Raw genomic sequence first — 55,906 nt, 5'->3', positions numbered from 1 at the left:
GCAACTTCATGAACGGCGAGCTGTGGGGCCGGGTCACGGACGTGCCCTGGGCCATCATTTTCCCGGAGGCAGGCCCCGAGCCGCGTCACCCCTCCCAGCTCTACCAGTTCGCCCTGGAAGGTGTGGTGCTCTTCATCATCCTGAACCTGTTCTGGCGCAAGAACCCGCCACGGGGCGCCATCTCCGGCATGTTCCTGCTGTTCTACGGCCTGTTCCGCTTCCTGGTGGAGTTCGTACGCCAGCCTGACAGTCAGCTGGGTCTCTACTTCCAGGAGATCAGCATGGGCCAGATCCTCTCCACCCCGATGATCATCATCGGAGCCCTGATGATCTGGGTTGCCTACAAGCGTCCGCAGTTGTTCGGCAACGCGGCGAAGGAGGCAAAGCAATGAGGGCCTATCTTGACCTGATGCAGAAGATCCTAGATGAAGGCACAGTCAAATCCGATCGCACCGGCACGGGGACCGTCTCCCTGTTCGGCCATCAGATGCGCTTCAATCTGGCGGAAGGCTTCCCGCTGGTCACCACCAAGAAGTGTCACCTGCGCTCCATCATTCACGAGTTGCTGTGGTTCCTCAATGGCGACACCAACACCGCCTACCTGAAAGAGCACGGCGTCAGCATCTGGGACGAGTGGGCCGACGAGCATGGCGATCTGGGCCCTGTCTACGGTGCCCAGTGGCGCTCCTGGCCGGCGGCCGATGGCACCGTCATCGACCAGATCCAGAAGGCGGTGGATGACATCAAGCACAACCCGGACTCCCGCCGCATCATAGTCTCCGCCTGGAACGTGGGAGAGCTGGACAAGATGGCGCTTGCCCCTTGTCATGCCTTCTTCCAGTTCTATGTGGCGGACGGCAAGCTCTCTTGCCAGCTCTATCAACGCAGCTGCGACGTCTTCCTCGGTCTGCCGTTCAACATCGCGAGCTACGCCCTGCTGACCCACATGATGGCCCAGCAGTGCGATCTGGCCGTGGGCGACTTCGTCTGGACCGGTGGCGATGTGCACCTCTACTCCAACCACATGGAGCAGACGGCGCTGCAGCTCTCCCGCGAGCCGCGTTCCTTGCCGCAGCTGGTGATCAAGCGCAAGCCGGACTCCATCTTCGACTACCGGTTCGAGGACTTCGAGATCCAGGGCTATGATCCCCACCCGGGTATCAAGGCCCCTGTCGCCATCTGATCCGGCATCCGCCGTTATGGCGAGCGATGCTCGGCGGGATCTCCCGCTATGCTATTCCATCTGTTCGAAAGGCGCCTGCGGGCGCCTTTTTCATGCCTGACAAGAATGAATATGCAAAGAAATGAATGCCACACAGGCGAGGGAAGACGGGGGAAAACGTGCTTATAGCAGACATGATTTATTTTTCCTTCGGTTTTCCCGTTGTTATTGGCAGTTAGAAACGATTTTTCATTGGTTCACTCGCCCCCTAGACTGAAAAAGTACAATTTTATGGATAGTTAGACCATGAGCGATGTGTTCAAGCGATTTCTCAAACTGGAGTCAGCCTCCGGAATAATTCTGATCCTGGCCGCCTTGCTGGCCATCGGTCTGGCCAACTCTGCCCTAGCGGAGCACTATCAGAGTTTCCTCAATACTCAGGTACAGGTGCGCATTGCCGCCCTGGACATCAACAAGCCGTTGCTGCTCTGGATCAACGACGGCTTCATGGCACTCTTCTTCCTGTTGGTCGGGCTCGAGGTCAAGCGCGAAATGTTGGAAGGGGCGCTCTCATCCCGGGTACAGGCCACCTTCCCGGCCATCGCCGCCGTGGGCGGCATGCTGGCCCCTGCGCTCATCTATACCTTCTTTAACTACGAGGACGAAGTCACCCGGGCCGGTTGGGCCATTCCGGCTGCGACCGATATCGCCTTCGCCCTCGGGGTGATGGCGCTGCTCGGCAAGCGGGTGCCGACCAGCCTGAAGGTTTTCCTGCTGGCCCTGGCTATCATGGATGACCTGGGGGTCATCATCATCATCGCCCTCTTCTATACCCAACAGCTGTCGCTGACCGCACTGGCGGTCGGTATAGTGGCGACCCTTACTCTGCTCTGGATGAACCGCCGTGGTGAGGACAGGATCGGCCTTTACATGCTGGTGGGTCTGGTGCTCTGGGTGGCCGTGCTCAAGTCAGGTGTTCATGCGACCCTGGCCGGCGTCATCGTTGGCTTCATGATCCCTATCTCCGGGAAGCGTTATGCCTCGCCGCTCAAGCACCTGGAGCATGCGCTGCACCCCTGGAGCGCGTATCTGATCCTGCCGTTGTTTGCCTTTGCCAACGCTGGTGTCTCCCTCGACGGGATCCAGCTGTCGGATCTGCTCAGCCCGGTGCCCATGGGCATCATACTGGGGCTCTTCATCGGCAAGCCCCTCGGCATCTTTACCGTCAGCTGGCTGTCGGTGAAACTCGGCATCGCCCAGCTGCCGAGTGGCGTCAACTTCAAGCAGATCTTTGCCGTCAGCATCCTGTGTGGCATCGGCTTTACCATGTCGATGTTCATCGCGTCGCTGGCATTCGAGCATGGCGGACTGGACTACGGCAGCTACTCACGCCTCGGTATCCTGGTGGGATCCACCCTGGCGGCCGTGATCGGTTTTATCGCCCTGCGGATATCGCTGCCCAATCGGGAGGCGAATCAAAGCACGGAGGGGTTATGAGAAGACTCGGATGGTTAGTCATGCTGGCGAGTCCGGCACTCTGGGCGAATAGTCTGGCGGAGTGCCAGCAGGATGCAACGTCGGCCAGTTGTTCGGCTTACCTCAATGGCGTGGTAGACAGCGCCCTCATGCTGGGAGACAAGCAGGCCAAGGCCCAATTCGGCGAGACCTTTGCTGAACGGGCCCTGAGCAGCCGGGCTGGCGAGAGAGTCAAGCAGTCGAACAAGCGCTACTGTGGGGAGCGGATGCCGGATCCGGCCCGCCTCAAGCTGACCCTGCAAGAGCAGTTCGGCGCAAACAACAAAGTTGACTCGATCAGCGACATGTATGACATTCTGGCGGTTGAACTTAGCTGCTATCGGAGCCCGCGCGGCGCGGGAACCCCACCGGATGTCACACCTTAACTACAACCATCTCTATTATTTTTGGATGACTCAGAAGAAGGGCTCCGTCACCCAGGCGGCGGAAGCCCTCTTTCTCACTCCCCAGACCGTCACAGGTCAGATCAAGCTGCTGGAGCAGCGCCTGGGCGGCAAGTTGTTGATCCGCAAGGGGCGTTCCCTCGAGGCCACCGAGCTGGGTCAACTGGTGTTTCGCTATGCCGACAAGATGTTCAGCCTCTCCTACGAGATGCTGGATATCGTCAACTACCGCAAGGAGAGCCAGATCCTGTTCGACGTCGGCATTGCCGATGCACTCTCCAAGCGTCTCGCCAGTCGGGTGCTGCTCTCTGTCATCCCCAATGACGGCTCCATCCACCTGCGCTGCTTCGAATCGACTCACGAGCTGCTGCTGGAGCAACTGAGCGAACACAAGCTCGACATGATCCTCTCCGACTGCCCGGTGGATTCCAGCCAGCACGCCGGTCTGCTTTCCAAGCGGTTGGGGGGGTGTGGCGTCAGCTTCTTCTGCAAGGCGCCGCTGCCCGAAAAGCCTTTTCCCGCCTGTCTGGAGGAGCGCAAGCTGCTCATTCTGGGCCGGCGTACCGCCATGGGTCGACAGTTGACGCAGTGGTTCGAGCAGCAGGGCATTTCTCCCAGCATCCTGGGTGAGTTCGACGATGCGGCCCTGATGAAGGCGTTTGGCTTCTTCAATCAGGGTATTTTCATGGCGCCGACCATCTATCGGGAGGAGATCCTGGAGGGGGAGGAGGTGATGCTGATCGGAGAAACCCAGGATCTGATGGAGGAGTACTACGTCATCTTTGCAGAGCGGATGATCCAGCATCCGGCGGTGAAGCGGGTATGTGAGAGTGATTTCTCCTTCCTGTTTGCCGGTCAGGAGGACTTCACCACCATTCAGCCAGCAACCCTGTCATTTTAAATCGATGAGGCAGGGGGTATGATTCCTGTCTTGCAGGGGAGGGAATGCGATGCAGTTGGAAGAGATGGAGGCGAATGCCGGACGTGCGGTCACCCTGCTCAAGGCGCTGGCCAATGAGCGGCGCTTGTTCATTCTGTGCCAGTTACTGGAGCGGGAGTTGTCGGTGGGGGAACTCAACGAGGTACTTGGACTGAGTCAATCGGCGCTGTCACAACATCTGGCGGTGTTGCGGCGCGATGAGTTGGTGACGACACGAAAAGAGGCCCAGACGGTCTACTATTCGCTGCGCAGCCACGAGGTACGCGAGATGATTGGATTGTTGCACAGGTTGTATTGCAGCGAACCCAAATAAAAAACCGGCACTAAGGCCGGTTTTTTTAGCTTTGTTCAGCCGAAGCTGATTAAGCCATAGCTTTGATCTGGGCAGACAGGCGGCTCTTGTGACGAGCAGCTTTGTTCTTGTGGATCAGGCCTTTGGTCGCCATACGATCCATGATCGGCTGAGCAACAGCGAAAGCGGCAGTGGCAGCAGCCTTGTCGCCAGAGGCGATGGCAGCGATCACTTTCTTCAGGTAAGTACGGGTCATGGAACGACGGCTGGCGTTGTGCTGACGACGTTTCTCTGACTGAAGAGCACGCTTCTTAGCAGATTTGATGTTAGCCAAGGTAAAACTCCTAAAACTGTCTTAGCGAGTGTATTGAAAAGGCCCGGAAATATGCCTTCCCAACCACATATTGTCAAATGATTTGTGCAAATAAACACCGCCCCCCGGTGGTGTGTCAGATGGGAGACGGTTAAACTGTCGGCCGATTCTAACAGCATTCTTTTCTTTCTGACAGTTCCAGAGGCCTCGTCTTGAGTAAGAAATTGATCAAATCCGGCATGATAGTGTCCGGAATGACGCTGGCGTCCCGCGTGATGGGCTTGGTGCGCGATGTAGTCATCGCCAATCTGCTCGGTGCCGGGGTGGCCGCAGACGTCTTCTTCTTTGCCAACCGCATTCCCAACTTCTTGCGCCGGCTGTTCGCCGAAGGGGCTTTCAACCAGGCCTTCGTGCCCGTGATGACGGAGTACAAGAAAAACGGTGACGAGCAGGCCGTTCGCGAGCTGCTGGCCGCGGTGGCGGGTACCCTTGGCGGCATAGTCACCATAGTCACCCTGCTCGGTGTGCTGGGTTCAGGCGTGCTGACGGCGCTGTTCGGCTGGGGCTGGTTCTGGGACTGGCTGCACGGTGGCCCGGCGGCCGAGAAGTTCGAGCTGGCCAGCCTGATGCTCAAGATTACCTTCCCCTATCTCTGGTTCATCACCTTCACCGCCATGGCCGGGGCTATTCTCAACACCTTTGGCCGCTTCGCCGTCTCCTCCTTCACACCGGTGTTTCTCAACCTCACCATGATAGCGGCAGCCTGGTGGATAGCCCCGTTGCTGGAGCGGCCCGAGATCGCGCTGGCGATCGGCGTCTTCCTCGGCGGTCTGGTGCAGTTTCTGTTCCAGTACCCCTTCCTGCGTCAGATCAACATGCTGGTATGGCCCAAGTGGGGTTGGCACCATCCCGGTGTGGTGAAGATCCGCACCCTGATGATACCGGCGCTGTTCGGCGTCTCGGTCAGCCAGATCAATCTGCTGATCAACACCATGCTGGCCTCCTTCCTGGCGACAGGCGCCATCAGCTATCTCTATTACTCGGATCGCCTGCTGGAGTTCCCCCTCGGCCTGTTCGCGGTCGCCATCAGTACAGTGATCCTGCCGGCACTGGCCAGGAAGCATGTGGATGCAGATCCGGCCGACTTCTCCCGCACCATGGACTGGGGGGTGCGCATGGTGATGCTGCTCGGTCTGCCCGCCATGGTGGGGATTGCCGTATTGCGCGAGCCCATACTGCGGGTGCTCTTCATGCGCGGCGAGTTCGGCATGCACGAGGTGGCCATGTCCAGCGCCAGCTTGCTGGCCTCCACCACAGGGCTGCTTTCCCTGATGCTGATCAAGGTGCTGGCCCCCGGCTACTATGCCCGCCAGGACACCAGGACGCCGGTGCGGATCGGCATCATGGCCATGGTGGCCAACATGGTGTGCAACCTCATCTTCATCTACCCGCTTGGCTATGTGGGGCTGGCGCTCGCCACCGCCTGCTCCGGCACCCTGAATGCGGCCCTGCTGTTCAAGGGGCTTTATCAGCAGGCGGTCTATCGCCCTTCCCGCAACACGGGCGTGTTCTGCCTCAAGCTGCTGGTGGCGACCGTGCTGATGGGGGGCGTGCTTGGGTATCTGTCACCGGATCTCGCCCAGTGGGGAGCCTGGAGCATGGGCAAAGCCAGTCTGGAGCTGACCTTGCTGCTCTGCCTGGGGGGCGCCTTGTACGGAATAGTCCTGTTGGTGCTGGGGGTCAGGCCAAGACACCTGAAATCGGGTCAGCAATGAGGCTGATGACGCCCGGGTTCCGGGTCAGATACCTGAAATCGGCTCAACAGCAGGGCTGACCCTGCCTGTTGCCTGATATATAATCCGCCGATTTCCATGGCAGCAACGCACAAGGCACTGATGGAACTCATTCGCGGCATTCACAATATCAAGCCCCGTCATCGGGGCTGTGTATTGACCATAGGCAACTTCGATGGGGTTCATCAGGGCCACCATGCGGTGCTGGCCCGACTGCAGGAGAAAGCCGCCCAGCTTGGCCTGCCCGCCTGCGTCATGCTGTTCGAACCGCAGCCCCTTGAGCTGTTTGCGGGGGATGCCGCCCCTGCCCGCCTAAGCCGTTGGCGAGAGAAGTACGAAGCGCTCAAGGGGATGCAGATAGATCGCATGCTCTGCGTGCGGTTCACGCACCGCTTCGCCGAACAGGCCGCCAGCACCTTCATCGAGCAGTTGCTGGTGGAGAAACTCGGCGTGCACTACCTGGTGGTGGGGGATGATTTTCGCTTCGGCAAGGGGAGGGAAGGGGACTTCCACCTGCTGGAGGAGGCGGGCCATCGCTTCGGCTTCGAGGTGATCAGCACCCAGAGCTTCCAGGTCGAGCGCCAGCGGGTCAGCAGCACCCTGGTGCGCGAGGCCTTGAAGGCGGGGCGAATGGCGGAGGTGGAGCTGATGCTCGGCCGCCCCTATGCCATCAGTGGTCGGGTGGCCCACGGCGACAAGCTGGGGCGCACCATAGGTTTTCCTACCGCCAATCTCGCGCTCAAACGGCAGGTGATCCCGGTCGGTGGCGTGTTTGCGGTGGAAGTGTTATGTTCCGGCAAGACCTTCCCCGGTGTCGCCAATGTGGGTGTACGGCCGACCTTGAGCGGTACACAAGCCAGATTGGAAGTACATCTATTTGATTTTTCTGGTGATCTATACGGTCAGCAGGTCAAGGTGCTGCTTCGCCACAAGCTGCGCGAAGAGCAGAAGTTTGCCTCTTTCACCGCCTTGAAAGAGCAGATCGAACGAGATGCCCTGGCGGCCCGAGCCTGGTTCGGGCTGCCACCATTCAATTTACCCAGCACTCTTTTAGAAAAGAAGGGAACCCAGGACTGATGAGCGACTATAAACACACCCTGAATCTGCCGGAAACCGAGTTTCCGATGCGTGGCGATCTGGCCAAGCGCGAACCCAACATGCTCAAGCGTTGGTACGATCAGGATCTTTACGGCGCCATTCGCCGCGCCAAAGCGGGCAAGCCTTCTTTCATTCTGCATGATGGCCCTCCCTACGCGAACGGCAGCATTCACATCGGTCACTCGGTCAACAAGATCCTCAAAGACATCATCATCAAGTCCAAGGGCCTCTCCGGCTTCGACTCCCCCTATGTGCCGGGCTGGGATTGCCATGGTCTGCCCATCGAGCTGAAGGTGGAAGGCATGGTTGGCAAGCCGGGTGAGAAGGTCTCCGCCGCCGAGTTCCGCGCCGAGTGCCGCAAATATGCCAAGACCCAGATCGAAGCGCAGAAGACCGACTTCATCCGACTGGGCGTGCTGGGTGACTGGGAACACCCCTACCTGACCATGGACTTTGGCACCGAAGCCAACATCATCCGCTCCATGGCCAAGATCGTCGCCAATGGTCACCTGCACAAGGGTTCCAAGCCGGTGCACTGGTGTACCGACTGCGGCTCCGCCCTGGCTGAAGCCGAAGTGGAGTATTACGACAAGAATTCTCCCTCCATCGACGTGCGCTTCAAGGCCGTCGACGAGGCGACAGTGGCTGCCAAGTTCGACTGCCCCGAAGGTCACACCGGCAAGGGTCCGCTCTCTGCCGTGATCTGGACCACTACCCCCTGGACCCTGCCGGCCAACCGCGCCATCGCCATGCACGCCGATCTCGACTACGCCCTGGTACAGGTGGAGGGTGACAACCCCGAGCGTCTGATCCTGGCGGCCGAGCTGGTCAAGGACGTGATGGACAGAGCCGGCATCGAGAAGTTCCACAACCTGGGCTATGCCAAGGGTGCGGCGCTCGAGCTGCTGCGCTTCAACCACCCCTTCTACAGCTTCGACGTGCCTGTGGTGCTGGGTGACCACGTCACCCTGGATGCCGGTACCGGTGCCGTGCACACAGCCCCTGGCCACGGTCAGGAAGACTTCGTGGTCGGTCAGAAGTACGGTCTGGAAGTGGCCAACCCGGTTGGCAGCAACGGTGTCTACCTGCCGGATACCGAGCTGTTTGCCGGCCAGCACGTCTTCAAGGCCAATGCGGCCGTGGTCGAGGTGCTGACCGAGCGTGGTGCCCTGCTGCACCACAAGGTGTTCAACCACTCCTACCCGCATTGCTGGCGCCACAAGACCCCGATCATCTTCCGTGCCACCCCCCAGTGGTTCATCAGCATGGAGCAGAAGGGGCTGCGCAAGCGTGCGCTGGAAGAGATCGAGCGCATCGAGAAAGATGGCATTGCCCAGCACGGCCAGAGCGGCTGGGTGCCGGCCTGGGGCAAGAACCGCATCCAGGCCATGGTCGAGAACCGTCCTGACTGGTGTATCTCCCGTCAGCGTACCTGGGGCGTGCCCATCTCCCTGTTTGTTCACAAGGAGACTCAGGAGCTGCACCCGGAATCAGTGCGCCTGATGGAAGAGGTGGCCAAGCGGGTCGAGCAGTCCGGCATCCAGGCCTGGTGGGATCTGGACAAGGCCGAGCTGCTGGGCGGCGACGCCGACCTGTACGACAAGGTGCCTGACACCCTGGACGTCTGGTTCGACTCAGGTTCGACCCACTCCTCAGTGGTAGACGCCCGTCCCGAGTTCAACGGCAACCCGGCCGACATGTATCTGGAAGGCTCTGACCAGCACCGCGGCTGGTTCATGTCCTCCCTGATGATCGGCGTGGCCATGAAAGACAAGGCCCCCTACAACCAGGTGCTGACTCACGGCTTCACCGTGGATGGTCAGGGCCGCAAGATGTCCAAGTCCATCGGCAACGTGGTCAGCCCCCAAGATGTGATGAACAAGCTGGGTGCCGACATCCTGCGTCTGTGGGTTGCGAGCACCGACTACACCGGCGAGATGACCGTCTCCGACGAGATCCTCAAGCGCTCTGCCGACGCCTACCGTCGCATCCGCAACACCGCCCGCTTCCTGCTGGCCAACCTGAACGGCTTCAATCCGGCGACCGATATGGTGGCGCCTGCCGACATGGTGGTGGTGGATCGTTGGGCCGTGGGCCGAGCCAAGGCGGTGCAGGCCGAGATAGTGACCGCGTTCGATGAGTACAACTTCCACGGCGTGACCCAGAAACTGATGCAGTTCTGCTCCATCGAGATGGGCTCCTTCTATCTGGATGTCATCAAGGACCGTCAGTACACCGCCAAGGCGGACAGCCTGGCCCGTCGCTCTTGCCAGACCGCCCTCTATCACATCGCCGAGGCCATGGTGCGCTGGATGGCACCCATCATGAGCTTCACCGCCGACGAGATCTGGGCACTGCTGCCGGGTGAGCGCGGTGAGTTCGTGTTCACCGAGGAGTGGTACGACGGCCTGTTTGGGCTGGAAGCGGGCGAAGTGCTGAACGACGACTTCTGGGCCGAGATCCTCACCGTGCGCGGTGAGGTGAACAAGGCACTGGAAGCCGCCCGTGGCGAGAAGCGCATCGGTGGTTCACTGCAGGCCGAGCTGACCCTGTTCGCCAAGCCCGAGCTGGCAAAGCGCCTGAATGCTCTGGCCGATGAGCTGCGCTTCGTGCTGCTCACCTCCAAGGCCAAGGTGGTTGTGGCTGACACAGCACCGGAAGGTGCCGTTGCGACCGAGCGCGATGATTTGTGGCTGAACGTGGCCCAGTCTGCTGCCGCCAAGTGCGACCGCTGCTGGCACCATGTGGAAGACGTGGGCACCATCGCGGGTCACGAAGAGATCTGTGGCCGCTGTGTCACCAACGTCGAGGGTGACGGCGAAACGCGTCAATTTGCCTGATGAACATGACCAATAACGCTCTTCATAACAAAACGGGCCTGCGTTGGCTGTGGCTGGCGGTGCTGGCTTTCGTACTGGACCAGGCGAGCAAGCTCGCCGTGGTCAAGTTGCTGCCGTTTGGCTATCCGGGGGTGGAGATCACCCCCTTCTTCAACCTGGTGCACGTCTACAACAAGGGCGCAGCGTTCAGCTTCCTGGCCGATCAGGGGGGCTGGCAGCGCTGGTTCTTCGCGGTCTTGGCATTTGCCATCTGTGGGCTGCTGACACACTGGCTGCGAAAGCAGTCGGTCACCCAGCGCTGGAGCGGCATCGCCTATTCGCTCATCATCGGCGGAGCCCTTGGCAACGTCTTTGATCGCCTGGTGCTGGGCCACGTGGTCGATTTTCTCGACTTCTACTGGCAGCGCTCCCATTGGCCGGCATTCAACCTGGCGGACAGCTTCATCTTCATCGGTGCCGCCATGATAGTGCTGGAAGGTTTTCGCTCCGAAAAACAGAAGGAGGCGGCATGAGTCAGGCCATAGGCGCTGACAGCAGCGTACTGTTCCACTTCTCCATCAAGCTGGAAGACGGCTCTGTGGCCGACAGCACGGCGCTGCACGGCAAACCGGCCCGCCTGCGGATGGGGGATGGCAGCCTGACCGACACCTTCGAGAAGTGCCTGCTTGGGCTTAGTCAGGGGGAGAGCAAGAGCTTCACGCTGGCGCCGGAGCAGGCCTTCGGCCTCTCCAATCCCGACAACATCTACCACCTGGATCGCGCCAAGTTCGGTGCCGATGTGGAGCCCAAGGTCGGTACTATCATGATCTTCGACCAGCCCAATGGCAGCGAGCTGCCGGGCATCATAAGAGCGGTGGAAGGGATGTCGGTGACGGTCGATTTCAATCACCCGTTGGCGGGTCACACCGTCACTTTCGAGGTGGAGATCCTGGGCGTGGATGACGAGGAAAAGGTGAGCTGATGGATATTTTGCTGGCTAACCCGCGTGGTTTCTGTGCTGGTGTCGACCGTGCTATCAGCATCGTCGAGAGCGCATTGGAAAAATTCGGTGCCCCCATCTATGTCCGTCACGAGGTGGTACACAACCGCTACGTGGTGAACAAGCTGAAAGATGCGGGAGCCGTGTTTGTCGAGGAGCTCGACGAGGTGCCGGACGACAGCATCGTCATCTTCTCCGCCCACGGCGTGGCCAAGACGGTGCGCGAGATGGCCAAGTCCCGTGCCCTCAAGGTGTTCGATGCCACTTGTCCGCTGGTGACCAAGGTGCACATGGAGGTTCATCGCGCCAGCCGCAAGGGCTCAGAGGCCGTGCTCATCGGGCACGCCGGTCACCCCGAGGTGATCGGGACCATGGGGCAGTACGAGAATCCCGAGGGCGGCATGTATCTGGTGGAGACACCGGAGGACGTGGCCAAGCTCAAGGTGAAGAACCCGGATGATCTCTGCTTCGTCACCCAGACCACCCTGAGCGTGGACGAGACCTCGGACGTCATCGATGCGCTGCGCAAGCACTTCCCCAAGATCCAGGGGCCGCGCAAGGATGACATCTGCTACGCCACCCAGAACCGTCAGGATGCAGTCAGGGAGATGGCGGGGCTGGTGGATGCCATGCTGGTAGTGGGCTCACGGAACTCTTCCAACTCCAACCGCCTGCGCGAGCTGGCCGAGAAGGTGGGGGCGCGAGCCTACCTCATTGACGATGCCTCCATGATCGAGCCGGGTTGGCTGGATGGTGTTGAACGTATCGGGGTGACGGCAGGGGCCTCTGCTCCCGATGTGCTGGTGCAGAATGTCATCGCCCGTCTGCGTGAGTTGGGGGGCAAGATAGTGACAGAACACCCTGGTCGCGAGGAAAACGTAGTATTCGAGGTGCCGCCAGAGTTGCGTATCCTCTGATGGAAATGCCGGCCCAGCGCCGGCATTTTTGTGACAGGCATCCCGTTTCCCATATATAAAAGCAGCGACAGTTCTCGTTGGAGATCTGCTCTGCCATTAACACTGTCGACAGTGCTGGTTGAATGTTCGACATTTTCGCATGCCGACCCCAACCATGGATGGAACTTGCGGAGGGTTTGACACGGTGCACAACAGGATGTTTGCGCCCCTTGGCTTCACGTTCATCGAGCTAATGGCCATCGTAGTACTCTTGTCTATCCTGCTGACGCTGGGAGTTCCTTCATTTAACTCATTGTTCTGAAACATGAACCTGACAGCTCAGGCGAATCAGTTCGTGGCTTCGGTGCAACTGACCCGCAGCGAGTTACTTCCAGCAGTCAGATGGCGTCTTGGTATCGGCCTTGTTGAGAGTCAGAGTGGTACAGCCTGAATCATTGCTTTGGCTGCCTTTGGCTGTGGCTATCAGGGTATAAACCGTAGCGGTAGCGCCAGAGATGGTAAAGGTGTAGTAATCGCTTGTTGGGTTACCCACTTGAGATGGTGTTCCGCTATAACTCGTATTGGATATGCGAAATTCTTCCTGCTTGAGTTGCATGCTCAGCAACCCCTTGATTGCCTCGGCACGACGGGACTTATGCAGCCCATAGGTAAAGCTCGGATAGGCCACAGCTGCCAGGATGGCGACGACAGCCACCACAACCAGCAGCTCCAGCAAGGTAATACCTGATTGTTTGGTTCTCATGGGCGGCACGCTCTGGAAACGGTTTGATACTATAGAATAGTACTGACAGTGAGCTCTACTGGCATGGGCAAAAAGAAAGGAGTCTTGAGCTAAATGATGCGCACAGTAGGACGTGTTTCCGGTTTTACCCTGATTGAACTGTTGCTGGCACTGACGGTGGCTGCATTGCTGCTTGCCGTAGCCCTGCCCAGCTATCAGTCATTGCGGCAGGAGCAGATGGTCAGGGCTGCCACGCAGGCTATCTATACCGATGTCATGTTGCTCAAATCCGAGGCGGTCAAACGCAATCAGACGCTCAATCTGCTGCTTTTCAATAGCGGCAGCAGTAACTGGTGCTACCGCGTACATATCGATGGTAGCTGCAATAGCTGTGCCGATGCTTGTTCCAGCATCGAGGGGCGAAAAGGGGTGAATGCCAGCGAATTCCCCGGTATCACCCTAGTGGCGAGTTACAGTGAGTCGGCTACCAATATCAGGCCGCTCAATATTTCTCCCCGCAGAGGTACGTTGACGGCTGGCAACATTGCCATCTCGTCCGGTAGCTACGCCATGCGAGTCGTTACCAACAATGTTGGGCGGGTTCGTACCTGTGCTGTCAGCAATGTGAGTGGGGTGCCGACATGTTGAGGCGACATGCAGGCTTCAGTCTGGTGGAGTTGATGGTCGCCATGGTGGCGGGCTTGTTACTGGTGGCTGCCGTGACGACGCTCTTCGCAACGATTCTCAGGGCAAATAGCACGGCTATGAAGGTGAGTCGACTCAATCAGGAGGTTCAGGCAATCACCGACATGATGGCCCGCGATATTGAGCGTGCAGGTTATGATGCCAGTGCTGCTACCTCGACTCGATTGGTATCTGGTGCACTCCCATCGCCCTTCTATTTCGACGCAAGCACCGACCTGATGGATCAGACCGCAACAGGTTCCAACATCTATCGCTGCATCAGGATCAGTTATGATGACAATGAAAACGGTGTGCTAAACAACAGCCCATCCAGCAGCCTGGAAACTCGGCTTTATAGTTACAGTAGCGGAGATAAGGGAGTCAAACTCACTACGGGAACCAGTCCCACTTGTAATAGCGGTAGCCTCATTTCGACCGATAACACCATAGAGATCACCCAGCTTACCTATCGCCTGCTCTCCAGTAGCCAAGTGAGCGGTGCCAGGGCAATTCAACTCAACATTTCGGGCCGCTACAAGGACAATACTGAGCTGACCTTGAACTTGCAGCGTGATATCAAGTTGCGCAATGACGGATACTGATATGAGAATCCAGTCCGGTTTTACGACGTTCACCGTCACACTGATCCTGCTGTTGATCCTGCTGGCAGTCACCCTGCTGGTGGGCAAGCTGCTGGTGGCCGATCGTCGCATCACATTGAATGAAACCCTCTATCGTCAAGTGATGGCCTTGGCAGAACAGGGGTTGTCCTATGGCTTTGGTCGACTATCTGCTGAAGGTTCATCTTGCCCCTCTTTGCTGCCCGCTTGGTCAGGGAACTCGTTTTCTCCATCAGGTGCTGGGGGGACTTATACCCTGACGGTCGAATGCATAACTCCCTTTCCCGTGGTGGCTGGGAGTACCACGCCCATCGCACCTATCCGGATTCGCTCTGTGGCCAGCCTGAGCAACAGCCAGGCGCAGGCGGCTGTCGAGGCTCGATATGTGCAAAGCAACGTGCTGGCTGGGACACCTGCCGCGCCTCTGACTGTCGCAGGGGGAATGGCGGTCGGGGGTAACTTTACCGTTGTTGCCAATCCCAATGGAGGGGGACCTGGAGTGCCGCTTTCCATCTGGACCAATGATTATGTAGATCTGAATACGGGGTCCGGCCAGACCTGCCATCAGGGTGATTACGCCGGTGGCTGCAGTGCCAATATCAGCCAACCGGGCAATAAGCAGTCGGATATCAAGGATAGCGATCCCGATTTTCCAACCGACCTGGTGTGGTATCTGTTCAATGAGAATGACGATGCCGCTGGCTGGGCCAACATAGAGTCAAGAGCCAACCAGATAGTCAATAATTGCAATGGTCTGGGGCCGACGACGACAGGGCTTGTCATTGTCAATGGCGATTGCAATCCCGGTTCCAATATTGGTACTCAATCTGCCCCTGTTGTGTTGATCATCAAGGATGGCAGCCTGACCATCAATGGCAACCGTCAACTGTATGGGCTGGTATTTGCGTACTCTTCACATCCAGCTACGGCAACCACGGATATCAAGCTCACTGGCGGGGCCATCGTGAACGGTGCCTTGGCTGCCAACTTTGAGCTGGGCAAGGCCAATGGTACCTATGATGCCAAATATGATGAGGCCGCACTGAGCAATATCAGGACAGGCGCCGCCTTCCAGACTCTTAAACAGGTGCCGGGTAGCTGGCGCGACTGGTAGAGGACAAGTAAATGAAACGGCAAAAAGGATTTGGCCTGTTTGAGATACTGGTAACCCTGGTTGTGCTGGGGGTGGGGGTGGTCGGTCTGGTGATGCTTTCGAAGTCGACCCTGACGGCCTCCCAGGATGGGCGGCGTTATGAAATTGCCATGCGACTCGCAGAATCCAAGATCGAGGAATTCCGTAACTTCAACAGTCTGGTGACGGCGACGGCCCCGCTCACTGCCTATACGGCCATTGCGAGTGGTAATACGACCAAGAGCCAGTCTGGCGACAGCTACACGTTGGCCTGGACTGTGGCCAACCAATATTGGAACGGAGCCACTTCTGCATGGCAGAACACGGCTCCTACAGGGTATTTGCTGAACTACCCTGGGCGAAAGCAGATCAATACCACAGTGAGCTGGACCAACAGCGAAGGGGTGACTACCTCGGTCGCGCTTACGGGTTATGTCTCTCCCACTGAATCATTGACCGTGGATCAGTTGAATGGGGGGTTGGATACAGCTCGGACAGGGCCGAAGATCAATTACACCCCGGGGGTTGCGCCGGACGTGATCTCAATCGATCTCGGCAACGGCAGCAGACAGGAAACCAGCAAACCTTCTCCAACAGTGGTGGCCAAAAACAACACTGTCGGCAAGGAGGTGCAGTTTGAAACAGTGACCTACCAGCCTGCAAACCAGGGAAATACCCAACAAATCCAGCAAGATATCAGCTCAGTAAGTTGCGCCTGCACTTATGGTTCCACTTTGAGTGCCTATCTGCCGGGCCAGGCCTACAGTACTGCCACCAGCCAGCTCTATTGGAAGACAGGAGCACAACAGACCAAGCAGACCGGAACAGTCAGCGGCAATAACCAGCCAGCGCTCTGCACAAGCTGCTGCAAAGATCATTTTGATGGTTCGGGAGGAAGTTTTCTCAGCTACTACGCACCGCTCAATACCAGTCGGCAGCGCTATAACAGCACCCTGTCCGTAGCGGCCAGCGGCACCTATGTGGATGCTTGCCGGTTTGTGCGACTGGATGGGTACTATCGCCCCCTCCCTGATTGGAACCTGGTCCAGGTTATTGTCACTACCTCGGATTTCTTGGCCAAGGCGGCGAATCAGGTCAGTTACCAGAATTACATCCAGTATGTGGTCAAGGCTTATATCGACTGGCAGAAACAGACCCTGAACTGGACCTCGACCCCGACGGTGAGCGCGCCTGCGATAAGTGATTTTCCCACATGGCTTCAGACTCCTGCCAACGTTGCGCCTGGTGGGGACGCCGTTACGGGGATCACGATCAATACCGGCACGCGCCAGCTGATTGCCCGTGGAATATATGTCGATGTTCTGAATCCTACCTATCTGACCGGGATAGACACCAGTATCACTGGCTATCTGGCCAAGGTGCCATTTCAGGATATCAACCTGACCATGTTGGCGGAGTGGTCCATGACACCGCTCAGTGGCCAGCTCGGGGGGGCCGTGACCGACTATGCCACAGTCAGCAATGAACCGGTCGATACCATAGTGGATCTCAATAACTATTACTTCGGCAGTTACAGCCGTGGTTACCTGGCTGCCAAGAAATCCACCAAGGACAGTAGCCAGGTGCTGCAGAGTGTGAAGGTAAAAGCCACCGTCTATCAGGGTAATTCGGGGATTACCGCTACGCTGATTTCACCAAGGGATCAGAGCCTGGCTCTCAGTACAGAGTTGGCCGTCAAGATTGACTCCGGAACTGTCACGCAGCCTCTGCTGACGGTCACAGGCAAGGTACAGTGCTTGGAGAAAACCAAGAACAATGATCCGACCCCAATCGCCTGCAAGAAAAATGTTTTCAATAACCTGTCGATGAATACCTCGACCTCCGGGGCCACTTGCCAGATAGACAAGCCGAGCAGCGACAACCAGACGGCAATCTATACTTGCACGGCTGAGCAGAACAGCACTCTGGTGGTGAACTTCTCCTACTCGGGCAACACGACCTTCTTGGTTAAGCCGAGTTCTTTGAGTATCCCCATGACTCCGCCAGCCAGCGGTCAGGTCATCAGCGGTCCCTGCACCTTGCTGGTAGACAATGGCGTCACCAATGCCGCAAACCTGACCTGCTCTCCCTAAGGTTTGCTGAGGGAGCCAAGGCGCTGGCACAGCCAGCGCCTTTTCTTTATCATTCCCCATCATTTTCGAATTCAAGATGCATCGCCATGGCAAAAGCCCTCTCTCTGATGCTTGCCCAGTTAAATCTGACGGTAGGCGCCATCGAAGATAACTGTGACAAGGTGCTGGCTGCCGCCGCAGAGGCCGACCAGCAAGGCGCCGATCTGCTGGTCTGCTCCGAGCTGGCGCTGACCGGCTATCCGCCTGAAGATCTGCTGCTGCGCAGCGATCTGATGGTCCGGGTGGAGGCGGCTCTGGCTCGTGTCGCAGCCTGGCAGGGTCGTTGCGCCATCCTGGTGGGTCACCCCTGGCGTGAGGGAGAAGCGCTCTACAATGCCGCTTCTCTCTATGAGCGGGGCAAGCTGATCGCCCGTTACTTCAAGCAGGATCTTCCCAACTACGGGGTGTTCGACGAGAAGCGCTACTTCACTGCGGCGAGCGATACCTGCGTGGTGCCGTTCCGTGGCCACCAGCTGGGCTTGCTCATCTGCGAAGACCTGTGGCAACCGGGTCCGGCGCTGGCCGCCAAGGCGGCGGGGGCCGAGCTGCTGCTCACCATCAATGCCTCCCCTTACGATCAGGAGAAACCCTGGATCCGTCGCGAGCTGATGGCCGAGCGCTGCGATCAGACCGGCTTGCCGCTGGTTTACCTCAATCAGGTCTGTGGTCAGGACGAACTGATATTCGACGGTTGCTCCAAGGTGTTCAACAGCCAGAGCGAGCTGACCCACAAGCTGGCCCCCTTTACCGAAGAGCTGGCGCTGGTGCGTTTTGTCGACGGTCAGCCGCTGAAAGAGCGGGAACCCGCCGCGCCGCTGGCGCCCCTGGCCGAGACCTATCAGGCGCTGGTGCTGGCGGTGCATGACTACGTCACAAAGAACGGTTTCCAGGGGGCCGTGCTGGGCCTCTCGGGTGGCATAGACTCCGCCCTGACGCTCGCCATCGCGGCCGATGCCATCGGCGCCGACAAGGTGCAGGCGGTGATGATGCCGTTCCGCTACACCGCCCAGATGAGCGTGGAGGATGCCAAGGAGCAGGCCGAGCGGATGGGGGTCGAGTTCAACATCATCTCCATCGAGCCCATGTTCGAGGGCTTTATGGCTCAGCTGGCGCCGCTGTTTGAAGGGACGGCCCGCGACACTACCGAAGAGAACCTGCAGGCCCGCTGCCGTGGTGTGCTCTTGATGGCGCTCTCCAACAAGCGTCGCCGTATCGTATTGACCACCGGCAACAAGAGTGAGATGGCGGTCGGCTATGCCACCCTGTATGGTGACATGGCGGGCGGCTTTGACGTGCTCAAGGACGTGCCCAAAACGCTGGTTTTCAAGCTGTGCGAATACCGCAACTCCGTCGACTATGTGATCCCGCAGCGGGTCATTGATCGTCCCCCTTCGGCAGAGCTGGCACCGGATCAGGTGGATCAGGACAGCCTGCCCCCCTACGACATTCTGGACGCCATCCTCAAGCGCTATGTGGAAGAAGATGCCTCGGTCGCCGACATGGTGGCGGAGGGCTTCGAAGAAGCCGTGGTGCGCAAGGTGATCCGTCTGGTGGATCTCAACGAGTACAAGCGCCGTCAGGCTGCCGTCGGGCCCCGTATCACGACCCGCAACTTTGGTAAGGATCGCCGCTACCCCATTACGTCCGGGTTCGGTAAACAGAACTGGTAAGGAGTCACCATGAAGAAGATTGAAGCCATCATCAAACCGTTCAAGTTGGACGATGTGCGCGAAGCCCTGGCCGAGATCGGCATCAACGGCATGACCGTATCCGAAGTCAAAGGCTTCGGGCGCCAGAAGGGCCATACCGAGCTCTATCGCGGTGCCGAGTACATGGTCGACTTCCTGCCCAAGGTAAAAGTAGAGCTGGTGGTGCAGGACGAGGATCTCGACGCCTGTCTGGAAGCGATCCAGAACACTGCCCGTACCGGCAAAATCGGTGATGGCAAGATCTTCGTCTGCGAGGTGGAGCGTGTGATCCGCATCCGCACCGGTGAAGAGAACGAAGACGCGATTTGATGTGATGGATGTGCCTCGTAACGACCAAGAGAACGAAAATGTAACCCATCCGATGCCAAGGATGCGTCTCATGGTGGCAGCCGGCCTGCTGATGGTGCTGACTGCTTGCAGTAGTCAGCCACCGGCCCAGCCGGAAAACCTGTGCCAGATCTTTCGGGAAAAACCCGAGTGGCACAAGGCGGCACTCAAGATGAACGAAAAGTGGGGGACCCCGGTACATGTGGTGATGGCCATGATGTATCAGGAGTCCTCCTTCGTGCACGATGCCCAGCCGCCGATGCAATATTTTCTCTTCATCCCGACCGGGCGTGCCAGCTCTGCTTATGGCTATGCCCAGGTCAAGGATGAGACTTGGGATGATTACCAGCGGGAGAGCGGCAACGGCTGGAGCGATCGTGACGACTTCGCCGACGCCATCGATTTCATGGGCTGGTACACTCACAAGGCGCAGCGGCTCAATGGCACTTCCAAGTGGGATGCCTACGGTCAATATCTCAATTATCACGAAGGCTGGGGTGGTTACCGGCGCGGCAGCTACCGCAGCAAGGGGTGGCTGATGAAGGTCTCTCGCAAGGTGGAGGCCCGTGCCCAACGCTACGGCGCCCAGTATCGACAATGCAAGGATCGGCTCCCCAGCGGGGGCTGGTTCTCGTAACCAATCAGGAGTCAGAAATGCCGTTATTGGACAGTTTTACCGTCGACCATACTCGCATGGCAGCCCCGGCAGTCCGGGTGGCCAAGACCATGCAGACCCCGAACAAGGACACCATTACCGTGTTCGATCTGCGCTTCTGTGTGCCGAACCAGGAGATCCTCTCCGAGCGCGGCATCCATACCCTTGAGCATCTGTTTGCCGGTTTCATGCGGGATCACTTGAACGGTAACGGGGTCGAGATCATCGACATCTCCCCCATGGGCTGCCGTACCGGCTTCTACATGAGCCTGATCGGCGCGCCGGACGAGGCCCGCGTGGGCGCGGCCTGGCAGGCCGCCATGAGCGACGTGCTGACCGTGCAGGAGCAGGGCAAAATCCCCGAGCTGAACGAATACCAGTGCGGTACCTACAGCATGCACTCCCTGGAAGAGGCCCATGCCATCGCCCGCCACGTGCTGGAGCGCGGCATCGGCGTCAACCACAACGACGAGCTGGCGCTGCCGGAAGAGAAGCTGAAAAGCCTCTGAGCAGAATGCGGAAAAATGAAAAGGCCGGTCTGTGACCGGCCTTTTCATATCTGGGGGATCAGGATGGGAGTGGCATCACCCGGTTGCGACCCAGCTCCTTGGCCTTGTAGAGCAGCTTGTCGGTGCGCTCTATCAGGGCGTCCGCCGTCTCCTGCCCATTATATTCCCCCACACCGAAGGAGGCGGTGATGTGATCGATGCGCCGGCCTGATTTGCGATCCAGCAGCGACATCCGCTCGATGACCCTGCGCAGGCTCTCCGCCATCTGGCGGGTCAGTGCCAACACCCGGCCCGGTACCAGCAGGGCAAACTCTTCCCCTCCGAGCCGATAGGCCGTGATGCCCTCCTTGCTCACTTCCCGCAGCCGCTTGCCGACGATGCGCAGCACCTGATCTCCCAGCAGATGGCCATATTCGTCGTTGAAGTTCTTGAAACGATCGATATCGGTCATGATCAGCGAGAAGGGCTGCTTGCTGCGGATCAGGCTGTCCATCTCCAGATCGAAGGCGCGACGGTTGAGCAGCGAGGTGAGAGCGTCCTCGGTGGCCATCTTGCGCGTCTCGTTCAGTGCTGCCTTGAGCTCCTTGATCTCCTTCTCGGCGCTGCTGAGCTGGTTGCGAAAGTGCAGGGTGGACATGCGCACGTCCCGCGACTCGCGTACCAGTTCCCGCAAGATGGCCATGGTGTCGTCCAGGCTCAGTCCTTCGTCATCGATGAGGTTCAACTTGTCGAAGCTTTTGTCGAGCATGGCCTGGAACTGGCCGGTATCGACCAGCGCATCCTGCATGGAGTGGCCGAGCTCATTGGCCATGGCGACCAGATTGAGCTTCATCGCCTCCATCTGTTGCTCGTCCTGGCTGGCCAGATGCTGGTGATAGAGACGCTCACAGGTGGTGAGGGAGAAGGTACCCTGCAGTTTTATCGCGTGATCGACGGCGTTATTCAGCTCGGGCATGGCGCCAGAGACATAGTTGTACCAAAGATGGTAATTGTTCGGGGTGGTGGGGATTTGATACTTGATCATCAGGGGGACCGCCTGTTTCAAATAGGCGGCCGATTGGGCGAACGAGTCCTTGCTCATGAGTTCCGAGTCTCACATACCTGCAAACTGTCGCCAGTATGACAGAGAGATTGGCCAAAAGGCAGTCGATGGATGCCATTAGCTCCCCCCTTCGATATAATGTCTGGGTTACTACCTACCCTAAGGCCTGCTTATGTCTCAAAAAGATCCTTTCCTCCAACGCGAGGCCGAAAAATACGAAAACCCCATCGCCAGTCGCGAGCTGATCCTCGAACTCATCAAGGGTCACGAAAAGCCGATGTCCCGCGAAGAGCTGGCCAAGGCACTCAAGCTGACTGACGAAGAGCCGTTGGAAGCCTTGCGCCGTCGTCTGCGCGCCATGGAGCGCGATGGGCAGTTGGTATTCACTCGCAACCAATGTTACGCCCTGCCGGATCGTCTGAATCTGGTCAAAGGGTATGTACTCGGCCATAAAGATGGTTTCGGTTTTCTGCGCCCGGAAGGTGGTGGACCGGATCTGTATCTGAACAACCGCGAGATGCAGCGCCTGATGCACGGTGACTATGCCCTGGTGCAGCCGACCGAGATCGACCGCAAGGGTCGTCAGGAAGCGCGTCTGGTGCGCCTGCTCAAGCCCCGTGAGGCAGACATCGTCGGCCGTTACTTCGTCGAGAACGGCGTGGGTTTCGTGGTGCCGGATGACAGCCGCATCGGTCAGGACATCATCATCCCGGAAGGCGAAAACAAGGGGGCTCGCCAGAGCCAGGTCGTGGTGGTGCGCATCAACCAGCGCGCCAACTCCCGCATCAACGCGGTCGGTACCGTACTGGACGTGCTGGGCGAGAACATGGCCCCGGGCATGGAGATTGAAATTGCCCTGCGTACCCACGGTATCCCGCATACCTGGCCGGAGGAGGTGACCAAGGAGGTTGCCGGTCTCGGCGAACAGGTACCGGAAAAGGCCAAAGAGGGTCGTATCGACCTGCGCGCTCTGCCGCTGGTCACCATTGACGGGGAAGATGCCCGCGACTTCGATGACGCCGTCTTCTGTGAAGCCAAGCGTGGCGGCGGCTGGCGCCTGTGGGTTGCCATTGCGGACGTCTCCGCCTATGTGAAGCCTGGCACTGCGCTGGATGCTGAAGCCTATCAGCGCGGCAACTCGGTCTATTTCCCCGAGTTCGTGGTGCCCATGCTGCCGGAGGTTCTCTCCAACGGTTTGTGCTCCCTGAATCCGCAGGTTGACCGCCTCTGCATGGTGTGTGAGATGACCATCTCCGCCGCTGGCCGCATGTCCGGCTACAAGTTCTACGAAGCGGTGATGAACTCCCATGCCCGCATGACCTACAGCAAGGTTGCGGCCATTCTGGATGGTGATCCCAAGCTGCGTCAGCAATATGACCCGCTGGTGGGCCACATCGAAGAGCTCAACAACCTCTACAAGGCGCTCAAGCACGCCCGTCACCAGCGTGGTGCGGTGGAGTTCGAGAGCGAAGAGACCCGTTTCATCTTCAACGCCCAGCGCAAGATCGACCAGATCGTGCCGCTGGTGCGCAACGATGCCCATAAGATCATCGAAGAGTGCATGATCCAGGCGAACGTGGCCGCGGCCCGTTACATCGAGAAGAACGAAGCCTCTGCTCTGTTCCGGGTGCACGACCGTCCGGGCGAAGAGCGTCTGACCGGTTTTCGTGACTTCCTGGCTGAACTGGGTCTGGAGCTCAAGGGCGGTCTCGAGCCCGAGCCGAAAGACTTTGCCGATCTGGCCGCCAAGTTTGAAGGGCGCCCGGATGCCGAGCTGCTCTCCACCATGCTGCTGCGCTCCATGCGTCAGGCCGTCTATCAGGCTGACAACATAGGTCACTTCGGTCTGGCCCTGAAGTCCTACGCCCACTTCACTTCGCCGATCCGTCGTTACCCCGACCTCATTCTGCATCGTGCCATCAAGTACCAGACTGCAAAAGAGCAGCAGGGCAACCTGCGCCACAAGTGGACTCCTAGCGGTGGTTACCACTACCAGCTGGAAGAAGTGGACCCGATGGGCGAGCACTGCTCCATGACAGAGCGCCGTGCCGACGATGCGACCCGCGACGTGGCCGACTGGCTCAAGTGCGAGTACATGCTGGATCACGTGGGTGACGAGTTCGATGGCGTGATCGCCAGCGTCACCGGCTTTGGCTTCTTCGTGCGCTTGGCGGATATCCACATCGACGGTCTGGTACACGTCAGTACCCTCACCAACGACTACTACCAGTTTGATCCCCTGCACATGCAGCTGATCGGCGAGAACTTCCGTCGTCGCTACCGTCTGGGTGACAAAGTGCGGGTCAAGGTGATGGGCGTGAACCTGGACGATCGCAAGATCGACTTCGTGATGGTGGAAGAGCCGCTCCAGGCCACCGGCAAGAACGCCAAGGAGATGGCGCGCAAGCAGGCCGAGATCAAGAAAGAGAAGGCCAAGAGCGCCCAGCGCCACGAGAAACGCAAAGAGGGCAAGGATCACGGCAAATCCGACAAAGGTGGCCGCGCCAAGCCCAGCAACAGACGACCGAGCAAAAACGCTCGCGACAAGGCCAAGAGCACTAAATGAGTACAGAACTGATCTACGGCATTCACGCTGTATCCGCGCTGCTTGAGCGCACCCCGGAGCGTTTCATCGAAGTGTGGGCCCTCAAGGGCCGCGATGACGACCGGCTGCAACCCTTGCTGACCGAGCTGGAATCTCTCGGCATCAAGGTGCAGAGCGTGAACCGCAAGACGCTCGATGACAAAGCGGAGGGCAACAATCACCAGGGCATCATGGCCAAGGTTATAGAGGCGCCCAAGCTGGCCGAGCACGACCTGGCCAGTCTGCTGGACGGCCTGGCGGTGCAAGAGGCCGCCCCCTTCCTGCTGGTGCTGGACGGGGTGACCGATCCGCACAACCTCGGTGCCTGCCTGCGCAGCGCCGATGCGGCCGGGGTCCATGCGGTGATAGTGCCGCGGGACAAGGCCACCGGCCTGACCTCCATAGTGCGCAAGGTCGCCTGTGGCGCCGCCGAAGTGGTGCCGCTCATTCAGGTCACCAATCTGGCGCGCACCCTGCGCGAGCTGCAGGAGCGCGGTGTCTGGATAGTCGGTACCGCCGGTGAGGCGGACCACGACCTCTATCAGGCCAAGCTGACCGGCCCCATGGCGCTGGTGATGGGCGCCGAGGGCAAGGGGATGCGTCGCCTGACCCGCGAACATTGCGACGAACTGGTGAGCATACCGATGGCGGGGGCGGTATCCAGCCTCAACGTCTCGGTGGCGAGCGGCGTCTGCCTGTTCGAAGCCGTGCGTCAGCGCCGCAGCTGACGCCGTGATGATGGACAGACCTCCCTTTTTCCGGGACAGGGTCACAGATGAGCAGGAGGCCAGGCGCCTCCTCTCTTTTGCCCGGCCGCTGACGCTCGCCCCTAAATCTTGCCTCTGGCACGCCGGCGACAGTCCGGATCTGCTGATCAGGGTGGAGCAGGGGTTGCTGCGGGCCAGGGTGGTGCTGGCGGATGGGCGGGAGTACATCAAGGAGTTCTATTGGGAGGGGGACGAGTTTCTCGACTTCCATCACTTGCTCAGTGGCGAACCCGCCCGCTACAGCGTGGAAGCGCTGGAACCCTGCCGCTTGCAGCTGTTCCAGCTGGCCGACCTGCGTCCGCTCTCCTGCTGGTCCGCCTGGTATCAGCACCTGCTGGAAGTGCAGCTGCGCATCAAGGAAGAAAAAGAGCTGCTGCTCTTGACCGAGAGCCCCCAGGCCCGCTATCAGCACTTCCTGGACTGCTTTCCCGCACTGGATGCCAGGGTGCCGGATCACCAGATCGCCGCCTATCTCGGCATCAGCCCCATCAGCCTGAGCCGCATTCGGAAGAGAATGCGAAATACACCCTGATCGTCGTATGGCGTATTGCAGGCATACGACGCTGTTGCCACTCGAGAATCTCCGTATGATGTGCACGGTTCGCCATGAGTCCTGGAGTGCACATATGAGAAGGTTTGTTACCCATTCTGCTTTTTATCTGTTGTGGTTGCTGACCACGGTAGGGGCGTGTGTTGGTTCGGCCACCGCACAGGCTGCCTCGTTTGATTGCGGGGTGGCCAGTACGGTCATCGAACACACGATTTGCCAACAAGATGCGCTAGGCGCACTCGACAGTCAGCTGGCCGATCGCTATGAACAGGCTCGTGATAGTGCTGATTCATCTCAAGCGGATGCGCTGCTTGCCGAACAGCGTCAGTGGCTTAAACAACGTAACGCCTGCAGTAAGATGACATCGCAACTGCCAGAGTGCTTGCGAGACAGCATGGCGCACCGTATCAAAGCGCTCGGCGAGCAGGTCGTACAACAAGACAAGGCGTTCACTGAAACAGTGCAACTGATCCAGGTCGATCCCGCCGCTGCTGCGGTCAAGCTGAATGATTACCGTAGTGCCGAGGCTTCGGCGTGGCTGCTCTATCTTCATCAGTTCGAGCCGGCGAGCGGGGTCAGCGACAAGCAGGCGCGTGCTCGCTATGCCCAGGTATTGGCCAGATTCAATGACGAATACACCGCGTCTATGGCCGCCGATTTGGGGTACGAGAAGCCCGCAACCCGTGCCAGCGCGACCTTGACCTTGCTGCGTCTAGTGCTGGAAGAGCGAGCCAATCCCGACTCACTGCGGCACTGTTTTATCTTTACACGCATCGGTTGGCCTGCATATGACGCCTTTGGCGGGCTCTGGGGATCAAGCCGAGATAACATGGCGCCTAACTGCTCTCTTCCCGATGATCTGTTCCGGCGTCCGGCCTGGCAGCGGCTTCGCCAGCTCTTCAATACACAGATGGAACGCATTTCATCCTCTTTTGGCACTATGGTTTTCGGTACCTTCGCCGATTGGCGGATAGACGAGCTGCACATCAATCTTGCCCCCGAAGATTTTATTGCTATCGATAAGGCAGGGAGGTCGACCTCGGCAGCTGAGCTACGGATACGCAACGGGGATGCGAAGGTATGGCCGGTTGCCGAGCGTGAGGTCATGCTCAAGGCGGTAGCGGAGACGCACCAGCTCACACTGACTTGGCTACAGGAAGAGAAGGGGATGTCGGTCCAAAACGCCGAGATCGCCGTGAACAACATCGTGGCAATCTGGCTTAATCAGCGCCTAGATTTCATCGAAGAGTGGGACTTGAGCGAGGATGCCTCACATTAACAATGGTTAATGAAGGAGGCTGGTGCATCGATTATGCTGCACCTTTCCCCTTACATGGAGTCGCGGATGAACTGGATCCTGAAACCCTGGTCTGCACTGACCACGAACGAGTTGTATGAGTTGCTGGCACTGCGGGCCGAGGTGTTCGTGGTGGAGCAGAGCTGCCCCTTCCAGGATCTGGACGGAGTGGATCGCCGGGACGGCGTGCTGCACCTGCTCGGTTATGAAGGCGATCATCTGGCCGCCTATGCCCGCATCATGGCCCCCGGCATCGGCGACGACAGTGGCGCCGCCATAGGCCGGGTGGTCACCTCCCCCCAGTCGAGAGGGGGTGGTCTGGGCCACAGGTTGCTCGATGAGGCGGTGACCGCCTGCACGGCCCGCTGGCCGGCGCACAGCATCTGGCTCGGCGCCCAGGCTCACCTGCAGGGGTTCTATGGCCAGCACGGCTTCGCACCGGAAGGGGAGGGCTATCTGGAGGACGATATTCCTCACGTTGGCATGCGCAAGCTGCCGGGCTGACTCTTTGTGCTGTGAAAGGGATAGGGGGCAGACATGAGCGGGCTCCCACCTTGTTGCGACACAAACGGGTATGATCCCACTCCCTTGTTGATTGGAACCCCGTCGTGACCCTCTCCATCTTCGCGGCCATCTTGCTGGCCGCCTTGCTGCACGCCCTGTGGAATGCGCTGGCCAAGCGCCAGGCCGAGGGGCGTGTCAGCGTGTTGCTGGTCTCCCTCTGTTCCGGCCTCTTCTCCCTGCCTTTCCTGCCGCTGGTGGGGTGGCCGGCCCAGGTCGAATATCCTTGGTTGGCACTCTCCATCCTGTTGCACTGCGGATATTGCCTCTTTCTCGGCCGGGCCTACCGTTTGGGGGAGTTTGGCCAGATCTATCCGCTGGCCCGTGGCAGCGCGCCCCTGGTGACCTTGCTGCTCGGCGCCTTGCTGCTGGGGGAGGTGCCCGGTTTCGTGGCTGTGGCAGGGGCCATGGTGCTGGTGGGCGGGGTCTTGCTGATGGCCTGGCGCGGCGGCATCCGGTTGGCGCCTGCCGCCCTGTGCGCCGTGCTGATCACGGCGCTGTTTACCGCCGCCTATACCCTGTCTGACGGGGTAGGGGCCCGCTCGGCGGGGGAGCCGATACGCTATACCCTCTGGCTCTTTACCCTGACGGCCCTAGTGATGCCGCTGCTGATGAGATGGCAGAGCCGCACCGCCTTGCGCAGCCTGACCCGGGCCGAGTGGTATTCGGGCGCCCTGGGCGGCGCCCTCTCGCTGCTTGCCTACGGCATCGTCATCTGGGCCATGACCCTGGCTCCCATCGGGCTGGTGGCGGCGCTGCGCGAGAGCAGCGTGCTGTTTGCCGTGCTGCTCTCCTGGCTCTGGCTGGGGGAGCGGCTGGGGCGAGTCAGGCTGATGGCGGCCCTGGTGATCCTCTGCGGCATATTGTTGATCCGGCTTGGCTGATGGGGATAAACCGGATCTGTCGCCGACTCAGGGGGTTACTTCGGAGAGCAGGCTGAACCCCTCCTCTGCGGGGGCGAGCTGTACTTTGACCTGACCCAGCTCCGCCAGAGTGCCGGCATGGGTGCCGCCGCAGGGGATGGTCAGCTCTTTTCCCTCAAGCGTGCAGTGCCAGTAGCGGGAGTCGATGATGGCCTCGCCTGCTCGCGAGCGACTGATCTCGCCACCCGCAGTCAGCCAGCTAGCGAGTTGCCGGTTGACCTTTTCTTCTATCAGCGCCAGATCCGCCAGCAGTGCCTCACTGTTGACTCCCTTCTTGCGCAGGCTTTTGCCGATGCGGTATTGCTCCCGGGAGCTCAGAGGTTCGACCCGCGAGGTCTGGATGGCGAGGCGGTCGAAATCGGGCTGATCCAGCGCATCGCGCTCGCTCACCTCCTTGCGCCAGTAAGGGACGAGTGCCCGGTTGAGGGCCAGCGCCACCAGATGGCAGCCGCTGTGACCCAGACTTAAGGAGTGGCGGGCCTCGGCATCCACCCTCAGTTCCACCTGCGTGCCGATGGCAAGCTGATGGGAGCCGGCGAGGGGATGCACCACCACGAAGGCCCAGCCCTCGGCGCCCCGCTTGACCGGAATATCCTGATCCACGAACAGCCTGCCTTCCGGGCTGATGGCCCCCATCCGGCAGGGGCCCACGGCCGCCTCGCCCCCATCCCAGCGCACAGTGCCCACATCCCCCGGTTGATCGAGCCAGAGGTGGCTCTGGGGATGGAAGGGGGTGAGGTTGGTGACCAGCAGGCTGGGTTGCCCCTGCTCGCAATAGACGACGCAGGCCTGTTCCTGATGATGGCCCAGCACGAAGCTGACTCGGGTATGTTCCATGGCAAGGCTTCCGCAACGAGAAATAGAGAAGAGAAAGCGGCAGCATACGCCAAAGCGGGGGCCGGCTCATTAACCTCTGTTAACGAGCCGGCTCGAAGATGGCGGAGTGAACACTAGATCATGGTGACCAGCAGATAGGCGTTGAGGCCGATCACCAGCGCGACGATGACGCGACCGATTGCCTGGGTCAGCGGATGGTTGCGATGCTCCCCCATCAGGGCGCGATCGCCGGTGAGCATCAGCAGCGGAATGAGTGCGAGGGCTATGCCAAAGCTCAGAATGACCTGGCTCAGAACCAGGATCTCAGTGGTGTTGAGTCCCATGGCGATCACCACGAAGGCGGGGGCCATGGTGATGGCCCGGCGCAGCCAGAGCGGTATGGTGAAGCGCACGAAGCCCTGCATCACCACCTGGCCTGCCAGAGTCCCGACTACGGTGGAGGAGATGCCGGACGCGACCAGAGAGAGCCCGAACAGGGTGGCGGCAGCCTGACCCAGCAAGGGAGTGAGTGTCTGGTAGGCCGTTTCAAGCTCCGCCACCTGCTGGTGGCCCGCGTCGTGGAAGGCCGCAGCGGCCATGGCCATCATGGCCAGGTTGACGAAGCCGGCTATGGTCATGGCGATGGCCACATCGACCCGGGTGCTGTGCAGCCGCTGGGGCACGCTGCCCTGATCCTGGGTGTGCTGGGTCAGCGCCGAGTGGAGATAGATGACGTGGGGCATCACTGTCGCCCCCAGCACGCCGGCGGCGAGATAGACGGCATCGCCGTTGGGCAGACCGGGGAAGAGGGCGCCTTCCAGCAGGCTGGGCAGATGGGGGCGGGAGAAGACCAGCTCGACTATGTAGGCGGCGGCCACGAACAGCAGCAGACCGCCCACTACGAACTCCAGCGGCTTCTGGCCGCGGGATTGCAGCATGAGAATGCCCCAGGTGACCAAGGCAGTGATGCAGGCCCCTTCCAGCAGCGTCACCCCGAACAGCAACTTGAAGCCCACCGCAGCGCCGATGAACTCGGCGAGATCCGTGGCCATGGCGATGATCTCCGCCTGCACCCAGTAGGCCCAGACTGCCGGTTTGGGTAATTTGTCCCGGATGTGCTCCGCCAGATTCTTGCCGGTGACGATGCCGAGCTTGGCGGAGAGGGTCTGCACCACCATGGCCATCAGGTTGGCCCAGACCACCACCCACAGCAGTTGATAACAAAAGGTGGAGCCGGCCTGGATGTTGGTGGCGAAGTTGCCCGGATCTATGTAGCCGATGGCGGCGATGAAGGCGGGGCCAAGCAGGGTCAGCTTGAATTTGCGGGCCGGGATGGCCGTGGTCAATGCGGGTTGCATGGTGTCACCCTCCATAAGAGCATGGAGATAGAATAGATCTAAATGATAATTGTTATCAATTGAAGTTTTACATCAGGCTCATCGACAAAAACATCTGTCGACGCCAGTTGCAGTGGGAGAGGCTATTTCGTACAATACGCCGCCCTAGAAAGCAGCGTCTAAACACCACTATGTTCCTTGCCTCCGAGGTCTGGCTGCACCTGGGCGGAGGCTGAATTAATCCGTAAGGAGCTAAAATGCGTCATTACGAAATCGTCTTCATGGTTCATCCGGACCAGAGCGAGCAAGTACCTGGCATGATCGAGCGTTACACCGGCGCTATCACCACCGCTGGTGGCACCATTCATCGCCTGGAAGATTGGGGCCGTCGTCAGCTGGCTTACCCGATCGACAAGCTGCACAAGGCTCACTATGTTCTGATGAACGTAGAAGCTGAGCAGGCCGTTATCGACGAACTGGAAACCAACTTCCGCTTCAACGATGCCGTTATCCGCAACATGATCATGCGCACCAAGCACGCCGTGACTGAAGTTTCTCCGATGGCCAAGGCCAAGGAAGAGCGCTTCACCCGTCGTGACGACGAGCGCCGCGAAGATGCTGTTGAAGCGTCTTCCGAAGAGTAATTCTTAGATCACCGCATTAGAGGATAAAGGCCATGGCACGTTATTTCCGTCGTCGTAAGTTCTGCCGCTTCACCGCCGAGAACGTTACCGAGATCGACTACAAAGATATCGTTACTCTGAAAAACTACGTCACTGAATCTGGCAAGATCGTACCGAGCCGTATCACCGGTACCCGCGCCAAGTATCAGCGTCAGCTGGCACGCGCCATCAAGCGTGCTCGTTACCTGGCTCTGCTGCCGTACACCGATCTGCACAACAAGTAAGAATCGGTCCGGCACTTAAGCCTAACTCAACTTTTATAGAGGAAAGGTAATGCAAGTTATCCTGCTCGACAAAATCGCCAAACTGGGCGGTCTGGGTGATCAAGTCGCTGTTAAAGCCGGCTACGCCCGTAACTATCTGATCCCGCAAGGCAAAGCCGTTATGGCTACCAAGGCCAACATCGAGACCTTCGATGCTCGCCGTGCTGAACTGGAAGCCAAACTGGCTGCCGGTAAAGCTGCCGCTGAAGAGCGCGCTGCCAAGCTGGGTGAACTGGCTGCCGTTGTCATCGCCTCCAAGTCTGGCGACGAAGGCAAGCTGTTCGGTTCCATCGGTACCCGTGACGTGGCTGAAGCCATCACTGCTGCCGGCGTCGCCGTTGCCAAGAGCGAAGTCCGTATGGGCAACGTTCTGCGTAACACCGGCGAGTACGAAGTTGTTGTTCAGCTGCATGCTGACGTCAAGGCAACCGTACAGATCCAGGTTGTTGCTCTGTAATAGCGATTCGCTTTGCAGAAAAAACCCGCGCACATGCGCGGGTTTTTTTCTTTTTGAATCAAGAGGGGATCAAGGGGTAGAGTGAGGTTCTGTTTCTTTGGAGGAGAACCTGTATGGCAGCCTGGGTCGAAGGTCGGGTACTCGAGCGCATCGAGTGGACGCCCACCCTGTTTTCCTTGCGCATAGCGGCGGATCTCGCCCCCTACAAGGCGGGGCAATTTACCAAGCTTGCCCTGCAACGGGGCGATCAGCGGATCCAGCGCGCCTATTCCTTCGTTAATCCCCCCTCCGCCCCCTACCACGAATTCTATCTGGTCGAGATCCCGGACGGCGAACTGACTCCCTCCCTCGGTGCCTTGCAACCGGGGGATTCCTTGCTGGTTCAGTCTCAGGCCACGGGCTTCCTGACCCTGGACGAGCTCCCGCCGGGACGGGATCTCTGGCTGCTCTCCACCGGCACGGCCATTGGCCCCTTCCTCGCCATGCTGGCTGAGGGGGAGGTCTTCGAGCGTTTCGAGAATCTGGTGCTGGTGCACGGGGTGCGCAAGGGGGAGGAGCTCACCTATCAGGGCCTGATTACCAGCCTGGTCGAGCAGTATGGACACCGTTTTCACTATGTGCCTTTCGTCAGCCGCGAACCCTGGCCCGACGCGTTGCCCGGTCGGATCCCGGCGGCCATTGCCAGCGGCGAGCTGCAGGCCAGGGTCGGGCTCGCATTCTCGGCTGAGCACAGCCAGGTGATGATCTGCGGCAATCCCGCCATGGTGAAGGAGACGCAGCAAACCCTGCTGGAGCTTGGTCTTGCCAAGAACCTGCGCCGGGCACCCGGCAACATCAGCATGGAAAATTACTGGTAGACGCCAGCAGGGGCGGTCAGCGACCTATCTTGTCACCATCGTGCTTGCAAGAGCCCTCGGTGCGGGGAATATCGCCAAGTGGCTGCCTTCCCGCTCCCTGTTCTTCCTGATGGGAGCCAGCATCTTGGGCGGGGCTGCGCCGGGCAAGAGGGGCTTCAAATGCTGCGCCGCTGTTCAGTAACCGGGCGAGCAGGTGGGAAATGGGGTTGCGCATGATGGCCTCGATGACGGCTGGAGGAGAGGCAGTCTATCGCCGCCAGCCTTAACCGGGGCGGAACAACACCTTGGCACTATGGTGATTGATCTGGTGAGGAATGGGTGGTGAACGTTCGTAAAATGACATGATTCAACTTTTTGCCAAGACCATGGAGGGGGGCTATCGAGTCTTGATGGGGGGAAGTCAACAGTCACGGAGTTTCATGAGTTCTGAACTTTGGCAATAAGTTGGCCATTGTCAGCGCGAACGCATTCAGGGGCCGGAGCCCCTGAACCATCACTTGTTTTTGCCTTTCCCGTTGCCTTTTTCTTTGTACTTCGCGTTGTCGTTGCTGTCCCAGTCGTTCTTGTCGTGGCCCTTGCCCGGGTTGTTGCCGCTGTGGATGCTACGGTTGTAGTGGTCGCGATACTTGCCATCCATGTTGTCACAGTTGAGTTTGATACTGCTGCTGCGGGTGCTGATATTCAGGCAGTTGTTCTGCCACCAGTCGTACTCCTTGTCGTCCCAATCCAGGCTGATTTGGCCCCGATCGGTGGAGATCTTGATGTCGTCGTTGTTCTTGGAAGGAGGCGCAGCAAAGGCGACGCCGTGGGCAATGAACAGAGAGAGCAGCAGAGCGGTGCGGTTGATCATGGTATTGCGCTTGGGATGTGTCATATCAGAGAGGCTCCTGTCGTGACTAGTCACTGTTCCGGGCTGGTCGGGATCTGGTTGGTGCTGGGGGGTTGGTTGCGGGGCGTCTCATCATCCAGGTTGAGCTTGACGCCCTTGCAATCGGCAGAGGCATCCTCACCGACCCCCAGATCGAGACAACTTGTCTGCGACCAGTCAAATTGCGTGTCATTCCAGTCCAGATTGAAGGTGAGCTCGTCAACGGAGAAAGCGTTATTCCCCTGCTCCTGAGCCTGGACCGATGAGATGGAGGTGCCGGCAACCAGAAGCAGGGAGAGCAGCAGCGTAGTCGTTCTGTTCATGATGTCCTCGGATAATGGCAATAGGGAGTCAGTGTAGCGCGCCGGGCTGAACCCAGGCACAACGAAATACTCCCTTCAAGTCTGAGGTCGATTGTAGCGGTTTTCTGCTGCCGATTCGTCCGTTTTGGTCGCACTATGGACAGCTGGTTATCCATATGAAGGAATTCAGGTATTTGCCCTTCTCTCCGACCGCCCGGTGACTATAATCGGCAGCCAACTTTTCCTGCACGGCATACCCTCTTCATCATGACCACACAGGCTCCCGCCGCATTGCGCTATCCCAAGGGCTGGTTTGCACTGACCACGGTGTACAGTTTTACCGGGCTGGCCATTCTGGCCTCCATCGTCTTCTCCCTGCTGCTGTTTCTCTCCATCGACGACAACCCCCTGATGAAGTGGTTGTTTGGCGGTCTGGCCATCATCTTCGAACTGGGCAAGTTCTATGTCTGGTATGAATATGGCGAGTGCAAGGCACGGCGGGATCTCGGCGGTGCCTTCTGGTCGCTGCTGTTTTACAGCGTGCTGGCTGCCATCTCCATCGGTGGCAGCATTGGCGGCATCAACAGCGCCACCAACACCATCCTGAGCCAGCAGGCGCGCCACGAGCGGGAGATCGCCCGCTTCGACGAGCAGATTGCCAGCATAGAGCGGCAGATCCAGCTCAACGAGGAGGCGGCGCGCAAGTACATTGAGATGGCGCGGATCTCCAGCGGCGTGAGCGGGCTGCAGCAGGCCAACACCAAGCTCAGGCTGAAGCAGGATGAGCTGCGCCAGGAGCGCGACGCCAAGCCTGTCAATGAGCAGTCCTCCATGCTGGGGTTGATGAGCAGCCTGGCGGACGGGGTGGGCATGAGCATCAGCCAGGTACAGTTCCTGCTGGTCTGCTTCCTCTCGGTGTTGCTGGATGCGTTCGGTGCCTTTTTCGTCAGCCTGATCGGCGAGGAGAACCGCTTCCGCCGTCAATGGCAGTGGCAACGGGCGCGGGAAGAAGCCGAGGTTCGCCAGGTCGAGTCAGCTGTCGCCGCGCCCATGGTGGTGAGCAGACCCGAGCCCGCACCGGCCGTGGTGGCCCAGGTGCGCAGCGCGCTGGAGAGCGGCGAGCTCAAGTGCAGCAAGCGCAAGGTGGCCGAGGCCCTCTCCCTGTCGCTGGAAGAGGTGGACAGGGTATTCCAGCATCTGATGGCCGAGGGTGTGCTGGGGCAGGGCAGCAACCGCCACTACCACCTCAGTGCGCAGGCGGGTTGAGATCCGGGCCACCTCAGGGTGGCCTTTTTGTTGCCGCAGGCGGCGTCAGTGGGTGAGCACCATCATCAGGCTGAAGAAGGCGGCGAGGCCGCCGCCTATGCCTATGATCCAGTAAAACCCCTTGGCACCCTGCTTGAGCGGAATGCGGAAGTAGAGCAGAAACGCCCACCACCCCAGGGCCAGCAACAGAGGAATAAGAAACATTCGAGCCATGGTGCCCTCGCTGTTATTCTGTTGACCCTTGATCAATCAACAGGATGGATTGTGCAATGACGCAGCTACAGATTACCGCATTCGGCGACCCCTCGGTACTTCGGCTCAACCCCTCCCTGGACAAGGTGCCCGCCGAGGGGGAGGTCCGGGTACGCATCTGTTTTGCGGGGGTCAACCCCATCGATGCCAAGACCCGGGCCGGCCTCGGCTGGGCGGCGGCCCAGAACAAGGACAAGCTGCCCTGGACCCCGGGCTATGACGTCTCCGGCGTGGTGGAGAAGGTCGGCCCCCATGTCGCCACTCTGGTGGAAGGGGATGCGGTGTGCGGCATGGTGGGCTTTCCCCTGACGGCCGGTGGCTATGCGGAATCTGTGGTGGTACGCGAGGACGAGCTGGTCAGGCTCGACGGGGTCAGTCTCAAGCAGGGGGCTGCGCTGCCGCTGGCGGGCCTCACCGCCTGGCAGGGGCTGTTCGAACACGGTGCCCTCAAGGGGGGGCAGCGCGTGCTGATCCTGGCCGGTGCCGGCGGTGTGGGCCATCTGGCGGTGCAGTTTGCCAGCGCTTATGGCGCCGAGGTCGTTGTGACGGCGAGTCGCGACAACCACAGCTTCCTGCACGGGCTGGGGGCCAGCCAGATGGTGGATTACCATGATGCAGACTGGGTTGCCCAGGTGGGTCAGGTCGATCTGGTGCTGGATCTGATGGGGGGCGAGAGCGGCAAGGCGGCGCTGGCCTGCGTCAAACCGGGTGGCCGCCTGGTGACTGTACCCACCATCACGGCCCAGCAGATCAAGGAGGCGGGGGCCGAGGCGGGCATAGAGGTGCTCGGCATGCTGGTCCACCCCGATCAAAAACAGCTGACCCAGGTGCTGATGCTGCTGCGTCAGGGAGATGTGCATATCACCCTCTCCGGTGAGTTCCCCCTGGCGGAAGGGGCACTGGCCCATGGCGCCATCGAGGGCGGTCATGTGCGGGGCAAGCTGCTGCTGCGCATGCCTGCCGCCGACAGCCAGCCCGGATGAACGACATTGTCGAGATGGGGCTGGGTTGGCTGTTTCTGAGCGCCTTCACCTCCGCCACCCTGCTGCCCGGCAGCTCGGAAGTGCTGCTGGGGGCCATGGCTACCCGGGGAGAGTGGAGCATGGCCAGCCTGCTGCTGTGGGCGACGCTGGGCAACACCCTGGGCTCCATGACCACCTGGTGGCTCGGCCGGCTCGCCACACACAAGAAAAAACCGGAAGATTTTCAAGGCCGTGGGGAACAAAAGGCGCTCGCCTGGCTCAAACAGCATGGTCACTGGTGCCTGCTGCTCGCCTGGACGCCAGTGATCGGCGATGGCCTCTGCCTGCTGGCCGGTTGGCTTCGCCTCTCCTTCTGGCGCTCTCTCATCCTGATCGGGCTCGGCAAATTGCTTCGTTATGCCCTGGTGTTTCTGCTGGCCAGCCAGATCTTCTAGCCCATTTTTGTCACTCACGAGGTAACCGTGAACAAACTCATTCCATTAAGCATTCTCCTGGGACTTTCCCTGCCCGTGCTGGCAGCGCCCATCCTGGTGTCCGAGCAGGTCAGGCAGGAAGGCAAGCTTGGCATTCCCTATCAGATGTACAGGCTGGACAATGGCCTGACCGTGATCCTGGCGCCGGACAAATCCGATCCCCTGGTACACCTGGATGTCACCTATCACGTGGGGTCGTCGCGGGAGACGGTCGGCAAGTCGGGTTTTGCCCACTTCTTCGAGCACATGATGTTCCAGGGCTCCAAACACGTGGGCGATCAGGAGCACATGCGGATCATCAATGAGGCCGGTGGCGAGATGAACGGCACCACCAACAAGGACAGGACCAACTATTTCGAGACGGTACCGGCCAACCAGCTGGAGAAGGTGCTCTGGCTGGAAGCGGATCGCATGGGTTTCCTGCTCGATGCGGTGAGCCAGAAGAAGTTCGAGATCCAGCGCGCCACCGTCAAGAACGAGCGGGCCCAGCGCATCGACAACCAGCCCTACGGCCTGCTCAGCGAGAAGGTGGGGGAGGCGCTCTATCCACGCACCCACCCCTACTCCTGGCAGCCCATCGGCTATGTGGAGGATCTGGACAGGGTCGATGTGAACGACCTCAAGCAGTTCTTCCTGCGCTGGTATGGCCCGAACAACGCCACGCTGACCCTGGGGGGCGACTTCGACACCAAGCAGGCGCTGGCCTGGATTGAGCAGTACTTCGGCCCCATCCCCCGTGGCCCCGAGGTGGCCGAGCCGACGCCGAAACCTGCGATCCTGCCCGAGACCCGTTATGTGACGCTGGAAGACAAGGTGCACCTGCCGCTGCTCTATATCAGCTACCCGACCGTGTCCCTTGGCGATCCGCAGGAGCCGGCGCTGGACATCTTTGCCGACGTGCTCGGTGGCTCCGCCAGCTCCATGCTCTATCAGTCCCTGGTCAAGACCGGCAAGGCCATCGAGGTGGGGGCCTCCCACTCCTGCGAAGAGCTGGCCTGTACCCTGGCGGTCTATGCCTATCCGAACCCGGCGGTGGATGGCAGCCTCAAGACCCTCAAGGGGGAGGTGGACAAGGTGATCGGCGAATTTGCCCAACGCGGCATCAAGCCCGCGGATCTGGAGAAGGCCATCAGCAGCTACCGTGCCTCCGCCATCTGGGGGCTGGACAGCATCGAGGGCAAGGTGAGCCAGCTCGCCATGGGTCAGGTGCTAACCCGGGATCCCAACTATGTGTTCAAGAACCTGGATGCCATCAGCCAGGTGAATGCCCAGCAGGTCAAGGCAGCCTACGACAAGTTCATCGCGAACAGGCACTCCGTGGTGCTGAGCGTGGTGCCCAAGGGCAAGACCCAGTGGCAGGCGGGCACACCGAACTTCACCCCGGCCAAGCGCGAGCTGCCGGATTACAGCCAGCATGGGGAGCCGCTGGTCCAGCAATCGATCAAGGACAGCTTCGATCGCAGCGTGCAGCCCAAGACGGCAGAGGCGGTCAGCGTCAAGGTGCCCGCCATCTGGCATGGCAAGCTGGACAAGGGCATCGAGATCATCGGTACCCGAAGTGACGAGATCCCGGCCGTCTCCATCATGATCGCCCTGCCGGGGGGCATCCGGGCCGAGGGCAAGGGCGAGCTGGGGCTGGCCAGCCTCACCGCCGCCATGCTGGGGCAGGGAACGGCGCGCCTCTCCGAGGCCGAGCTCAGCGACGAGTTGCAAAAGCTCGGCGCCAGCATCAGCGTCTCGACCGCCCAGTACAACAATCTCATCACCATCAGCAGCCTGACCGACAAGCTGCCCCAGACGCTGGCACTGGTGCGCGAGGTGTTGCTGCAACCCGGTCTGCGGGAGGCGGACTTCGAGCGGCTCAAGGCTCAGACGCTGCAAGGGATGAAACAGAGCGAACAGCAGCCCGAGTGGCTGGCGGGGCAGGCGTTCCGGGAGTTGGTGTACGGCAAGCAGAATCGCCTCGGCCAGCCGACCGACGGGGTGCTGACCGACGTCGAGAAGCTGACCCTGGCGGACGTGAAGCGCTTCTATCATGCCTACTACAACCCGACCAATGCCAAGGTGGTGGTGACCGGGGACGTGACCCAGCAGCAGGTGGAACAGCAGTTGGGCTTCCTCACCGAGTGGCAGGGGGCGGCCCCGACCCTGGGGGATCTCAAGCTCAAGGGGGAGCAGGCCAAGGCGGGCATCTACCTGGTGGACAAGCCGGGGACGCCCCAGTCGGTGATCCGCATCGGTCGCCGTGCCATGCCGTTTGACACCACGGGGGAGTACTTCGTCGCCAACCTGATGAACTTCAACCTGGGGGGCAACTTCAACAGCCGCATCAACCTCAACCTGCGGGAAGACAAGGGCTACACCTATGGCGCCAGCTCGGGCTTCCAGGCGAACCGCGAGGCCGGCATCTTCGCCACCGGCGCCAACGTGCGCATCGACGCCACCGCGGATGCCATCCGTCAGTTCCTCAAGGAGATGGACGGCTACCGTGCGAGCGGGCCCACCCCGGTGGAGCTGGCCTACATGCGCAGCGCCGTCTCCCAGCAGGATGCGCTCTCCTACGAGACCCTGGGCCAGAAGGCGGGCTTCCTGCTGCAGATGATCATGTATGACCTGAAGCCGGACTATGTGCAGGCCCAGAATCAGCTGATCAAAACGGTGTCACCCGAGACGCTAAAAGCCAGTGCGGCCCGTTGGCTGGACCCGGCCGACATGGTGATTGTGGTGGTGGGGGACAAGCAAAAGCTTGAAAAACCCTTGAGCGAGCTTCATCTTCCCATCTATCCACTGCAATTGCCTTGAGGGGCGTTGCATAAAAATGAGCGCCGCCCCAGGTGGGGCGGCCATACATGAGCCGTGAATATGACTACTACTAGCTTGTCGCTCACCGAGTTGCTGACCGCGCTGGGAACCCCGGAACGGGTGACCGCCCTCAAGGGGATCCGGCGCGGGATCGAGCGTGAATGTCTGCGCATCACCCCCGAAGGGACCCTGGCCCAGACCGATCACCCCAGAGGCCTGGGGTCGGCGCTGACCCATGCCAACATCACCACCGACTACTCCGAGAGCCTGCTGGAGTTCATCACCCCGGCGACCGACTCCATCGAGAGCCTGATCGAGCAGCTTGGCGACATCCACCGTCACGCCATTCACCACCTGGGGGATGAGCGGATCTGGCCGCTCTCCATGCCCTGCTTCGTCGGCGACGAGGAGAGCATCCGGCTGGCCCAGTACGGCAGCTCCAACATCGGGCGCATGAAGACCCTCTATCGCCAAGGCTTGAAGAACCGCTATGGCAGCCTGATGCAGGTGATCGCCGGGGTGCACTTCAACTTCTCCATGCCGGACAGCTTCTGGTGCGAGTGGCAGGATCTGGTGGGAGAGGGGTGCTGCAGCCAGCGCTTCATCTCCGACAAGTACATGGGGCTTATTCGCAACGTCTACCGCTTCGGCTGGCTGGTGCCCTATCTGTTCGGCGCCTCCCCGGCCATCTGCGACTCCTTCCTCAAGGGGCGCAAGAGCAGCCTGCCATTCCAGAAGACCGGCAAGGGGACCCTCTATCTGCCCTATGCCACCGCCCTGCGGCTGTCCGATCTCGGTTACACCAACAGCGCCCAGGCGGGGCTCAAGATCAGCCATGACAACCTGCCGGCCTACGTGAGCAGCCTGCGCCGCGCCATCAACACCCATGATCCCGAGTTTGCCAAGATTGGGGTCAAGGTGAACGGCGAGTATCGCCAGCTCAACGACAACGTGCTGCAGCTGGAAAACGAGCTGTACGCCCCTATCCGGCCCAAGCGCACCCCTCGCAGCGGCGAGAAGCCCTCGGATGCGCTGGAGCAGCGCGGCATCGAATACATCGAGCTGCGCACCGTGGACGTGAACCCCTTCACCCCGTTCGGCATCGAGGTGGATCAGATCCGCTTCTTCGATCTGTTCCTGGTCTGGTGCCTGCTGCGACCCTCCCCGCTGCTGACCGAGGAGGAGATTGCCCGTAACCGCCGCAACCAGAACAAGGTGGTGCTGGAAGGGCGCCGTCCTGGTTTGGAGTTGGAAGATGAACAGGGTGTTGCCATCGGCCTCAAGGAGTTCGGGCTCCAGCTGTTCGACGAGCTGGACCAGGTCGCCGGGCTGCTGGATCGCTGCTGCGGCCGCAACCGCTACCGCGAGACGCTGGCCATGCACCGCGAGAAGCTGCTCAATCCCGAGCTGACCTATTCCGCCCGCCTGCTCAAGCAGTTGCTGGAAAGCGGCCAGGACAACGGCTGCTTCGGCGATGCCCTGGCGAGCCGTTACCGGGAAGAGATGCTGAGCGGTGAGCTGCAGTACTGGGATGAGGCCTACTTCGCCGGCGAGGCACGGGACTCCCTGGCCAAGCAGCGGGAGCGGGAGCGCAGTGACAGCCTCTCCTTCGACGACTTCCTCGCCGATTATTTCGGGACCCGGCAGACCACCGCCTGAGGGTGCCATCACAGTGACGAGAGCCGCTCCCTTGAGCGGCTTTTTTATGGGCGTAGAGGTGGGATCCTGCACGCAGCGGGCATAAAAAAACGGCCCCGGAGGGCCGTTTTGCAAAGGAGGGTACCGCTATCAGAGGATGAGACCGCCGAAGAAGAAGCCCAGTGCCACTGCCATGGCGATGGTGGCCACGCCCGGGATGAAGAAGGGGTGGTTGAACACCGCCTTGCCAATCCGGGTAGAGCCGGTGTCGTCCATCTCGACCGCCGCCAGCAGGGTCGGGTAGGTCGGCAGCACGAACAGGGCGCTCACGGCGGCGAAGGAAGCGATGGCCGCCAGCGGGCTGACACCCAGTGCCAGCGCAGCCGGCATCAGGGCCTTGGTGGTGGCGCCCTGGGAGTAAAGCAGCATGGAGGAGAAGAACAGCACCACGGCCAGCAGCCAGCTGTACTGGCTCAGCAGATCACCGGCGAACGCCTGGATCTCGACCATATTGCCTTTCACGAAGACGTTGCCGAGCCAGGCCACGCCCAGCACGCAGATACAGGCCGACATGCCGGACTTGAAGGTCGGCATGTTGGTGATCTGGGCGGCATCCAGCTTGCAGAACAGCACCATCAGGGTGGCGGCGGAGAGCATGATGCCCATGATGGCGCCATCGCGGGGGATGGGCGGGCTGGCGATCAGGCCCACGTTGCCTGAGATGGCAGTGGCATAGGCCATGACCGCGACGATGGCGACGATGAAGATGCCGACGGAGAGCTTGGCATAGGGCTTGAGCTCCACCTTGCTGGTGCCGCGCAGCTTGATCAGGCCCTTGGCCTTGCGCTCCAGATAGACTTCATCCTGCTCCAGCGGCTTGCCCAGCATGTTGGCCACGAAGGCCCCCAGCAGGCAGGCGATGAAGCTGGACGGGATGCAGATGGCCAGCAGGGTCAGGTAGTCAACGCCCAGCGGCTCCAGCATGCCGGAGAAGGCAACTACGGCCGCCGAGATGGGGGAGGCGGTGATGGCGATCTGGGAGGCAACGACCGCGATGGAAAGCGGACGGGACGGGCGGATGCCTTGCTCCTTGGCCACTTCGGCGATCACCGGCAGGGTGGAGAAGGCGGTGTGACCGGTACCGGCCAGCATGGTCATCAGGTAGGTGACGACCGGGGCGGCGAAGGTGATGTGCTTGGGATTCTTGCGCAGTGCCTTCTCGGCCAAGTGCACCAGATAGTCCATCCCGCCGGCGAGCTGCATGCAGGCGATGGCGCAGATGACGGACGCGATGATCATGATCACGTCCCAGGGGAGGTAGGTGACCAACTGATCGCTCGGGATGGGCATGCCCAGCCCCCAGGTCAGCACCAATACCCCCAGACCACCGGCGAAGCCGATACCTATGCTGCCTATCCGGGCTCCCAGATAGATAGCGGCGAGCACCACAAGTAACTCGATTCCAATCATAGCGAACACTCCATTTTCCAGTTTTTTTAGGTTTTATTGGGCTGAAAAGCCAATTCCCGATGGGACTTGCAGGAGGTCGCTCGGGAATTGACTTTAATGGGCCGGGATGAACCCGGCCCATCTGCTCGCTTATACGGTGGCTTCGCGGGTGTAACGCTTGGCCTTGTATTGCGGGTTCATCAGGTTCTCGATGGAGAGGATCTCGTCCAGCTGTTCGGCGGTCAGCAGGCCGCGCTCAAGCACGACTTCGCGGACATTCTTGCCGGTCTGGGCACAGATCTTGCCGACGATGTCACCCTCGTGGTGACCGATGAAGGGGTTCAGGTAGGTCACGATGCCGATGGAGTTCAGCACGTGGTTCATGCAGATGTCCGGGTTGGCGGTGATGCCTTCCACACACTTCTCGCGCAGGGAGATGCAAGCTTTTTCCATCAGGCTCAGGGATTCGAACATGGCCTGACCAATCACCGGCTCCATGACGTTCAGCTGCAGCTGACCGGCTTCGGCGGCGAAGGTGATGGTGACGTCATTGCCGAACACCTTGAAGCAGGACTGGTTGACCACTTCCGGAATGACCGGGTTGACCTTGGCCGGCATGATGGAGGAGCCCGCCTGCATTTCCGGCAGGTTGATTTCCTTCAGGGCAGTGCGCGGACCGGAGGAGAGCAGACGCAGGTCGTTGCAGATCTTGGACAGCTTCATGGCCAGACGCTTGATGGCACCGTGCAGCATCACATAGGCACCGCAGTCGGAGGTCGCTTCGATGAGATCCTCTGCCGGCACATAGGCGCGACCGGTGATCTCGGCCAGCCGCTTGATGGCCAGGGCGGAGTACTCGGGCGGGGTGTTCAGACCGGTCCCGATGGCGGTGGCACCCAGGTTCACTTCCAGCAGCAGCTCCTGGCAACGCTTGATGGACTTGATCTCTTCGCGCAGGGTCACGGCGAAGGCATGGAACTCCTGACCCAGGGTCATGGGGACAGCATCTTGCAACTGGGTACGGCCCATCTTCAGGATGCTCTTGAATTCCTGGGCCTTGGTATCGAAGGCTGCGATCAGCGCTTCCAGGGCATACAGGGTGGTGTCGGTGCTGTTGACCACGGCGACGCGGAAACCGGTGGGGTAGGCGTCATTGGTGGACTGGCACTTGTTGACGTGGTCGTTCGGGTTGATGACGTCGTAACGTCCCTTCTCCAGACCCATGATTTCCAAGGCGATGTTGGCCAGCACTTCGTTGGTGTTCATGTTGACGGAGGTACCGGCGCCGCCCTGATAGACATCGACCGGGAACTGGTCGAAGCATTTGCCGGTATTCAGCATCAGATCACAGGCTTCGATGATCTTGTCAGCAATTTCGGGACGTATGGTGCCGAGCTCACCGTTGGCCAGTGCGGCGGCCTTCTTGGTCAGCACCATGCCACGGACAAATTCGGGAACGTCAGAAATCTTCTGAGTGCTGATCTTGAAGTTCTCGACGGCGCGCAGGGTATGCACACCGTAATAGAGATCGTTGGAAACTTCTTTGGTGCCCAGCAGGTCTTCTTCAATGCGGACGTTCTTGATGTCGCTCATTGTAATGCCTCAGAAATCAGATAAATGGAAACGATCCTCACCGAGTGGCCGCGACATCCTTACGCACATTTCATCCTGAAGCACCACACATCGGGTGGGGCAGTGGGGAACCCGTGGTTCCCTGTGCAATGACTGGAATAGATCTTACCTCAATTGGGGTATCTGATATTAGACTTGGATCACTAAATTTGAGGCAACCTCAAATATCTTGTGGTCATTAAACAGATATTGCAATTGAGCGATTAACTTTGACAGAACAATCACTTCAATCACAGTTGGGCGACCAAATATTTCTTCCGATCCCGAGGTGTCTGGCGTCGCAGACTTGAAAAACCGGTATGACTCCCCATTTTACTGACAAGAGACCTGCGTGATGGCGAGTTGGTATGGGCCATACTCCGCTGACTGTGTGATTGCAGGTTCATTTATTCACCGCACTGAGGTTGCTATGGGCAAGTTGTTACTGTTGTTGGTTGGCCTGGTATTGCTGGAGCTCACCGTGATGATAGAGGTGGGCTCGGTGATCGGTGCCTTGCCGACCGTGGGCCTGCTGGTACTGACCGCGGTGCTGGGCTCTTCCCTGGTGCGCAGCGAGGGGATCAAGACCCTGTTCAGCGCCCAGCAGAAGATGCAGCAGGGCGAGATGCCGGGCCGCGAGGTGATGGGGGGCATGCTGCTGGCGCTGGCCGGTCTGCTGCTGATCATTCCGGGCTTCGTGACCGACTTCTTCGGCATCCTGCTGCTGCAGCCCTGGCTGCGCAACAAGCTGGCCGACAAGCTGGTGGGCAGCAGCCAGTTCAGGATGCAGATGGGTGGCTTCCAGGCACAGCAACCGCCGTTCGGGGCGCACCCTGGCGAGGGGCAGCCGGATCAGGCCAAGCGTGGTGGAACCACGATTGAAGGGGAATTTGAACGCAAAGAGTGAGTGAACGGAATCGGCCGCCATCCCGAGGCCCTTGCCGTCAGGGGTTGACCTGATGGCAGAGCCTCTCAAACCTGCGGTGGGCATAGCCCCAGGCCAGCAGCCCCGCCGCCAGGTTTGCCAGCAATATCCCCAGATAGATCCCCTGCTCTCCCCCCAGTTTTGCCCCCAGCCAGGCCCCTGGCAGCAAGAAGACAAACAGCCGCATGCCGTTGAAGACGAATGACACCGTCGAGGCCCTGACGCCGTTGAGTGCCGAAGCCAGCAACATCACCATGCCCTGAAAACCGTAGCCGATGGGCACCAGATGCAGGTAAAGCACGATCAGCCGAACGACCTGAGGGTGATCGCTGAACAGGTTGGCGATGAGCGGCGCCAGCAGCCAGACGATGCCGTAGATGGCGAGCTGGAACAGCAGGGCGAACCGCATGCAGAACAACAACGCGGCCCTGGCCCTCGCCGGATTGCCCGCCCCGCAGTTCTGCGAGACGAAGGGGGCCAGCACGGAAGAGAGCGCCATCATCACGATCAGCAGCAGCGCCTCTACCCTGGAGGCGGCTCCGTAGGCGGCCACCACCTCGGTACCCAGACCGGCGAAGATGACCATCAGCACGGCGTTGGCCAGCGGGTTGAGCATGTTGGTAAAGGAGGCGGGCACGGCCACCTGCAGCAGGGCGCGCCAGTGAGCCAGCAGTCGTGAACGGGGGGATAGCTGCCACAGCAGAAGCCCTTCCCGCTTGCGCAGTATGTGCAGGCTGACCAGCATGGCCATCAACCAGGAGAGGGAGGTGGCGATGGCGGCGCCGCGAATGCCCCATTCGGGGAAAGGGCCGGGCCCGAAGATGAGCAGGGGATCCAGCACCCCGTTGACCAGACCTGCCACCCCCATCACCAGGCTGGGGGTCTTGGTATCCCCCGTGGTCCGGATGGCGGCATTGCCGACCATGGGAATGACCAGCATGGGTACGGTCAGATACCAGATCAGCATGTAGTCGTGGATCAGCGAAATGAGCTCGGCGCTGGCGCCCAGCAAGGTAAAGAGGGGTTCTATGGTCAGCGTCCCCAGCCCAGCGAGCAGGGTCACCAGGATGACGGCAAGGAATAGGCAGTCGGTGGTGATGCGGGCGGCCTCGTCGTGACGGCCCTGGCCCAAGGCATGGCCCAGCAGGGCGCACAGTCCAGCTCCCAGCCCCATGGTGAGGGAAGTGACCACGAAGGTGACCGGGAAGGTGAAGCTGATGGCGGCGAGCGCTTCCGTGCCCAGCATGCCGATGAAGAAGGTATCGACCAGGTTGAAGGCGAGGATGGCAACGATGCCGAGGATCATGGGCCCCGTCATGCGCAGCAGCATTGGCGTCATGGGGGCGGTCAGCATGGGGTTGGGTCGGCTCAATGCAGGGTCTCTATGTGCTCTGGGCCGAAATGCTGGCCGCGTCCATCCGCCTTCCTGATTGGGGGTGGGTGATCCATCAAAGATACTCATAGTACGTGAAAATATTTTTTTTGTATTTGCCCTTGAAGGGCTACCCAAATTGCCCCAGATCAGGGGCATAACAAATTTGGCCGACTGCGGCCATTCCTCAAGCAACACAGAGACTCATTTTGGGAGAGTTATCGATGAAAATTCGTCCACTGCACGACCGCGTCATCATCAAGCGCATCGAAGCTGAAGCCAAATCCGCTGGCGGCATCGTCTTGACTGGCACTGCGGCCCAGAAGTCCACCCGTGGTGAAGTTCTTGCCGTGGGGACTGGCCGAATTCTGGACAATGGCGATGTCAAAGCCCTCGCCGTCAAGGTGGGTGACAAGGTGATCTTCAACGAAGGCTACGGCGTGAAGACCGAGAAGCTGGATGGCCAGGACGTGTTGATCCTGTCCGAGACCGACATCCTGGCGATTGTCGAAGAGTAATCACCTCCCCCCCTTTTTCCCGAATTGATTTAAGGACTGAAGAACATGGCAGCTAAAGAAGTTAAGTTTGGCAACGAAGCCCGCATCAAAATGCTGGAAGGCGTCAACATCCTGGCCGACGCCGTCAAGGTGACCCTGGGCCCGAAAGGCCGCAACGTGGTACTGGACAAGTCCTTCGGTGCCCCGACCATCACCAAGGATGGCGTCTCCGTTGCCCGCGAGATCGAGCTGGAAGACAAGTTCCAGAACATGGGCGCCCAGATGGTCAAGGAAGTTGCTTCCAAGGCCAACGACGCCGCCGGTGACGGTACCACCACTGCTACCGTACTGGCGCAAGCCATCGTCAACGAAGGCCTGAAGGCCGTTGCCGCCGGCATGAACCCCATGGATCTGAAGCGCGGTATCGACAAGGCCGTTGTGGCTGCCGTCGCCGAGCTGCAGGCCCTGTCCCAGCCCTGCGCCGACAACAACGCCATCGCTCAGGTCGGTACCATCTCCGCCAACTCCGACGAGAAAGTGGGTGCACTGATCGCCGAAGCCATGGACAAGGTCGGCCGTGACGGCGTGATCACCGTGGAAGACGGTCAGGGTCTGGAAGACGAGCTGGCTGTGGTAGAAGGCATGCAGTTCGACCGTGGCTACCTCTCCCCCTACTTCATCAACAAGCCGGAAACCGGCTCCGTCGAGCTGGATGATCCCTTCATCCTGCTGGTGGACAAGAAAGTCTCCAACATCCGTGAAATGCTGCCGGTGCTGGAAGGCGTGGCCAAGGCGGGCAAACCGCTGATCATCGTGGCCGAAGACGTGGAAGGTGAAGCGCTGGCTACCCTGGTGGTCAACACCATGCGCGGCATCGTGAAAGTCGCCGCCGTCAAGGCGCCGGGCTTCGGCGACCGTCGCAAGGCCATGCTGCAGGATATCGCCATCCTGACCGGTGGTACCGTGATCTCCGAAGAGGTGGGCATGGAGCTGGAAAAAGCGACCCTGGAAGATCTGGGCCGTGCCAAGCGCATCGTCATCACCAAAGAGAACACCACCATCATCGATGGCGTGGGTGATGCAGCCCTGATTGAGAGCCGCGTGGCTCAGATCCGTCAGCAGATCGAAGATACCTCTTCCGATTATGACCGTGAGAAGCTGCAAGAGCGCGTGGCCAAGCTGGCCGGCGGTGTTGCTGTCATCAAGGTTGGCGCTGCCACCGAAGTCGAGATGAAAGAGAAGAAAGCCCGTGTTGACGATGCCCTGCACGCCACTCGCGCTGCAGTAGAAGAAGGCGTGGTTGCCGGTGGTGGTGTGGCGCTGGTGCGCGTGGCCGCCAAGCTGGCCTCCCTGCGTGGTGACAACGAAGACCAGAACGTGGGTATCAAGGTCGCCCTGCGCGCCATGGAAGCGCCGCTGCGTCAGATCGTCATCAACGCCGGTGAAGAAGCCTCCGTCATTGCCAACGCCGTGAAGAACGGTGAGGGTAACTTCGGCTACAACGCCTACACCGAGCAGTACGGTGACATGCTGGCCATGGGCATCCTGGATCCGACCAAGGTGACCCGTTCTGCCCTGCAGTTCGCCTCTTCCATCGCTGGCCTGATGATCACCACAGAGTGCATGATCTCCGAGCTGCCGAAGAAAGATACCCCTGCCATGCCTGATATGGGTGGCATGGGCGGTATGGGTATGATGTAATTCCGTCATAGTCATCAAACGGCTCGCTTTTGCGGGCCGTTTTTTTTAGTGCTACTAAGCTGAAGCTGTTGATAGTGAAATGATCTGAGGTGAGTATGCGAACATTAGGTTTGATCCCGCTACTGTTTTCCCTTGTCGTTCCCACCATGGTTCTGGCCGCTCCCGAGGGGCCGGTGATCCTCAAGGTGACAGGGAATCTGGACCCCGCCAACCCGGCTGATGGTGAAGTTGATTTCGACATGGCCATGATCCAGGCCCTGCCACAGCATGAGATAGTGACGAGCAATCCCTGGGTGGACAAACCGCACAAATACGTGGGGCCCAAACTGGCGGACGTGTTGACGGCGGTGAAGGCCAATGGCAAGAGCATCACGCTCACTGCCTTGAACAGCTTCCAGATCCGGATCAACTGGGATAAGGTCAGGCAATACGATCCCATTCTGGCCTGGCAAGATGATGGGGTAACCATGCGGGTACGTGACAAAGGGCCGCTTTGGTTTATCTTGCCGCTGGATCAGCATCCTGAACTCAAACGATCCGAGTTCACCGACATGATGATCTGGCAACTGAGCGCGATCGATATTCAGCAGTAAAGACGGTGGCTTACGGGAGTACTGGGTGAAAGCGAAGACCAGGGCTTGGCCCTTACTCGGCGTTCTTTATCTATCCATTCTGTTATTCACGGGTAGCACGCTGTATTGCCTGGTGCAGATACAAAATGCGACCCGGGTAATGGAGAAGTACACCTATGACGTCTCCTGGGCATTGATGCAGTTGCAGCTAGAGCTGGGGCGCTTTCTCAATGCCGTCGAGATTTACCACTACGGCGGTATCGATCATGAAACCCTGCTGCTGCGTTACGACATCCTGTGGAGCCGGACGCCGATCCTGCTGAGTGGGCAACTACGCAAGAGCCTGTCGGACAATCCGAAGACGCTGCGGCTGGTGCAGCTGACCGAGAACAACATCCGCAAGCTGGAGCCGGAGCTGACCAGGCTGAAGCCGGGTATGTCGGATTACCAGCAGATCATGATGACCCTTGCGCCCTTGCAGGAGCCGCTCTCCTACTCTCTCGCCTCCATGATGCAGAAGAACATCAACGTCTATTCGGGCAATGACAAGCGCTTCGGCCAACTGCGCGATGCGCTGTTATTCATGGTGTTGGGCCTGGTGATATCCGTCATTCTGCTTAGCGGTCTGCTGGTGCGTGAAGCCAGGCGTCATTTCAGAACGGCCCGGGTCGATCCGCTGACCGGCCTGGCCAACCGATTGGCCTTGCTGGAGAAGATGGAGTCTTACGTCAGCCGTGATACCCCCTTTGGCCTGGTACTGGTCGACATCAATGACTTTCGTGACATCAACAGCAAGTTTGGCTACAGCACTGGGGACATACTGCTGCAGGAGCTGGCGAAGCGGCTGCGGGCCCTGTGTGAAAACGGCGAGTGGGTAGCTCGTCTGGGGGGCGATCAGCTCGCCATGCTGCAACGGGACAGCAGCGATCTGCGTCAGGTCAGGGAGCTGGTGGCGAGAGTGCTCCACTCCATCAAACAAGACATCATCATCGACAACTATCCCTTCCGGCTGGAAGTGGGCATAGGTATCGCCTTCTTCCCCACGGACAGCAACCAGACCCAGGAGCTGCTGAGCCGGGCGGAGCAGGCGCTGTTCCACAGCCGCAAGACCCATGTCCCTTATGTCATCTATGACAGCTCCCTGCTCAACGAAACCACCAGGCGCAAGCACCTCGCTTCCGACATGGTGATGGCTCTTGAACACAACGCCCTGGAGCTTTACTACCAACCCATCGTCAACCTGGAGAGCGGTCGCTGCGAGGCGGTCGAGGCGCTGCTGAGATGGCGTCATCCTGAGCTTGGCTTCATTCCTCCCAACGAGGTGATCCAGGTGGCGGAAGAGTTCCAGCTGGCCGAGAAGCTTGGCAGCTGGGTACTGAACACGGCGTGCGAGCAGCTCCACCAGTGGCAACACCTGGGGTTGGTCGATCTGCAGATGTGCGTCAACATCTCCCCTGGCATGTACCAGCGCAACTTGTTGAAGCTGGTGGCCAAGGCCTTGATGGAACACCACATTCCGGCCTCCTGCCTGGTGCTGGAAGTGACGGAAGACACCACCATGCGCGAGGTGAAGAATTCGCTGCAGTTGATGCAGGATCTCAGTCAGCAAGGGGTTCATCTGGCGCTAGATGACTTCGGGACCGGTTACTCCTCTCTCAGCTATCTGCAGAAGCTGCCCGTGAGCAAGGTGAAGATAGACAGATCCTTCATCCAGGGCATAGACACCTCCATCGAGGCGGCCGAGCTGGTGGCCAACATCTGCCGCATGGGTTCCATGCTGGGCAAGAAGCTGGTATGCGAGGGGATAGAAACCCAGGGCCAGCTCGACGTGCTGCGTTCATTGACCGACATCCATCTCTACGGACAAGGCTATCTGTTCAGCCGCCCGGAGCAGGCATCAAAGGCCTATCAGACCCTGCTGGAGATGGAGGAACGTTGGCTCGCACGGCGTGCGCCGGACAAGGCATACCTGCTCTGAACGATAGGTCTCATGTCTGCCATTCTCTGGCCGATAGTGATTAGGCAGGAGGTACACAATGGATATTTCTAGTTCTGCAAATGCGTCGTTTGGTTCTGCACTGATGGTGGCCAGCCTGGCCAAAAAACAGCAGACCCAGGAGGGCGAGTCGGCTTTGAAACTGCTGGCAACAGCAGCTCAGTCAGCTCCAGCAGCACCGACATCGGCCAGCGCTTCTCTGGGAAGCAAGATCGATATTCGCGTCTGACCCTAATGAAAAAGCCCCCATCTCGCGATGGGGGCTTTTTTATCTCTGCGATTTGGCGCGAGCCTCTTCCGCTCAGAGCGGGAAGGGGGCTGGTGCCTCGAAGGTCATCCGCTCGCCGCTGCGGGGGTGGCTGATGGTCAGGCTGGCCGCATGCAGGTAGAGATGGGGGGCTGCCGCCAGCGCATCCGGATGGGCGTAGAGGTTGTCACCCAGGATCGGGTGCCCCAGCTCCAGCATATGGACGCGCAGCTGATGGGAGCGACCGGTAATCGGGGTCAGCTTGATCAGGCTGTTGCCGTTCTCCACCTTCAGTTTCTGCCACAGAGTCAGGGCGTGACGTCCCTCCTCGTGGTCCACCTTCTGTTTCGGCCGGTTGGGCCAGTCGACGCAGAGCGGCAGGTCAACCTGACCCGACTCTGCCTCCGGCTCGCCCCATACCCAGGCGAGGTAGTGCTTCTCGGTCTCCCGCTCGCGGAATTGCCGACTCAGCTCCCGATGGGAATTGGGATTGAGGGGAATGACAATGACGCCAGTGGTGGACATGTCGAGGCGATGGGCCGCCGCCGCCTTGGGGTGCTGCTGCTTCACCCGATGCAGGACGCTGTCTTCATTCTCGGGGCCGCGCCCGGGGACGCTCAGCAGGCCAGTGGGCTTGTTGACCACCATGATATCCTTGTCCTTGAACAGGATATCGAGCCAGGGTTCCAGAGGCGGTGAGTATTCAAACATAAATGTCTCGCATCAGAAGGTGGGGGCAAGCCCCCATCAGTTATGGGTGACCACGATAAAGCGGATTGCATCCAGCTTGAGTTGGGTCTGATCGATCAGGTGGTGCAATTCTGCCTGCAGATTGCGCAGATAATCCAGTTCGCTGTCGCGCACGTTCGGGTTGACCGCCTTGAGCGCTTCCAGACGATCCAGATCCTGCTGCAGGGTCTGCGCCATCTGGGCACGGGCCTTGTCGACAATCCCGGCTTTCAGCTCTTCGGCAATCGGTTGAGCCTTGCCAATCAAACCATGGATCACCGGCTGCGACGCGGTGACCAGCTTGCTGCCGAGGTGGCGGTTGACCGGAGTCAGTTGGCGGTTGAAGGCATCGAACGCCACTTTCTCACCCAGATTCTGGCCGTTCTTGTCCATCAGCAGACGGATCGGTGTCGGCGGCATGAAACGGTAGAGCTGGGGATGGGCCGCAGACTCGGCAACGAAGATCAGCTCCAGCAGGATGGAGCCGATGGGCAGCGCTTTGTTCTTGAGCAGGGCAACCGAGGTAGCACCGATCTCGGAGCCCAGGATCAGGTCGATGCCGCCGCGCATCATGGGGTGATCCCAGGAGAGCAGCGCCATGTCATCCCGCGACAGGGCGGTGTTGCGATCGAAGGTGATGGTCATGCCGTCTTGCGGCAGGCCCGGGAAGCTGGAGACCAGCATGTGATCCCCGGGGGTCAGCACCAGCGCGTTCTCGCCACGGTCGTCCTGATTGACGCCGATCTCGTCGAACATCTTGAGGGCGAAGGAGATCATGCCGGTGTCGTCATCTTCGGCGGCCAGCTTGTCGACCAGCTGCTGGGCGGCGGCGCCACCGCTGGAGTGGATCTCCAGCAGGCGATCGCGACCCTGTTCCAAACGGGCCTTGAGCGGCTCGTGCAGTTCGCGGGTCTTGATCAGCAGGGCGTCGAGGGTCGCCTGATCGCCGGTGTTGGCGGCCAGTAGCTCGAACAGTTCATCGCGCACCGCTTCGAATACCGGACGAGCAGTCGGGCAGGTCTGCTCGAATGCGTCCAGACCATCGTGATACCAGAGCTGCAGGGCGCGCTGGGAGGTGCCCTCCAGATAGGGAACGTGGATCTCGACGGTATTCTGCTGACCGATACGATCCAGTCGACCGATGCGCTGTTCCAGCAGATCCGGGTTGAGCGGCAGATCGAACAGCACCAGATGACTGGCAAACTGGAAGTTGCGACCTTCTGAACCGATCTCGGAGCAGAGCAGCACCTGGGCGCCACCATCCTCTTGCGCAAAATAGGCAGAGGCCTTGTCCCGCTCGAGGATGGACATCCCTTCATGGAACATGGTACCGCGGATCCCTTCACGGGTGCGCAGCGCCTCTTCCAGTGCGATGGCGGTGGCCGCTTCGGAGCAGATCACCAGCACCTTCTGCTGGCGGGCAGAAAGCAGCAGTCCCAGCAACCAGTCAACGCGCGGGTCGAACTGGGTCCAGGTGGCGTTGTCGCCTTCGAACTGCTGGAAGATCTTCTCGGGATAGAGGTAGCGCAGGGCGCGGGTCTGCAGATCGCCGCCGTTGCCACCCATCATGCCCATCACCTTGATGGCGGTCTTGTACTGATCCGGCAGTGGCATGGGGTAGACGTTGAGGTGACGCTCGGGGAAGCCCTGAATATTGGCGCGGCTGTTGCGGAACAACACCCGGCCGGTGCCGTGCTGATCCAGCAGCGTTGCGACCGCTTGTTGGCGGGCAGCAGCATCGCTCAAGTCCAGCCCTTCCAGCTGGCTGGCGAGGATCTGTCTGGCTTCATCGCTCAGGGTCTCGCCTTCCAGCAGCTCTTGCGCGGCGCTGGCGACCTGGCCATAGGCCTGCTCCTCGGCGAGGAAGGCCTCGTAGTCGTAGAAACGCTCAGGATCGAGCAGGCGCAGACGGGCAAAGTGGCTCTGGTGGCCCAGCTGATCCGGGGTGGCGGTCAGCAGCAGCACGCCCGGCACCTGTTCGGCCAGCGCTTCCACCATTTCGTAGGCGCGGCTGGGGGCATCTTCGCTCCACTCCAGATGGTGTGCTTCGTCGACAACCAGCAGATCCCACTCGGCTTCCAGCACCTGTTCGAAGCGACGACGCTTCTTGCGCAGGAAGTCGAGGCTGCAGATCACCAGCTGTTCGGTCTCGAAGGGGTTCTCCGCATCGGCGAACGCCTCGATGCAGCGCTCCTCGTCAAACAGGGAGAAGTGCAGGTTGAAGCGGCGTAGCATCTCGACCAGCCACTGGTGCTGGAGAGTCTCGGGCAGCAGGATCAGCACCCGATGGGCGCGGCCGGAGAGCAGCTGCTGATGAATAATCATGCCCGCTTCTATGGTCTTGCCCAGACCCACCTCATCGGCCAGCAATACTCGTGGGGCGTAGCGGTGACCCACTTCGTGGGCAATATAGAGCTGGTGCGGGATCAGGCTGACCCTGCCACCGGCCAGACCGCGGGTCGGGTTGCGACGACGCTGGTGCTGGTTGACCAACGCCTCGTAGCGCAGGGTAAAGCGGGACATCCGGTCAATCTGACCGGCAAACAGGCGATCCTGCGGCTTGTTGAATTTGATGAAGTTGTTGAGAAACACTTCCTTGAGGGCAACGGGCTCATCATTGTCGGTGCGAACACCGACATATGTAAGCAGGCCGTCTTTCTCCTGCACTTCTTCGACCATCATGGTCCAGTCCTCGTGACTGGCAATCTGATCGCCCACATTGAAGCTGACCCGGGTGACCGGCGCTTCTTCTTTGGCATACATGCGGTTTTCACCGGTAGCCGGAAACAACAGGGTAACCATGCGTCCTTCAACAGCAACGACAGTCCCCAACCCCAGATCCGTCTCTGTATCACTAATCCAACGCTGGCCAAGTGCAAAAGGCATTAAACTCTCCAAAGCCCAAGAGTGTGAGAATCGCAAAGGGGCGCTATGTTACCCGAAGGCCGGATCCCGATCACCATGGTTGTGGCGTTCGGGAAAGGCAATTCGATACAACCTTGATCTACTGACACCCTTGACCCAGCAAGGGGCAGAAAGTGCCTGCATACGGAACCCTGCATGAGCATTAAAACACCACCTTGGTTGATTGGTGAGCGGTTGAGCTGGAAATGCGAATTTTATGCGAAATCACCCTTGCCAATCCGAGCCAGCTCCCTATAATGCGCCTCCATCGACAGGGCAAGCGGCAACGCACACAACCAAGTCGATAACCTCGAAAAGCCTTTGAAAATAAGGCTTGACTCGAGAAAGCGGTTGAGTAGAATCCCACTCCCGCAGCAACACACTGTTGCGTCGCTCTTTAACAATTTGAATCAAGCAATCTGTGTGGGCACTCACAGCAT

The 55,906-nt window shown here is 59.8% G+C and carries 56 protein-coding genes (1 of these 56 cut by a window edge); 41 read left to right on the top strand and 15 right to left on the bottom strand.

The annotated features are described in order from the left end of the window. The 6 genes from lgt to PG898_RS06900 all read left to right on the top strand — a co-directional run. A protein-coding gene (gene lgt / locus PG898_RS06925) for a prolipoprotein diacylglyceryl transferase (RefSeq protein WP_041207083.1) crosses the window boundary here: on the top strand, positions 1-392 show its end. The gene continues 436 nt to the left of window position 1, outside the view; 392 of the gene's 828 nt are visible here — the last part of the coding sequence; the start codon falls outside the window, past its left edge; its stop codon occupies positions 390-392. Beyond that, positions 389-1,183, top strand: a complete 795-nt coding sequence (gene thyA, locus PG898_RS06920; protein WP_171272655.1) for a thymidylate synthase — start codon at positions 389-391, stop codon at positions 1,181-1,183. Before lgt ends, thyA begins: the two co-directional genes overlap by 4 nt. Before the next feature lie 285 nt (positions 1,184-1,468). Beyond that, positions 1,469-2,659 (top strand): Na+/H+ antiporter NhaA, encoded by a 1,191-nt coding sequence (gene nhaA, locus PG898_RS06915; protein ID WP_171272654.1) that lies wholly within the window; start codon positions 1,469-1,471, stop codon positions 2,657-2,659. Positions 2,660-2,679: 20 nt separating this feature from the next. Further along, entirely contained in the window at positions 2,680-3,063 is a 384-nt protein-coding gene (locus PG898_RS06910; protein ID WP_270823689.1) for a hypothetical protein, read from the top strand. Further along, positions 3,050-3,982, top strand: coding sequence for a transcriptional activator NhaR (nhaR, locus tag PG898_RS06905; RefSeq protein ID WP_270823647.1), 933 nt, complete (start codon positions 3,050-3,052; stop codon positions 3,980-3,982). The genes PG898_RS06910 and nhaR overlap by 14 nt, the downstream gene beginning before the upstream one ends. Before the next feature lie 49 nt (positions 3,983-4,031). Continuing rightward, on the top strand, positions 4,032-4,334 hold the full coding sequence (locus tag PG898_RS06900; RefSeq protein WP_005332359.1) for an ArsR/SmtB family transcription factor: 303 nt from the start codon (positions 4,032-4,034) through the stop codon (positions 4,332-4,334). Positions 4,335-4,383: 49 nt separating this feature from the next. Here the strand turns inward: PG898_RS06900 and rpsT are convergent, their stop codons facing one another. Next, positions 4,384-4,647, bottom strand: coding sequence for a 30S ribosomal protein S20 (rpsT, locus tag PG898_RS06895; protein ID WP_005308808.1), 264 nt, complete (start codon positions 4,645-4,647; stop codon positions 4,384-4,386). A gap of 191 nt (positions 4,648-4,838) precedes the next feature. Here rpsT and murJ point away from each other — a divergent pair, with 191 nt between their 5' ends. The 6 genes from murJ (at position 4,839) to ispH (ending at position 12,253) form a co-directional block, all read left to right on the top strand. Beyond that, complete coding sequence (murJ, locus tag PG898_RS06890; protein ID WP_270823648.1) at positions 4,839-6,401, top strand: murein biosynthesis integral membrane protein MurJ; 1,563 nt, start codon at positions 4,839-4,841, stop codon at positions 6,399-6,401. A gap of 120 nt (positions 6,402-6,521) precedes the next feature. Beyond that, positions 6,522-7,496 (top strand): bifunctional riboflavin kinase/FAD synthetase, encoded by a 975-nt coding sequence (ribF, locus tag PG898_RS06885; protein ID WP_025325710.1) that lies wholly within the window; start codon positions 6,522-6,524, stop codon positions 7,494-7,496. Continuing rightward, positions 7,496-10,357, top strand: a complete 2,862-nt coding sequence (gene ileS, locus PG898_RS06880; protein WP_270823649.1) for an isoleucine--tRNA ligase — start codon at positions 7,496-7,498, stop codon at positions 10,355-10,357. Before ribF ends, ileS begins: the two co-directional genes overlap by 1 nt. Next, positions 10,357-10,869, top strand: coding sequence for a signal peptidase II (gene lspA / locus PG898_RS06875; protein WP_025325712.1), 513 nt, complete (start codon positions 10,357-10,359; stop codon positions 10,867-10,869). Before ileS ends, lspA begins: the two co-directional genes overlap by 1 nt. Then, positions 10,866-11,318 carry an FKBP-type peptidyl-prolyl cis-trans isomerase gene (gene fkpB, locus PG898_RS06870; RefSeq protein ID WP_270823650.1) on the top strand — a complete coding sequence of 151 codons (453 nt, stop codon included), beginning with the start codon at positions 10,866-10,868 and terminating at the stop codon, positions 11,316-11,318. The genes lspA and fkpB overlap by 4 nt, the downstream gene beginning before the upstream one ends. Further along, the gene (gene ispH / locus PG898_RS06865) at positions 11,318-12,253 is read left to right on the top strand and encodes a 4-hydroxy-3-methylbut-2-enyl diphosphate reductase (RefSeq protein WP_270823651.1); all 936 of its coding nucleotides are present in this window, start codon (positions 11,318-11,320) and stop codon (positions 12,251-12,253) included. The genes fkpB and ispH overlap by 1 nt, the downstream gene beginning before the upstream one ends. 364 nt (positions 12,254-12,617) lie before the next feature. Here ispH and PG898_RS06860 read toward each other — a convergent pair whose 3' ends face one another. Beyond that, positions 12,618-12,995 (bottom strand): type IV pilin protein, encoded by a 378-nt coding sequence (locus PG898_RS06860; RefSeq protein ID WP_042648822.1) that lies wholly within the window; start codon positions 12,993-12,995, stop codon positions 12,618-12,620. 93 nt (positions 12,996-13,088) lie between these two features. Here PG898_RS06860 and PG898_RS06855 point away from each other — a divergent pair, with 93 nt between their 5' ends. From PG898_RS06855 to luxS, 8 genes are all read left to right on the top strand, one after another. Further along, positions 13,089-13,622: a GspH/FimT family pseudopilin gene (locus tag PG898_RS06855; RefSeq protein WP_043131480.1), complete on the top strand. Its 534-nt coding sequence runs from the start codon at positions 13,089-13,091 to the stop codon at positions 13,620-13,622. Then, a complete protein-coding gene (locus PG898_RS06850; protein WP_270823652.1) occupies positions 13,616-14,260 on the top strand; it encodes a PilW family protein in 645 nt (214 codons plus the stop codon). Before PG898_RS06855 ends, PG898_RS06850 begins: the two co-directional genes overlap by 7 nt. 1 nt (position 14,261) lies before the next feature. Next, positions 14,262-15,392, top strand: a complete 1,131-nt coding sequence (locus tag PG898_RS06845; protein WP_042648820.1) for a PilX N-terminal domain-containing pilus assembly protein — start codon at positions 14,262-14,264, stop codon at positions 15,390-15,392. 11 nt (positions 15,393-15,403) lie between these two features. Continuing rightward, on the top strand, positions 15,404-17,503 hold the full coding sequence (locus PG898_RS06840) for a prepilin-type N-terminal cleavage/methylation domain-containing protein (protein ID WP_042648819.1): 2,100 nt from the start codon (positions 15,404-15,406) through the stop codon (positions 17,501-17,503). An 86-nt stretch (positions 17,504-17,589) separates the two neighbouring features. Beyond that, positions 17,590-19,212 (top strand): NAD+ synthase, encoded by a 1,623-nt coding sequence (locus tag PG898_RS06835; RefSeq protein WP_270823653.1) that lies wholly within the window; start codon positions 17,590-17,592, stop codon positions 19,210-19,212. Between the two features lie 9 nt (positions 19,213-19,221). Beyond that, on the top strand, positions 19,222-19,560 hold the full coding sequence (gene glnB / locus PG898_RS06830) for a nitrogen regulatory protein P-II (protein WP_005308848.1): 339 nt from the start codon (positions 19,222-19,224) through the stop codon (positions 19,558-19,560). Between the two features lie 61 nt (positions 19,561-19,621). Further along, positions 19,622-20,215, top strand: coding sequence for a transglycosylase SLT domain-containing protein (locus tag PG898_RS06825; protein ID WP_139751230.1), 594 nt, complete (start codon positions 19,622-19,624; stop codon positions 20,213-20,215). Positions 20,216-20,232: 17 nt separating this feature from the next. Further along, positions 20,233-20,742 carry an S-ribosylhomocysteine lyase gene (gene luxS / locus PG898_RS06820; RefSeq protein WP_017782209.1) on the top strand — a complete coding sequence of 170 codons (510 nt, stop codon included), beginning with the start codon at positions 20,233-20,235 and terminating at the stop codon, positions 20,740-20,742. A 58-nt stretch (positions 20,743-20,800) separates the two neighbouring features. Here luxS and PG898_RS06815 read toward each other — a convergent pair whose 3' ends face one another. Beyond that, positions 20,801-21,823 carry a GGDEF domain-containing protein gene (locus tag PG898_RS06815; protein ID WP_042648816.1) on the bottom strand — a complete coding sequence of 341 codons (1,023 nt, stop codon included), beginning with the start codon at positions 21,821-21,823 and terminating at the stop codon, positions 20,801-20,803. A gap of 133 nt (positions 21,824-21,956) precedes the next feature. Here PG898_RS06815 and rnr point away from each other — a divergent pair, with 133 nt between their 5' ends. From rnr to PG898_RS06785, 6 genes are all read left to right on the top strand, one after another. Then, positions 21,957-24,350, top strand: coding sequence for a ribonuclease R (gene rnr / locus PG898_RS06810; protein ID WP_270823654.1), 2,394 nt, complete (start codon positions 21,957-21,959; stop codon positions 24,348-24,350). Beyond that, positions 24,347-25,096 carry a 23S rRNA (guanosine(2251)-2'-O)-methyltransferase RlmB gene (rlmB, locus tag PG898_RS06805; RefSeq protein ID WP_218410790.1) on the top strand — a complete coding sequence of 250 codons (750 nt, stop codon included), beginning with the start codon at positions 24,347-24,349 and terminating at the stop codon, positions 25,094-25,096. The genes rnr and rlmB overlap by 4 nt, the downstream gene beginning before the upstream one ends. 10 nt (positions 25,097-25,106) lie before the next feature. Continuing rightward, positions 25,107-25,667 (top strand): Crp/Fnr family transcriptional regulator, encoded by a 561-nt coding sequence (locus PG898_RS06800; RefSeq protein WP_270823690.1) that lies wholly within the window; start codon positions 25,107-25,109, stop codon positions 25,665-25,667. Between the two features lie 94 nt (positions 25,668-25,761). Then, positions 25,762-26,964 (top strand): lysozyme inhibitor LprI family protein, encoded by a 1,203-nt coding sequence (locus PG898_RS06795; RefSeq protein WP_270823655.1) that lies wholly within the window; start codon positions 25,762-25,764, stop codon positions 26,962-26,964. Positions 26,965-27,030: 66 nt separating this feature from the next. Next, a complete protein-coding gene (locus PG898_RS06790) occupies positions 27,031-27,486 on the top strand; it encodes a GNAT family N-acetyltransferase (protein ID WP_270823657.1) in 456 nt (151 codons plus the stop codon). A gap of 104 nt (positions 27,487-27,590) precedes the next feature. Continuing rightward, positions 27,591-28,427 (top strand): DMT family transporter, encoded by an 837-nt coding sequence (locus PG898_RS06785; RefSeq protein WP_270823658.1) that lies wholly within the window; start codon positions 27,591-27,593, stop codon positions 28,425-28,427. 27 nt (positions 28,428-28,454) lie between these two features. Here PG898_RS06785 and PG898_RS06780 read toward each other — a convergent pair whose 3' ends face one another. Then, the gene (locus PG898_RS06780) at positions 28,455-29,303 is read right to left on the bottom strand and encodes a hypothetical protein (RefSeq protein WP_270823659.1); all 849 of its coding nucleotides are present in this window, start codon (positions 29,301-29,303) and stop codon (positions 28,455-28,457) included. A gap of 113 nt (positions 29,304-29,416) precedes the next feature. Continuing rightward, positions 29,417-30,640 (bottom strand): Nramp family divalent metal transporter, encoded by a 1,224-nt coding sequence (locus PG898_RS06775; protein ID WP_270823661.1) that lies wholly within the window; start codon positions 30,638-30,640, stop codon positions 29,417-29,419. A 236-nt stretch (positions 30,641-30,876) separates the two neighbouring features. Between PG898_RS06775 and rpsF the strand changes: the two genes are divergently transcribed. From rpsF to PG898_RS06755, 4 genes are all read left to right on the top strand, one after another. After that, positions 30,877-31,263: a 30S ribosomal protein S6 gene (gene rpsF / locus PG898_RS06770; protein ID WP_005331771.1), complete on the top strand. Its 387-nt coding sequence runs from the start codon at positions 30,877-30,879 to the stop codon at positions 31,261-31,263. Positions 31,264-31,295: 32 nt separating this feature from the next. Next, a complete protein-coding gene (gene rpsR / locus PG898_RS06765; RefSeq protein ID WP_005313392.1) occupies positions 31,296-31,526 on the top strand; it encodes a 30S ribosomal protein S18 in 231 nt (76 codons plus the stop codon). A 49-nt stretch (positions 31,527-31,575) separates the two neighbouring features. Further along, a complete protein-coding gene (gene rplI / locus PG898_RS06760) occupies positions 31,576-32,022 on the top strand; it encodes a 50S ribosomal protein L9 (protein ID WP_005331773.1) in 447 nt (148 codons plus the stop codon). A gap of 113 nt (positions 32,023-32,135) precedes the next feature. After that, positions 32,136-32,879 (top strand): ferredoxin--NADP reductase, encoded by a 744-nt coding sequence (locus PG898_RS06755; protein ID WP_171272636.1) that lies wholly within the window; start codon positions 32,136-32,138, stop codon positions 32,877-32,879. Between the two features lie 16 nt (positions 32,880-32,895). Here the strand turns inward: PG898_RS06755 and PG898_RS06750 are convergent, their stop codons facing one another. The 3 genes from PG898_RS06750 to PG898_RS06740 form a co-directional block, all read right to left on the bottom strand. Beyond that, positions 32,896-33,093, bottom strand: a complete 198-nt coding sequence (locus PG898_RS06750) for a hypothetical protein (protein WP_270823662.1) — start codon at positions 33,091-33,093, stop codon at positions 32,896-32,898. A 279-nt stretch (positions 33,094-33,372) separates the two neighbouring features. Next, on the bottom strand, positions 33,373-33,753 hold the full coding sequence (locus PG898_RS06745; RefSeq protein ID WP_270823663.1) for a hypothetical protein: 381 nt from the start codon (positions 33,751-33,753) through the stop codon (positions 33,373-33,375). A gap of 26 nt (positions 33,754-33,779) precedes the next feature. After that, complete coding sequence (locus tag PG898_RS06740) at positions 33,780-34,070, bottom strand: hypothetical protein (RefSeq protein ID WP_270823664.1); 291 nt, start codon at positions 34,068-34,070, stop codon at positions 33,780-33,782. A 246-nt stretch (positions 34,071-34,316) separates the two neighbouring features. Between PG898_RS06740 and PG898_RS06735 the strand changes: the two genes are divergently transcribed. Next, a complete protein-coding gene (locus PG898_RS06735; RefSeq protein ID WP_270823666.1) occupies positions 34,317-35,315 on the top strand; it encodes a Preprotein translocase subunit SecY in 999 nt (332 codons plus the stop codon). Between the two features lie 45 nt (positions 35,316-35,360). Here the strand turns inward: PG898_RS06735 and PG898_RS06730 are convergent, their stop codons facing one another. Next, positions 35,361-35,528, bottom strand: a complete 168-nt coding sequence (locus PG898_RS06730; RefSeq protein WP_162472074.1) for a hypothetical protein — start codon at positions 35,526-35,528, stop codon at positions 35,361-35,363. A gap of 56 nt (positions 35,529-35,584) precedes the next feature. Here PG898_RS06730 and PG898_RS06725 point away from each other — a divergent pair, with 56 nt between their 5' ends. From PG898_RS06725 to gshA, 4 genes are read left to right on the top strand one after another with little or no spacing between them, the layout of a single operon-like run. Then, a complete protein-coding gene (locus PG898_RS06725) occupies positions 35,585-36,550 on the top strand; it encodes an NADP-dependent oxidoreductase (RefSeq protein ID WP_270823668.1) in 966 nt (321 codons plus the stop codon). After that, on the top strand, positions 36,547-36,984 hold the full coding sequence (locus PG898_RS06720; RefSeq protein WP_270823670.1) for a YqaA family protein: 438 nt from the start codon (positions 36,547-36,549) through the stop codon (positions 36,982-36,984). Before PG898_RS06725 ends, PG898_RS06720 begins: the two co-directional genes overlap by 4 nt. A gap of 27 nt (positions 36,985-37,011) precedes the next feature. Continuing rightward, on the top strand, positions 37,012-39,825 hold the full coding sequence (locus tag PG898_RS06715) for a M16 family metallopeptidase (RefSeq protein WP_270823671.1): 2,814 nt from the start codon (positions 37,012-37,014) through the stop codon (positions 39,823-39,825). 60 nt (positions 39,826-39,885) lie between these two features. Further along, positions 39,886-41,484, top strand: a complete 1,599-nt coding sequence (gene gshA / locus PG898_RS06710) for a glutamate--cysteine ligase (protein WP_270823672.1) — start codon at positions 39,886-39,888, stop codon at positions 41,482-41,484. A gap of 129 nt (positions 41,485-41,613) precedes the next feature. Here the strand turns inward: gshA and PG898_RS06705 are convergent, their stop codons facing one another. Both PG898_RS06705 and aspA read right to left on the bottom strand, forming a co-directional pair. Further along, positions 41,614-42,933 (bottom strand): anaerobic C4-dicarboxylate transporter, encoded by a 1,320-nt coding sequence (locus tag PG898_RS06705; RefSeq protein ID WP_041206386.1) that lies wholly within the window; start codon positions 42,931-42,933, stop codon positions 41,614-41,616. Between the two features lie 129 nt (positions 42,934-43,062). Next, on the bottom strand, positions 43,063-44,505 hold the full coding sequence (gene aspA / locus PG898_RS06700; RefSeq protein ID WP_005331800.1) for an aspartate ammonia-lyase: 1,443 nt from the start codon (positions 44,503-44,505) through the stop codon (positions 43,063-43,065). Between the two features lie 448 nt (positions 44,506-44,953). On the opposite strand from aspA, the gene PG898_RS06695 reads away from it, so the two are divergent. After that, positions 44,954-45,430: an FxsA family protein gene (locus tag PG898_RS06695; RefSeq protein ID WP_270823675.1), complete on the top strand. Its 477-nt coding sequence runs from the start codon at positions 44,954-44,956 to the stop codon at positions 45,428-45,430. Between the two features lie 37 nt (positions 45,431-45,467). Here the strand turns inward: PG898_RS06695 and PG898_RS06690 are convergent, their stop codons facing one another. Further along, positions 45,468-46,802 (bottom strand): MATE family efflux transporter, encoded by a 1,335-nt coding sequence (locus tag PG898_RS06690; protein WP_270823691.1) that lies wholly within the window; start codon positions 46,800-46,802, stop codon positions 45,468-45,470. Between the two features lie 242 nt (positions 46,803-47,044). Between PG898_RS06690 and PG898_RS06685 the strand changes: the two genes are divergently transcribed. From PG898_RS06685 to PG898_RS06665, 5 genes are all read left to right on the top strand, one after another. Continuing rightward, positions 47,045-47,338: a co-chaperone GroES gene (locus PG898_RS06685; protein WP_005309514.1), complete on the top strand. Its 294-nt coding sequence runs from the start codon at positions 47,045-47,047 to the stop codon at positions 47,336-47,338. A gap of 45 nt (positions 47,339-47,383) precedes the next feature. After that, positions 47,384-49,018: a chaperonin GroEL gene (gene groL / locus PG898_RS06680; RefSeq protein ID WP_005331807.1), complete on the top strand. Its 1,635-nt coding sequence runs from the start codon at positions 47,384-47,386 to the stop codon at positions 49,016-49,018. Positions 49,019-49,113: 95 nt separating this feature from the next. Next, complete coding sequence (locus PG898_RS06675) at positions 49,114-49,611, top strand: molybdopterin-binding oxidoreductase (RefSeq protein WP_041206383.1); 498 nt, start codon at positions 49,114-49,116, stop codon at positions 49,609-49,611. Positions 49,612-49,636: 25 nt separating this feature from the next. Beyond that, positions 49,637-51,568: a putative bifunctional diguanylate cyclase/phosphodiesterase gene (locus tag PG898_RS06670; protein WP_182787534.1), complete on the top strand. Its 1,932-nt coding sequence runs from the start codon at positions 49,637-49,639 to the stop codon at positions 51,566-51,568. Positions 51,569-51,626: 58 nt separating this feature from the next. Then, positions 51,627-51,815, top strand: coding sequence for a hypothetical protein (locus tag PG898_RS06665; RefSeq protein ID WP_041206379.1), 189 nt, complete (start codon positions 51,627-51,629; stop codon positions 51,813-51,815). Between the two features lie 72 nt (positions 51,816-51,887). Here PG898_RS06665 and rluA read toward each other — a convergent pair whose 3' ends face one another. From rluA to PG898_RS06650, 3 genes are all read right to left on the bottom strand, one after another. Beyond that, positions 51,888-52,544 carry a bifunctional tRNA pseudouridine(32) synthase/23S rRNA pseudouridine(746) synthase RluA gene (rluA, locus tag PG898_RS06660; protein ID WP_111809435.1) on the bottom strand — a complete coding sequence of 219 codons (657 nt, stop codon included), beginning with the start codon at positions 52,542-52,544 and terminating at the stop codon, positions 51,888-51,890. Positions 52,545-52,580: 36 nt separating this feature from the next. Next, entirely contained in the window at positions 52,581-55,448 is a 2,868-nt protein-coding gene (rapA, locus tag PG898_RS06655) for an RNA polymerase-associated protein RapA (protein ID WP_270823676.1), read from the bottom strand. A gap of 270 nt (positions 55,449-55,718) precedes the next feature. Then, on the bottom strand, positions 55,719-55,906 hold a 188-nt coding region (locus PG898_RS06650), incomplete at its 5' end, for a hypothetical protein (RefSeq protein ID WP_270823677.1).

Source organism: Aeromonas sp. QDB31, from assembly GCF_027707605.1.
Taxonomy (GTDB): domain Bacteria; phylum Pseudomonadota; class Gammaproteobacteria; order Enterobacterales; family Aeromonadaceae; genus Aeromonas; species Aeromonas media.
Note: the sequence above shows the minus strand (reverse complement) of the source record. Positions and strands in the feature narration are given on the sequence as shown.

What these genes read in the sequence shown, in the direction of transcription:
- thyA (WP_171272655.1), top strand. Translation starts at nt 389, where the DNA reads ATGAGGGCCTATCTTGACCTGATGCAGAAGATCCTAGATGAAGGCACA.
- rlmB (WP_218410790.1), top strand. Translation starts at nt 24,347, where the DNA reads ATGAGTACAGAACTGATCTACGGCATTCACGCTGTATCCGCGCTGCTT.
- ispH (WP_270823651.1), top strand. Translation starts at nt 11,318, where the DNA reads ATGGATATTTTGCTGGCTAACCCGCGTGGTTTCTGTGCTGGTGTCGAC.
- PG898_RS06685 (WP_005309514.1), top strand. Translation starts at nt 47,045, where the DNA reads ATGAAAATTCGTCCACTGCACGACCGCGTCATCATCAAGCGCATCGAA.
- rnr (WP_270823654.1), top strand. Translation starts at nt 21,957, where the DNA reads ATGTCTCAAAAAGATCCTTTCCTCCAACGCGAGGCCGAAAAATACGAA.
- PG898_RS06705 (WP_041206386.1), bottom strand. Translation starts at nt 42,933, where the DNA reads ATGATTGGAATCGAGTTACTTGTGGTGCTCGCCGCTATCTATCTGGGA.
- rluA (WP_111809435.1), bottom strand. Translation starts at nt 52,544, where the DNA reads ATGTTTGAATACTCACCGCCTCTGGAACCCTGGCTCGATATCCTGTTC.
- PG898_RS06675 (WP_041206383.1), top strand. Translation starts at nt 49,114, where the DNA reads ATGCGAACATTAGGTTTGATCCCGCTACTGTTTTCCCTTGTCGTTCCC.
- PG898_RS06780 (WP_270823659.1), bottom strand. Translation starts at nt 29,303, where the DNA reads ATGGAACATACCCGAGTCAGCTTCGTGCTGGGCCATCATCAGGAACAG.
- nhaR (WP_270823647.1), top strand. Translation starts at nt 3,050, where the DNA reads ATGTCACACCTTAACTACAACCATCTCTATTATTTTTGGATGACTCAG.
- rplI (WP_005331773.1), top strand. Translation starts at nt 31,576, where the DNA reads ATGCAAGTTATCCTGCTCGACAAAATCGCCAAACTGGGCGGTCTGGGT.
- rpsR (WP_005313392.1), top strand. Translation starts at nt 31,296, where the DNA reads ATGGCACGTTATTTCCGTCGTCGTAAGTTCTGCCGCTTCACCGCCGAG.
- PG898_RS06840 (WP_042648819.1), top strand. Translation starts at nt 15,404, where the DNA reads ATGAAACGGCAAAAAGGATTTGGCCTGTTTGAGATACTGGTAACCCTG.
- PG898_RS06790 (WP_270823657.1), top strand. Translation starts at nt 27,031, where the DNA reads ATGAACTGGATCCTGAAACCCTGGTCTGCACTGACCACGAACGAGTTG.
- PG898_RS06755 (WP_171272636.1), top strand. Translation starts at nt 32,136, where the DNA reads ATGGCAGCCTGGGTCGAAGGTCGGGTACTCGAGCGCATCGAGTGGACG.
- luxS (WP_017782209.1), top strand. Translation starts at nt 20,233, where the DNA reads ATGCCGTTATTGGACAGTTTTACCGTCGACCATACTCGCATGGCAGCC.
- PG898_RS06900 (WP_005332359.1), top strand. Translation starts at nt 4,032, where the DNA reads ATGCAGTTGGAAGAGATGGAGGCGAATGCCGGACGTGCGGTCACCCTG.
- PG898_RS06825 (WP_139751230.1), top strand. Translation starts at nt 19,622, where the DNA reads ATGCGTCTCATGGTGGCAGCCGGCCTGCTGATGGTGCTGACTGCTTGC.
- PG898_RS06745 (WP_270823663.1), bottom strand. Translation starts at nt 33,753, where the DNA reads ATGACACATCCCAAGCGCAATACCATGATCAACCGCACCGCTCTGCTG.
- rpsF (WP_005331771.1), top strand. Translation starts at nt 30,877, where the DNA reads ATGCGTCATTACGAAATCGTCTTCATGGTTCATCCGGACCAGAGCGAG.
- PG898_RS06735 (WP_270823666.1), top strand. Translation starts at nt 34,317, where the DNA reads ATGACCACACAGGCTCCCGCCGCATTGCGCTATCCCAAGGGCTGGTTT.
- PG898_RS06795 (WP_270823655.1), top strand. Translation starts at nt 25,762, where the DNA reads ATGAGAAGGTTTGTTACCCATTCTGCTTTTTATCTGTTGTGGTTGCTG.
- PG898_RS06690 (WP_270823691.1), bottom strand. Translation starts at nt 46,802, where the DNA reads ATGCTGACCGCCCCCATGACGCCAATGCTGCTGCGCATGACGGGGCCC.
- PG898_RS06910 (WP_270823689.1), top strand. Translation starts at nt 2,680, where the DNA reads ATGCTGGCGAGTCCGGCACTCTGGGCGAATAGTCTGGCGGAGTGCCAG.
- PG898_RS06730 (WP_162472074.1), bottom strand. Translation starts at nt 35,528, where the DNA reads ATGGCTCGAATGTTTCTTATTCCTCTGTTGCTGGCCCTGGGGTGGTGG.
- PG898_RS06750 (WP_270823662.1), bottom strand. Translation starts at nt 33,093, where the DNA reads ATGCGCAACCCCATTTCCCACCTGCTCGCCCGGTTACTGAACAGCGGC.
- PG898_RS06740 (WP_270823664.1), bottom strand. Translation starts at nt 34,070, where the DNA reads ATGAACAGAACGACTACGCTGCTGCTCTCCCTGCTTCTGGTTGCCGGC.
- gshA (WP_270823672.1), top strand. Translation starts at nt 39,886, where the DNA reads ATGACTACTACTAGCTTGTCGCTCACCGAGTTGCTGACCGCGCTGGGA.
- PG898_RS06850 (WP_270823652.1), top strand. Translation starts at nt 13,616, where the DNA reads ATGTTGAGGCGACATGCAGGCTTCAGTCTGGTGGAGTTGATGGTCGCC.
- rapA (WP_270823676.1), bottom strand. Translation starts at nt 55,448, where the DNA reads ATGCCTTTTGCACTTGGCCAGCGTTGGATTAGTGATACAGAGACGGAT.
- ribF (WP_025325710.1), top strand. Translation starts at nt 6,522, where the DNA reads ATGGAACTCATTCGCGGCATTCACAATATCAAGCCCCGTCATCGGGGC.
- PG898_RS06860 (WP_042648822.1), bottom strand. Translation starts at nt 12,995, where the DNA reads ATGAGAACCAAACAATCAGGTATTACCTTGCTGGAGCTGCTGGTTGTG.
- ileS (WP_270823649.1), top strand. Translation starts at nt 7,496, where the DNA reads ATGAGCGACTATAAACACACCCTGAATCTGCCGGAAACCGAGTTTCCG.
- PG898_RS06845 (WP_042648820.1), top strand. Translation starts at nt 14,262, where the DNA reads ATGAGAATCCAGTCCGGTTTTACGACGTTCACCGTCACACTGATCCTG.
- nhaA (WP_171272654.1), top strand. Translation starts at nt 1,469, where the DNA reads ATGAGCGATGTGTTCAAGCGATTTCTCAAACTGGAGTCAGCCTCCGGA.
- PG898_RS06800 (WP_270823690.1), top strand. Translation starts at nt 25,107, where the DNA reads ATGGACAGACCTCCCTTTTTCCGGGACAGGGTCACAGATGAGCAGGAG.
- glnB (WP_005308848.1), top strand. Translation starts at nt 19,222, where the DNA reads ATGAAGAAGATTGAAGCCATCATCAAACCGTTCAAGTTGGACGATGTG.
- PG898_RS06815 (WP_042648816.1), bottom strand. Translation starts at nt 21,823, where the DNA reads ATGAGCAAGGACTCGTTCGCCCAATCGGCCGCCTATTTGAAACAGGCG.
- aspA (WP_005331800.1), bottom strand. Translation starts at nt 44,505, where the DNA reads ATGAGCGACATCAAGAACGTCCGCATTGAAGAAGACCTGCTGGGCACC.
- PG898_RS06775 (WP_270823661.1), bottom strand. Translation starts at nt 30,640, where the DNA reads ATGCAACCCGCATTGACCACGGCCATCCCGGCCCGCAAATTCAAGCTG.
- PG898_RS06695 (WP_270823675.1), top strand. Translation starts at nt 44,954, where the DNA reads ATGGGCAAGTTGTTACTGTTGTTGGTTGGCCTGGTATTGCTGGAGCTC.
- PG898_RS06855 (WP_043131480.1), top strand. Translation starts at nt 13,089, where the DNA reads ATGATGCGCACAGTAGGACGTGTTTCCGGTTTTACCCTGATTGAACTG.
- groL (WP_005331807.1), top strand. Translation starts at nt 47,384, where the DNA reads ATGGCAGCTAAAGAAGTTAAGTTTGGCAACGAAGCCCGCATCAAAATG.
- PG898_RS06720 (WP_270823670.1), top strand. Translation starts at nt 36,547, where the DNA reads ATGAACGACATTGTCGAGATGGGGCTGGGTTGGCTGTTTCTGAGCGCC.
- fkpB (WP_270823650.1), top strand. Translation starts at nt 10,866, where the DNA reads ATGAGTCAGGCCATAGGCGCTGACAGCAGCGTACTGTTCCACTTCTCC.
- PG898_RS06665 (WP_041206379.1), top strand. Translation starts at nt 51,627, where the DNA reads ATGGATATTTCTAGTTCTGCAAATGCGTCGTTTGGTTCTGCACTGATG.
- PG898_RS06725 (WP_270823668.1), top strand. Translation starts at nt 35,585, where the DNA reads ATGACGCAGCTACAGATTACCGCATTCGGCGACCCCTCGGTACTTCGG.
- lspA (WP_025325712.1), top strand. Translation starts at nt 10,357, where the DNA reads ATGAACATGACCAATAACGCTCTTCATAACAAAACGGGCCTGCGTTGG.
- PG898_RS06835 (WP_270823653.1), top strand. Translation starts at nt 17,590, where the DNA reads ATGGCAAAAGCCCTCTCTCTGATGCTTGCCCAGTTAAATCTGACGGTA.